Raw genomic sequence first — 46378 nt, forward strand, 5'->3', positions numbered from 1 at the left:
AACCCTCATAAAGGCAGTATCCAATCCATGAGAGGATGCACTCTAGCCCTCAAAAGAGTGCATCCTTCCCCTCAACGGAAACCGCCTTAAACCCTCATAAAGGCAGTATCCAATCTATAAGAGGATGCACTCTGACCATCAAAAGAGTGCATCCTTCCCCTCAAGGGTTTTACTCAACTTTTATCGCATCTCATTTTTATGAACCCTCATTTTTATGAATCCTTGGTCAAAGGCACAAAAAGAAGTTTGCTAGCAACTATTGTATCACCCACCTTATGGGATTCCACTTGCCTACAGATCTTTCATACTTTTTGGTGCCTTCATAAAATCGAATCTGAAAGAATTCATTAAGGCAATTAAGGGTAAATTTTGTCAATTTGTAGACAAACTTTATTCTTTTTTGTGATTGTTGTATTTTTACTATAGTTATTTAAATCGACTTTATATATGATACGCATCGATATTTATTTGTCGAAATAAATATAGGAGAAAAACTATGAATATCAGATATTTTTTCATAGCGGGAGCTATTACAAGTGGTTTAGCTCTCGCGATTCAAAAATCTGATCGTATAGTCAATAAAAAACCCTCTCCCATTGTTGCCCCTTATACTATTGAGAAAACAAATTTACAGTTTGTTAAACAAGTAAGGGACACATCGGATACATTGAATATACTGAGAGTCAGTAATAGAAGCGCATCAGAACAAGCATCAATAAACGATATATACGAAAAAGGAAAAAGTTTATTGAATGCAATAGCTGTTTTTTTAGGATCACTTATTATATATTTCATACAACTTGTTTCTACTAGAATATAAGATACAAAAAGTTCTTAAAGTAAAGTTATATACATTTTGTATATATTATAAAATTTAAATAAAAAGGCCCCATTTTATAAAGGGCCTTTTTTAGTTTAATTTTTCCTTTGTTTTAATTTAATTTTTATTGTGTTTTTATTTTTATTATCCCAATATTACCGCCTTCAAAAATGCCATTTTTTGCCTTCCTCTCCCCTCAAATGACAAAGGCTCTAACCCTTAAAGCTCCCCCCATAGCGCTTTAGTCAACGGACCTTTCCTCATAGCGCTTGAATAAGCAATAATTTATGAGCATTTTCTAACAAAAAAGAGACCATCTTAAAGAAGAGAGTAGAATTTATAATTGATTTTTCTCCCCTATTCTTGAGGATCAAGCCATTTCCAGTCTATTTTTTAAATCTTGGCTATTATTCTTGATTTTTCGAACCCTTTATTTTGCTCTGGTAAGAAAGATGTGAAAGCGCCATGATTGAGACGCTTTCACATCTTTTAAATAAAAGTGCTTTTCTTCAACAGGAGAATAAACTAATCAATTTTTATATCCATAAATGCGATTTTACCATCTTTAATATAAGTAATATCAGGAGCATGTTTTACCCCCTCTGCTTCAAACACGAACTGTTCATCACTCACCCCTTCAAACCCTTGTTCCCTTAATTCTTGTTTTTTCTCCTCGACTATTTTTTTATGAAAATCTCGTTTTTGATTACACGTATTAGGGGATCTCACTCTAAAAAGCTGATAGTCCATGGCTATAGACCACTTCTCAGCAACCCGTTCCAGTAGATCGTAACTGAACTTTCCTTCCCTTTTCACTTCTTGAGCGATCACCATCGCGCGTTCCAAATGGACTTTTTCAATGGTTTCATCAAAGCCAAGCTTCTCCCCTGCCGTAAAACTTTCGTCATAAGAAGCTAAAGTCTCAACATCGCCCAGCAAGGCAAGAGCAGCAAGATGCAGCAAAGCATAAGGTGCAAACTCTACGTCAGCATCCGGTGCCCAAGATAAAGAGTCTTTTTCCCAAGGGGGAATACCATATTGAGAGCGAAACATTTCATGCAAAGAATCATCTTCCATTGTCCATTTTAAAGTTGTATCGAGTGCTTTCTTTAAAAGCTTGGCGCTCACTTTTTCTTCAAAAATTTCCAATCCATTGGGTACAAAATTCATAAATACTGTTGGCAAAACCCCAGAATTATGCGGATTAATCGTCTGACAAGCCGCCGCAAAAATACCGCTCATAATTAAAAGTCCGCGATCAAAAGGCGAAAACTCTTCCACTCGTTTCTCGTTATAAAGAAACTGCACTTCGCGATCTGGTAAAAAGAGGGTTGCCAAATAATCTCCCTTTCCCTCGATTTCCACCGACCATCCCAAGCTTTTTAAAAGCCCTGTTGCACTTTCTATCGTGAGAATTTCATCATCATCATAATCGGCAGAGAACTCTTTTTCCTTTAGTTGCAAACGCCTCTTCTGCACCACGGCTTCATCTTTCCAAAACTGCTGCGTTGCAAGATCATTTTCTTTAAGCACTCTTTCCAGCTCGCCTTTCACTTGGAAATTCATTTTCATCCGTTTAAAGACAGAGGTATAAAGAGCTAAAACAAGCATGATAATGATCATGCAAATAACAATAAATACCCAGAACAGGGGATCTAATAGAAATACGGCTATAGGATCACTGTTCATTTTTCCCCTCTCAGTCTTTACAAAGCCCGTGCGACAGAGAGCTTATGTGCTCTCGCACCGAGATTGCTTCTTCTAGTTTCTGAATATTTTTTCGCAACTCACCCGTCACTTTGGTGCGAAGCCGTAACATAACCGGAATAAAAATAATAACACAGACCATTATGATGTCCGTTGTTTTAAGGAGAACGGCATGCACAACATATTGCCACCCTGTCAGCTGCCAATTTAATACATCTGGTATTCCTAGAATCATGTTCCACATGATAATGAGAACAGCAATAGCAAAGATAATTTTATAATCCTTTGCTGAGAGCAACACGTGCTGGAGCGAAAAAGAATGCGCTCCTTTATGCGTTTCTTGCTCTGATGCCCAATTTTGCTCCTTCATGTATTCCCCTCTCTCTTTGAAAAGACCCGCGAGAGAGAGCTTATTTGCTCTCACACAGAGATTGCCTCTTCTCGTTTCTGGATTTTTTTCCAATTTACGCATTACGATGATGCAAAACCCAAATACCACCGGAATAAAGAAAAGTACACAGACCGTTATGGCTTACGTCATAATAAAAATTATAGTATTCCTGCTACCTTGCCACCCTCTTACCTTCCTCACATTGCAAAAAATAAAGATTTTCAAACCACGCCAATCTGTAAACAATAGTCACAATTCAGCTTTTTCTTCCTAAAAATTCTCCTATTTTCAAGAAAATGACCCTGCAGCCCCACTTCAATAGAATTCATTTCAAAGCTTGAATGAACAAGGCTCCTAAAAATACGAAAACAACCCATATACCGCGACCACCTGCTCCCAAAATCGTTCCTTCCTCACACCTCAAACGATAAAGTAAGTCCCAAGCACTCACTCTAGGCTCTAAACCCCAAGGGCTCTTATTCCCTTTAATCAATAATGGTCCATAATCGGCTTTTCTTCCACTCAATGTCATCCTCAACACTGCTCCTTAGAGCAATGTTTACGGACACCTCATGAAAGAGCACCAAAACATATCAGAGGCAAAATGGTATGCAATCCCTATAAAGGCTGAATCTCTCATAATTTCTTCATTATTTTTTCCCTCTCATGATTTCTCAAGCGCTGTATCCTGTTCTTGCAAGACGTTTTTCAGTTCTTTTCTTAAACAGCGATACGTTCTCACCTGCTTAAAGACACCATAATAAAGTTGTAAAATCATCATAGGAATACAAGCAACCACCAATGTCACGCACATAAGCACGAGACCGAATATTGTAACAAGAATATCACTCCATTTTTCTCTATCGCCTTTTTTATACCAATCCTTTTGATCGGTTATTTTACCCCGTTGCTGGTTTATTTCTTTCAATTTTTGAGTATTTTTTCTCAACAAAAGCCACAATGTTATGAAGAGTATGTACAGAACTGGAAACAAGACCCAAACACACACTGTAATAACTTTCCAAAACGCATACAGAGAGAGAAAAAGAGGTGTATCCCACCACCCTGTCAAGTTCTCTTGGCTACCCAAGGATGGGAAAAATAAAATCCTGTTGCACAACTCAATAATGAGCGAGAGGAACCAAATGACAACATGCTCTCGCACAGAAAAATAATCTTTCCCAAAAAAATAGCGTAGTTCATTATAAAATGCTGAATAAAATTCTGACTTTTTCCCCTTCATTGCTCTTCCTTTTTTTATGAAAAACGCATTTCTTTATTTCATGCCCGCTCTTTTAAGAACCACGAAAAGTGCGATGCATAGTGTTTCCCTTATTTTCAACAAAAGACCCCAATTTTCTAAAAGCGTGGTTGCTCTTCCAAATGATTAAGAGCATCCTCCTCATTACAAACGAAAATAGGCTCTCCTCTTTGCCTGATAATTTTCCAACCATTCATCCTCCCCTCTTCTTGTGTCACGAGCTTCCAAACATTGCCTCTCCCCCTTACGATAGCGACAAAAGCGCCTTGTCACTCTCTTTATCTTATGCGTTTTAATTCCCGTTTCACTCTACAATACGTTCTCACCTGCTTGAAAACAAAATAATAAAATTCTAAAATGAGCATGACAACACCCGCAGGAAAAAAGACGTTTAGCAGAAATATCAACCAAAAGTATACGATAAAAAAACAGCTTATTTTTTCTCTATCCTTTTTTACTGAATTATTTTGTTGATCGATTGTGTGACCCCGTTGCTGGATAGCCTCTTCTAAATTCTGAATCCTTTTTTTCAACAAATACGTTAAGATGAGATAAAGCACCAATAAAACAGGCATCGAGGCAACAACAACAACCATGATGACTTCACGTAGCACAAAAAGCGCTAAAAGAGTGCTATCCTGCGATACACTCAACGACCACTTGGCTTCTAATGGGATCAAAAGAGCTTTATAACCTATCCCAACAAGGATAGAAATAAGACAAATAATCATATGATCTTTATAAGAACGAAATGATTTTCCAAAAAAAAGAGAGCACCGTTTGTTATAAAATGTGGAATTTTCCCCCTTCATTTGCTCTTCCCTTTTATACAACTGTTTGTCCCTAACTTTATAAGGATACGCATAATCTCTCAAAGCACAATTGCATCCATTGTCGTCAAATAGAACACCCCAGAAAATACTCGTATTGCATATTTATGTTGCCAATAGTTTTGCCAATTCACGTGCTTGTTTTAAAGAAATCTCTCAACACTTCCAAACCAACGCGCATCACCCCCATTTCATGAATAGCCCCCATGAAGAGGATAACAATAGCGCCCCCATGAATATATCCCCTTACTATAAACTCTATCACCCCTATTGTTTCAATAAAAAATGTAATCCGGCGCCATTCATATACGCCCCCTGCGGCCTCTACAATAGCCTTACCCTCCCTTGCAACAAGCTACGCCATAACTCGTTCCTCAACACGGACAACCCCATTAGCCTAAGGCTCCTACGACAACCCCACCCCTGCCCAAAAAACAGCCATACCGCTGCCCCCCTACAACAACCATACCCGCTTGCCCCTACAAACAGCCATACCGCTGCCCCCTACAAACAGCCATACCACTCTGCCCCTACAAACAGCCATACCGCTGCACCCTACAACAACCATACCGCTGCCCCCTACAAACAGCCATACCGCTGCCCCCTACAAACAGCCATACCACTCTGCCCCTACAAACAGCCATACCGCTGCCCCCTACAACAGCCATACCCGCCCCCCTACAAACAGCCATACCGCTCTGCCCCTACAAACAGCCATACCGCCCGCCCCTACAAACAGCCATACCCGCTTGCCCCCTACAAACAGCCATACCGCCCGCCCCCTACAACAGCCCTATCTAGCCTCTACGATAGCCCTTATCTCTTGAAAAGATCGAAGCATTTTTATTCTTTTCTCCATTGTTTTCAGCCCCCCACTTAAGACATGAAAAAAGGAACTTCCATTGATTTGCAAATGATCGCGCAATAAGAGCATTTGAAATGAGAAAATCTTACAACTTTCTTATTCCAATTAAAAAGGATCAATGATCATTCAAAATATGACGATATATTCCTTTTTTCATTGGGGATCTTGCAAGCCAATAGCTCAGAATATATTCATCAAAGCGCTTCTAAGACAGAGAAACAGCCGCTACTTTTGAGATCAAGCATTTTAATATTAATGAAAGCACTAACATTCCCTTGCAAGTTTGAGGTGTTGTTTTGTCAACAATCTTGTTAGCATGGACTGATTCTATGATGATGCGATATCATTACAATTGCTCTTTATAAACAGCATTGATACGCGCCATTTTACTCACACTTCTTTATAAGCCTTGCGTTATAGGCTTGTGGGGAAAAGATAAAGGAGAATCCTGTTGAATATAGCAATTATTTTGGGGTCTGTGCGTCAACCTTCCTTAACAAGAACTTTAGCCAATTATTTAGCGGATTGCCTCATAAAGCGGGGTGCATCACTTCATTGGGTTGATTTGCGTAAACAGCCCTTGCCGATGACAGATCCAGATTATCATCAGCAGGTTGAAGCTAATCCAAGTGCTGCGGTCCGTGAGTTTGTAAAAACCATTGCCGCGGCTGATGGCGTTATTCTAGCAAGCCCCGTTTATCAAGGGTCTTATTCGGGTGTTTTAAAAAATGCTCTTGATAATTTGAGCTATAATGCCTTTTTAAATAAACCTGTTGGGCTTATCTCTCATGGGAGTACGGCCAAAAAATGCGCACAACCGTGTGAACATTTAGTGCCGGTGGTGCACACGCTTTATGGTTATACACTCCAATGTCAAATTGCCTCTTCCAACGAAGATTTTTCCTCAGACGATGAAGGTCGTACTTGGAAAGTTATAAGTGAAGAGGTACAAACCCGTTGTGAAAGACTTGCTGATGAAATGTACACATTTTTAAAGCAACGAGGTGGGATTTAAAGTAATAAGGGAGGGGGCATGAAAAAAAAGGATGCGCACTATCGTTATTTAGTGGTAGGGGGCACAGGGATGCTTGCCCCTTTGTATCAATCACTAAAGCCGCAAGAAGTGATTATTGCTGCACGCTTTCTTTCCCATAAAGTCCAGCTTGAGGCATTGCACAACAAACAGTTGTGCGTGTCGTTGGATTATGATTGTGCGTCATCAAAGGCGCAATTTTTAGAAGCTGTGAAGCAATGGCATGATCTAAAATATTGCATATTATGGATTCATTCGCCCGCCTATGCATTTTCTTGCGCATTAATTGAGCAGTTGGCTCTTTTGCCTAAACCGCCATGTATTCTCCATATTTTTAGTTCCAACACGCATGATCAAATAATCATCGATTGCGCGCGCAAAAACAAGGTTGCTTTTATCCCCATTCAATTAGGACAAAAAACAACGCCCAAAGGTTTACGATGGCTGACCCATAAGGAGATAAGCCAACAGGTACTGGATGCCATAAAAAACCATATGAATAAACAAAACTTATGATCAAGACCTCTGCTTTGCAAAGAAGCCGAGCCCCTTCAATCTCTATCCATACCCGAACACCCTCTTGAATAGCCCATACTCTCTTACATCATAGGCTTTGAGAACGAACAATCCCCCTCCCTTACGCCTCTAAACAGCGGTCCTTATATCAACAGCTCCAAAACCAAACGTTTTTTCCTCCTCACACGGGCTTATCCCCTTCTCAGAGTTTATTCCCTCCACGTGTTTTTACCCTTCTCATGCGGGCTTATCCCCCTCTGACAACCATCACAGCTCTTGAGCACCCCCCCTTTTTACAGTTCCACGTTTTTACGATTTTGCAAATTCACAGAAAACAACAAACTGCCGATAAACCGCCCCATTAAAGCCTATACAAGCCTATTACAAACCTATCACCAGCCTATTCATTGCCATCAGCCCTTTTCCCCCAACGCTCCCCATTCCCACATTCCCCCATTCCCACATTCCAATTTTGACGCATTGCACAATCCAACCATCCTCCATTGGCACCTTTTCTCCCCAACCGCCCCACAACCGTCACAGCTCTTGACCAACCACACCCCCTTTTACAGTTTCACGCTTTTACGATTTTGCAAATTCACAGAAAACAAGCAAACTTCCGATAAACCGCCCCATTAAAGCCTATACAAGCCTATTACAAACCTATCACCAGCCTATTCATTGCCATCAGCCCTTTTCCCCCAACGCTCCCCATTCCCACATTCCCACATTCCCCCATTCCCACATTCCAATTTTGACGCATTGCACAATCCAACCATCCTCCATTGGCACCTCTTCTCCCCAACCGCCCCACAACCATCACAGCCCTTGACCAACCACACACCCTATTACAGTTTCACGTTTTTACGATTTTGCAAATTCACAGAAAACAAGCAAACTGCCGATAAACCGCCCCATTAAAGCCTATACAAGCCTATTACAAACCTATCACCAGCCTATTCATTGCCATCAGCCCTTTTCCCCCAACGCTCCCCATTCCCACATTCCCCCATTCCCACATTCCAATTTTGACGCATTGCACAATCCAACCATCCTCCATTGACACCTTTTCTCCCCAACCGCCCCACAACCGTCACGGCTCTTGAGCAACCACACACCTTTTTACAGTTCCACGTTTTTACGATTTTGCAAATTCACAGAAAACAACAAAACTTCCGATAAACCGCCCCATTAAAGCCTATTACAAGCCTGTCACCAACTTATTCATTGCCATCAGCCCTTTTCCCCCAACGCCCTCCATTACCCCATTCCCCCATTCCAATTTTGACGCATTGCACAATCCAACCATCCTCCATTGGCACCTTTTCTCCCCAACCGCCCCACAACCGTCACAGCTCTGACCAACCACACCCCCTTTTACAGTTTCACGTTTTTACGATTTTGCAAATTCACAGAAAACAAGCAAACTGCCGACAAACCGCCCCATTAAAGCCTATACAAGCCTATTACAAACCTACCATCAGCCTATTATTGCCATCAACCCTTTTCCCCCAACGCCCTCCATTACCCCAGAGATCAGCGTAAAATGAGAAAAACAATCGATGCCCTCCTCCCCAAGCCATGAAGCAATGGCATGATCTAAAACTTACGCCTCCCCCATGACACGAGCACTACATGCGCTTTTTCAGCGCTGCGTTTAATTGTTTGGTAACCTTGTAATACGAGATCAAACGCTTGATAAAAGAAATATACAGTGCCACAATGGGTATTGTTAAGAAAAAATCAAAAACACCCCCCAGCAGAATGATCAAAATCACCGTCCAAAATGCCGCTATTTCGTAATGCATTTTATCCCCTTCCCTTTATAAATTGATTGATTGGGTTGCTTCAGTCACTTCTTCCAACTGCTGAATCTTCTTTTTCAATCGATGGGTTAAAATTTCACGAAGGATCACAACAACAGGGATCGTTGCAAAAATACATACCGATAAAAAAAACCAGAAAAACAAGAGAATGACAAAATATTCAAATCTGCTCTCATCTACCTTAGCAGCTATCCCTTTAGAGCAAATCACATAGACATAAGCTTTGAAAAACATAATGATGAAAGAGAGGCATGCGTGGAGGATATAATCTTTGCGTGAAAAAGCGAGCCATTTTTTTAACGAATAGGAACTTATCTGTGTTTCTAGTGCTAAGTTTTGCGGCACTCTCTCTTTTTCTTTTCCGCTTTTTTCAAAGAAACAAAAACGCTGTGGGTGTTCTTTCATCAAACGTCTTTGTTTTTTCACTCTGTAATAGAGCCTCAAACGCTTGATTAAAGAATAATAAGGCGCCACAATAATCATATTCACAAAAATGGCAAAAACTGTAACTGCATTTAGAAAAAAACATCCAATCGGCAGAAAAAAAATAAAAACCGCGATCTCACTCCTCATGCGTATAACCTCATTGATTAATCTCTTGCTGCTTTATTTTTTCTTTTAGTTTTTTCTTTATTTTTTCCAATTTACGCTCTTTAAAACGACAAATGCCCCACAAAATAGGAAGGGGTGTGAGAAGACAAAACCATATCAACACTGGTAAGAGAAAAATAAGAGAACCAATTCCTTCCCATCTTGTCCATTGCAACGGCTGTACCAGAGACTTTGCACCCGCAGGAACTTCTAAAGCCATCATGATAAGGCATGTACAAAACATGATAAAAAAGCGGTGCCCTATTATTTTACACCGTCCCACCCCTTTACGCATTTCCACTGAAGACACCATAAATTTTCTAAATGAAAAGAAAGACTCTTCAAATGTTGCTTTTTTCTCCTGCATTGTTCCCCTCTGCTTTTACGCTTCGCGCTTTTTACGCATTATTTTTAGGTTTAAGCTCTTTTTAAATTATCTAAACTCTTTATTTTTCTCAATAAATTTTTTCATCAATCCTAATTTCTACATCCATATATTCTAACTCCCCATCCTTTATGTAAAGAATATGAGGACGATAGTTTTTTCCATCAACCTCACAAATCGCGTCCTTTTCATAAACAAAATATCCCTGTTGCCTTAATTCTTGTCTTTTTTCCTCGATCAATTTTTCATAAGAATCTCTTCTTCTATTGCACAAATTGGGATCTGTAGCTCTAAAATATTCATAGCTTTCTACCTCCATGGAAAAATCCTTTGCCGCCTGTTGAAGCAAATCGTAACTGGGTTGCTTTGTCTTTTCTACCGCCTGAGCGATCACCATTGCGCGTTCCAGATGCTCTTCTTCAATGCTTGCCTCAAAGCCCAGCTTCTCACCTTCTATAAAGCTTTTGTGATAAGAGTGTAAGGTTTCAACATCGCCCATCAAAGCCAGAGCAGCAAGATAACGCAGGGAATAAGAAGCCAACCGAGGGACCACAGTTTTGTTTTCCCAAGGCAGGATTCTATATTGAGAGTGAAGCATCTTGCCAAGATCAACCTCAGTCATTGCCTTTTCTAAAGCTTTCTCGAGTACACGACGTAAACATCCAACGCTTACCTTTTCTTCAAAAATTTCCAACCCCTTCACATCAAAACTCAATTCAAGAGCAATCAAGCCTCCAGAATTATAAGGGTCTATCGTTTGGCAAGCCGCCGCATGGATACCAGAAACCACCGCAATTGCACAATCAAATCGCGGATACCCCTTCTCAGCATTATAAAGAAACTGCACTTCACGATCTGGTAAATAATAGGTGGCCAAATGATCTCCTTTTCCTTCAATTTCCACCTTCCACCCCAAACTCTTTAAAAGCGCCGTTGCACTTTCCATCGTTAAGATTTCTTCATCAGAAAGAGAAAACTCTTTTTCCTCAGATAACAGCTTAATCATCGGCATTGCTCCACTAGACGGCTCAAAAGCGACAGGTTGTTCAAGCACGCGGCTTAATTCTTTTGTCACTTGGCAATACAGTCTCACCCGCTTGAAAGTAGAGTAATACAATGCCCAAATAAACATCATGACCACAGCAGAAAGCAGCGTGAAAAGCGTCAAGCCCATACCCCACGAGAGTACAACAATAATATCCATCATTTTAATATCTATCATTTTCTCCGCCCCTTCATGCGCTGTTTTGTTGAGAAGCGGTTTTTCTCCGCTTCCAGAGTGCTTGCTCCAACATATCGATCTTTTCTTTCAACAGAACCGTGAAAATGATACGAACCACAAAGGCAACAGGGATAAACAAAAAAATAAACCATGATATAAGCTCCATAATTAACGAGAGAGCTGCCACGACATCCCCTTCCCACTCCGCCAACTTCCACCCAAGCAACATGGATACGAAGCGAAGAGCCATTCTTAAAGCTGCCACAATGAAAGCAATACAAAAAATGACTTTATAATTTTTGCGTGTCAGAAACGCTTCTTCAAGCGCAAAAGACCGTAATTCCTCATCCAATGATACATTTTTTCCATTGCCCCTCATTTTTTATCCCTCATTTGTTTCAATTTTCAAGCCATTTTCATGAACCGAAGCTTTCGTCCTCACAATGAATGAGAGTTCATCAATATCAAGCGCTTGTATCCTTCATCTTTTATAAAGACAATATCAAGGGTGCATTTTTTTCCATCACCTTCAAACATCGCACGAAGAGAAGTGCTCCTACAACGCATGAGAATATATAAAGACCAGTATTCATTTTCTGCCCTCCCTTCACGCGCTGTTTTGTTGAGAAGCGGTTTTTCTTCGCTGCCAGATTTCTTGATCCAACATATCGATCTTTTTTTTCAACAAACGCGTAAAGATGATACGGACCACAAAGGCAACAGGAATGAGTACAAAAATTAAATCTAATATAACCTGCACGATGCAAAAGAGAACTGTTATGACATTCCCTTCCCACCCCGCCAACTTCCACTCAAGCCACATGAGTAAGAAGAGAAGAGCCGTTCTTAAAGCTGCCACAATGAAAGCAATGCAAAAGATGACTTTATAATTTTTGCTTGTCAAAAACGCTTCTTCCAGCGAAAAAGACCGTAACTCTTCATCCAATGATACATTTTTTTCATTGCCCCTCATTTTTTATCCCTCATTTGTTTCAATTTCTAAGCCATTTTCATGAACCGAAGCTTTCGTCCTCACAATGGATGAGCGTTCATCAATATCAAGCGCTTGTATCCTTCATCTTTTATAAAGACAATATCAAGGGTGCATTTTTTTCATCACCTTCAAACATCATGTTTTCATCACTCACAGTGTATCCCCTATTGTCTTAAGGCTTCTCTTTTCTCGTCGATCAAATTTTCATAAAAATATCTTCTTCTATTGCACAAATTTGGGTCTCTGACTCTAAAATTCTAAGTGCTCTTTTTATTTCCAAGAGATAAGCTGCTTTCCAAAGAAGAAGTGAACTGGTGCAAGAAAATCGTAACGAGGTTGCTTTGTCTTTATGACGATTTGAATCATCAACAAAACCGGCCCAAATTGATTTTTTCGATATTTTTTTTCAAAGCCCAAACTTTCATCTTCCATAAAGCTTTTGTGATAAGAGTGTAAGGTTTCAACATCACCCATCAAAACCAGAGCCGCAAGATAACACAGAAAATAAGAAGTCAATTGAGAGATAGCACAATTTCCTTTTCCCAAGGAAGGGCGCTCTATTGAAAGCCCAAACACGCGGCCAAGATAAACCTCTGTCCCAGATCAACCTCATTCCCAAATCAACCTTGTTCATTGCCTCATCTCAAGCTTCCTCAAGCACACGACGTAAACGCCCTACGCTTATCTTTTCCTCAAAAATTTTCAATCCCTTTGCCTTAAAATCCACCCCTTTGCCTCAATGCCTCGTTGTCAATCTGCCCCCCCAAAATGATAAAGCCTCAAAATGATAAGGATTAATTATTTGGCAAGCCGCCGCATGAATACCAGCGTCTCTCACAATTCCATAACCAAATTGCACAAAACCTTTTTCATCCAGAGAGAGAAACTGTCCTTAGCGGTCTCGTAAATAAATAGATGTCCCTCTTTTCTTTCAATTTCCCCCCTCCACCCCAAGCTCTTTAAAAGCATTGTTGCCCTTTCCATAGAGCAAAACGTCTTGATCAAAAACTTAAAGCTTTTGGCGCGTCTTCTTTATGCGTCTTGCCTCTCCACCTGCAAAAAATGGGCTCTTCTTCCCCAAACACCAGAATATCTTTTGCTTTAAGTATAGATTTTTCGCTCTCAATATCGCTTGGTAAAACACATTTTTATGCTTGATAAAAAGAAACAAGTTACAAGATTTTCTCTCTTTAAGAGAACAGCAAGTAAAGCCCAAGAGCAGCCTCTCTTCACTTTCCCCTCACCACTCAAGCAAAAACCCCACTCAAGAAAGAGCTCCACTCAAACAAGAGCACCAACTCAAGCAAGAATCCCACTCAAACAAGAGCCTCAATTCTTTTAAAAACACGACACAAATATAAAAAAGCATAAAACGAGAAGTACACCCATGCTCCTTAATGAACAAGTCAAAAGAAAGGATCAACAAAAGCCTCTCTTCACTTTTTCCCCTTGCTCACTTTCCCCTCGCTCATTTTCCCCTCGCTCACTTTCCCCTCGCTCATTTTCCCCTCGCTCACTTTCCCCTCGCTCATTTTCTCCTCGCTCACTTCCCCCTCGCTCACTTTCCCTCGCTCACTTCCCCTCGCTCACTTTTCCCTCACTCACATCGTATAATATGACGGGAGCTCCTTTCTGCTCAACTTCTTCTTCTAATTGCCGTATCATTTTGTTCAACTGACGGGTCACGATAAAACGCATAATAAAAACAATCGGTAAGAATAAAAAAACACAGGCAAGCATCCATGCTAGTGGCTCGAATACGACAAGAGAAACAAAGTCCTGCCCTCTCCATATTTTAACGACAACAGTTATAACTATTGGAGCAGTCGCCATGACCGTAGAAAGATAGAATATTTTTTTATAGTCTTGCCAAACAAGAGAAAGCTGTTTTTTATCAAACATTCTGCTGCTTTTTTATTTTGGGGAGATCTGTCTTAAGGCGATATCGCGTTCATTCAGCACGCATTTCAGTTCCTTTTTCACGCGACAATAAAGCCGCGCACGCTTGATAAACAGGTAATAAATGACAACGATTGGCGCCCATATTAAAACACCTAAGAGCGTAAAACACAGGAAAGAAATGGCTATTAATGTTATAAGACTACTCGTCATTTTGTCCCCCTACCACATTCTGCATACGAATTGCCTGATCGCGTTGTTGTATCGCTTCTTCCAATTGTGGAAGTATTTTGTTCAATTTTCTCGTTAACTTCATGCACATGATCCCAATGATCGGAGAAAAGAGAAGAATCCCTAACCATATAAGGCTCAACAGCTGCATGATAAAGGCAACACTATCATTTTTCCACCATACAAAATTTGCGATAGAGAAAGCAGATTGCAAAACAGAAAAGAGAATAAGGATAAAAAAGATTATTTTACATTCTTTTGAATAAAAAGGCAGAGATTCTTTGAAGTTAAGAAAGCGCATTTTTGCATCAAGTGTCTCAAGCGCGAGATTGTGTCTTTTCATTTCTCCCCGATCATTGCGCAATTGTTGTATGGCTTGCTTTTGTTGCGTCGTACTCTTTTTCAAGCCTTGAGCGAGTTTAAAAGATAACCTCATATGCTTGATCAACAGGTAAGGAAACCTGACCATAACCATAACCATTAAAATGGCAATGATAATGAACCCTAAAAAAACCAAATGCTGCATCATAATGCTCCCTTTTTTTCCCTATCGCATTGATGTGAAATCATCATTTTTATTCTCTGCTCAAACAAATGTTTCTAATTCCTTTACTGTTTCTTGCACGCCATACTGAAGGAGACTATGGAGAATTAAAATGACAGGTAAAGAAACAACAATACATGTCCAGACCCAAAACAGCAGTCGCATGACAAAATCAATAATGTGAAGCACTATCATAGGCACGTAATTGTGCAAAAAAACCGCAGATTTTGGAAGAAAAGCTGAAAAAACGACAAAACCTGTGCAAAGTGCAACCATAACGAAGGCGATAGAAAAGATCATAAAATAATCTTTTTTTGAGAGAAGCAAAGATTCTTGAAAAGAAAAGGCACGCAACTGTGTTGCAAGAACTGTCCTCTGTCCTCTACCCTCTACCTGATAATGCCCTAAATTCTGCGCTGCACCCTTTTTTAATTTTCGCTGCGTCACCAATAACAAGATTGTCCGTTTTATCAACGAATAATAAAGTGCAACGATTGTCACCACGGTAGAAAGGAATACCATAAAAATTGCAGAACAAATAAAAATTGCCGTTCCTACGGCAATCAACATTCCAATGATTAAAGAAGCACTCACTTTTCCCCCTATTGTCTTCTGTTAAGAGATTGGTTGTCTAGCTGTTGCTGCTCTGGCAAGGTTTCCCATTGTAGCATCATTTCCTTCACATCCCGTTTAAATACGGCGTTAAAGACAAAAAAGAGCGGACAAAAACCAAAAAGAACGCCAAAAATTATTTGCGGTAAGAAACATAAAAAAGCCCAAACACTATTCCACCCCGCATCAAGAACATGCTGAATTATAGGATTTTGGAAAGGGTGTTTAAGACTTTCCTGAAGTCTTTCCTGAAGACTTTCTTGTTTCATTTGTCCCAGTGCTTGGAGCTGTTCTTTGGATATAACGTGAAAAAATTCCAAAGGATCCATATAGGCAGACGCGGAAAAAAGCACCAACAAGAGGATAGCCAAACAACAAATGATGATATAATCGCCTGTTGAAAGAGCCGTCCATTTTTTGAAAGCTTCTGATTGATCCAACACTGACTGTGATACAAAAGCCTTATCTCCCTTATGGGCAGATTGGTGTTGTGATTTATCTTCGATCATACGGATACTCCCCCACTTCTAAAATTCCCACTCTTCAATATTTGATAGCACGCCACCAGCGCGGTAAATTCGCTTAGCACCCTTCTCAGAGTAATGCAAGTACTATAAATCCCCTCTACGTATTTTGTTCATTTGCCCTATACGCGCTTATACATGAAGCACTATACGTGAGGCACTTACAAGCCCAAACACCCCTTTTTCCAAGGTGGTGCCCCCATCTTGAAAGCCAAGCACGCGGCCAAGATCAACCTCAGTCCCAGATCAACCTCATTCATTGCCTCATCGAAAACTTCCTCAAGTACACGACACGCCCTACGCTTACCTCTTCCTCAAGAAATTTCAATCCCTTTGCCTTAAAATCCACCCCTTTGCCTCAATGCCTCGTTGTCAATCTGGCCCCCCCAAAATGATAAAGCCCTAAAATGATAAGGATTAATCATTTGGCAAGCCGCCGCATGGATACCAGCGTCTCTCACAATTCCATAACCAAATTGCACAAAACCTTTTTCATCCAGAGAGAGAGAAACTGTCCTTCACGGTCTCGTAAATAAATAACAGTCTCGTAAATAAATAGATGTCCCTCTTTTCTTTCAATTTTCCCCCTCCACCCCAAGCTCTTTAACAGCACTGTTACGCTTTCCATGGAGCAAAACGTCTTGATCAAAAACTTAAAGCTTTTGGCGCGTCTTCTCTATGCGTCTTACCTCTCCACCTGCAAAAAATGGGCTTTTCTTCCCCAAACACCAGAATATCTTTTGCTTTAAGTATAGATTTTTCGCTCTCCATATCGCTTGGTAAAACACATTTTTATGCTTGATAAAAAGAAAATAAGTTACAAGATTTTCTCTCTTTAAGAGAACAGCAAGTAAAGCCCAAGAGCAGCCTCTCTTCACTTTCCCCTCAGCACTCAAGCAAGAGCTCCAACTCAAGAAAGAGCTCCACTCAAACAAGAGCACCAACTCAAGCAAGAATCCCACTCAAACAAGAGCCTCAATTCTTTTAAAAACACGACACAAATATAAAAAAGCATAAAACGAGAAGTACACCCATGCTCCTTAATGAACAAGTCAAAAGAAAGGATCAACAAAAGCCTCTCTTTACTTTTTCCCCTCGCTCACTTTTTTCCCTCACTCACTTTTCCCCTCGCTCACTTTCCCCTTGCTCACTTTCCCCTTGCTCACTTCCCCTCGCTCATTTTCCCCTCGCTCACTTTCCCCTTGCTCACTTTTTCCCCTCGCTCATTTTCCCCTCGCTCACTTTCCCCTCGCTCACTTTCCCCTTGCTCACTTTCCCCTCGCTCACTTTCCCCTTGCTCACTTTCCCCTCGCTCATTTTCCCCTCGCTCATTTTCCCCTCGCTCATTTTCCCCTCGCTCACTTCGTATAATATGACGGGATCTCCGTTCTGCTCAAGCTCTTCTTCTAATTGCCGTATCAATTTGTTCAACTGACGGGTCACAACAAAGCGCATAATAAAAACAATCAGTAAGAATAAAAAAGCACCGGCAAACATCCATGCCAGTGGCTCGAATAGGACAAGAGAAACAAAGTCCTGCCCTCTCCATATCTTAACGACAACAGTTATAACTATTGGAGCTATCACTATGACCGTAGAAAGATAGAATATTTTTTTATAGTCTTGCTAAACAAGAGAAAGCGGCTTTTTATCAAACATTCTGCTGTTTTTTATTTTTGGGAGATCTGTTTTAAGGCGATATCGCGTTCATTCAGCACGCATTTCAGTTCCTTTTTCACGCGACAATAAAGCCGCGCACGCTTGATAAACAAGTAACAAATTGTCCAAACTGGCACCCACAATAAAATATTTACGATCATAAATAACAGGAAAAAAAAGACTATTAATGTGATAATGCTACTCGTCATTTTATCCTCCATGCCCATTCTGCATACGAATTGCCTGATCGCGTTGTTGTATTGCTTCTTCCAATTGTTGAAGTATTTTGTTCAATTTTCTCGTTAATTTTATGCACATCACCCCAATGATCGGAAAAAAGAAAAAAAGTCCAATCCATAGAGAAGTGTTCAACAGCTGCATGATAACGCCGACCATATCGCTCTTCCACCATACAAAATTTGCGATAAAGCAAGCAGATTGCAAAACAGTAAAGAGGATAAAGATAAAAAAGATTATTTTACATTCTTTTGAAGAAAGAGGGAGAGATTCTTTGAAGTTAAGAAAGCGTATTTTTGCATCAAGTGTCTTATGCACAACATTGTGTTTTTTCATTTCTCTCTGATCATTGTGCAGTTGTTGTATGGCTTGCTTTTGTTGTGCCGTTTTCTTTTTCAAGTCTTGAGCGAGTTTAAAAGATAACCTGATATGCTTGATCAACCGGTAAGGAAGCCTGACCATCACCATAACCATTAAAATGGCAATGATAATGAACCCTAAAAAAGCCAAATATTGTATAATAATAATCACTTTCCCCCCCTATCGCATTGATATGAAATCATCATTTTTATTCTCTGTTTAAGCAAATATTTCTAATCTCTTTACTGTTTTTTTCACGCTATAATGAAGGAAACTATGGAAGATTAAAATGACAGGTAAAGCGATAATCATACACACACAGCACCACAACAGCAGCAGTACGACAAAAACGCTAACCTTAAACAATTGCAACGCATAACCGTGTAAAAAAATTGTAGATCTTGGAAAAAAAGCAAAAAAAGCTATCAAACCTACGAAAAGCATCATCAAAATAAAGGCTAGAAAAAAGATGATACAATAATCTTTTCTTGAAAGTTCCAAAGATTCTTGAAAAGAAAAAGCACGCAACTGTGTTGCAAGAACTGTCCTCTGTCCTCTACCCTCTACCTGATCATGCCCTAAATTCTGTTCTGCCCCCTTTTTTAATTTCCGCCGCATCCAAAACAACAATATGACCCGTTTTATAAAAGAATAATAAAGTGCCACGATAGTCATGATGGTAGAAAACACTATCATGATCTCCCCCACCAACATGACAACACCCAACCCTGCTGTAGTCAACATTCCAAAACTCCTTACAAAAGCATTATCCTCTCGTTTCCCTATCGTGTTCTGTTGATAGCTTGGTTGTCTAGCTGTTGCTGCTCCGGCAATGTATCCCACAGTTTTATCATTTCCTTCACATCTCGTTTAGAGATGGCGTTAAAGACAAAAAAGAGTGGAAAGAACACCACAAGACAGCCCCAAATCATTTGTGGTAAGAGACATAAAAAAGCCCAAACACCATTCCATCCCACGCCATACAAAAACACGATTGCAGGATTATTTTCAAAAGGCTGTTTCAAGATCTCCTTCATCATTTTTCGAAAATCTCCTTGTTCCATTTTCTCCAGTATTTGAACCTGTTCCTCGGATATAACGTGAAAAAACTCCAAAGGGCTCATATGGATAGTCACGGAAAAAAGCACCAACAAGAGGATAGCCAAACACAAAATGATGACGTAATCTTTTCTTGAGAGAGCCGTCCATTTTTTGAAAGCCGCAGAATGATTCAACACCAGCTGTGATGCAAAAGCCGTATTTCCCTCATGGGCAGATTGCTGTTGTGATTTATCTTCGATCATATGGATATTTTCTCACTTTTAAAATGCCCACTCACTCTTTGAGAACATGCAACCAGAAAAACGGGTTTATCTCGCACTCTTTTGACCATGAAACCCGTGCGATAAGACTTTTGAAGTCTATTTTTTAAATTCTTTATAGGTGTCAACATACAATCTCTTAAGCTTACAAGCACAAACGCCATTGTATCCCCTTATCTATTACCCACACCTCAAAAGACAATGTTTCACAAAATTCACCAAACAAAAATATTCAATCTAAAAAAATATCTGATGTGTAAAGTTTTACAACTAACATATTGATTTATAATAAATTTATTATTTTGCATATTAAATGAGAAGCCTAAGTAGCGTAGGATTGTCTTATTCTAAATCTGTTCCATATTGGATCAAAACCATATCTCTTGCGCGTTACAAGCAGAAAGAGCCATATAGAGTAAAACATTAAGAAAGGATGACAAATGCCTCTCATGAAGCGTTTCAAATGCCAAGAGCTATCGCAACAATGAAAGCTGGCAAAATGTGTGATGCTACGGACTTTCTTCTTCACGAGCGTAAAGATGGACTATTCAATAGATTTTATATTGCTCAAACTTTATATGGATTTCATTGGGGACTTTTTTTAGCGAGCTCAAATTTGCGCTGGCTCAATCGTTATACCTTCACGAGGCACCATTGCGAAATGGGCAAAAGAGAGCCCTAAGACATGGCTCTAGAAAAAACAAAACAAAGTCGAACAAGCACCCGATTATCCAGCATGAAAAGCGCACGACAAACCACTTTAATCCTCATTTGAAAGCTTCTTAAGCAAAAAGGCTTCATTTTAAAAATTCTTTATTAAAAAGAAACTTCCCCCATATTTATAAAGGCATCTTCCATAAAGGCATTTTCCGCTTATAAAAACAGCTTCTTTCGATAGCGCATTGTGTCCTTTAAACGATATCCCCTCATCTCATGAGGCGATCCATTAAAACAGTAAAAACGGAAAGTTTTATATTCTATAAAGGATATTCATAAAGGAAACAGCAAACCAAATAGCGAGACCATTCACAATTTATTTTGAGCCGATAAACGATATTTTATTTGAAAATATAGGGCATCTTATGCTATTATAATAGGATGCGGGGGATGCTTTTTGCCACTCAACAGAAGAGTACATAACTTCTATAGAGTACATATCTTCTATAGAGTACATATCTTCTATAGAGTGTATAACTTCTATCAAGTATAGTGCATATCTTCTATCAAGTATAAAGAACATGTTCTATCAAGTAAAAGAATATGCTTAACAGCATAATATATATCAGGCATCTTAGTACAGCACCCCATAATCCCCCCATAAGAAAACAATAACTTTTCAATTTTACCTGTAAAAAGGTTTGGTAAAGCGCTCGTGAAAAAAGAGATAAATAATCCCATTAGAAAAAACGTCCTATTAGAAATAGACGATGACATGCCCATGGAATATCATTTTTATTTTTTCATTCACATTTGACAAAAATTTTTCTTCAATTTCTCAAGAACAGTTAAGAAACATTTAGAAAGCGAATAATCCGCTATCAATGAAAAAAATGGTAAGCCCCCCTTAAGGATGATTTTTCGCCCCACACCGTTGCTTTTCTTTGCATTTACAACGCCTTTAGTATCATTTGTTTTTTGATCTGCAACGGCTCATATCCCGCTAGTATTGCTCTCCACAGTATTTGCTCTCCCGCTAGTATTTATTCTAAGTGCTTTTTACATCACTGTCCCTCATCAACAGCCAGTTTCTTTTTCATTCAAATGGTTAAGTTCATGAAAATACGTAAAAAACGCGGTAGAGCGAAAATAACAGGCAAGCGCAAAGAGCCCAATAGCTGTATTTCACGTGCCACAATCCCCAGCGAATCTGGGTTTCAACCGGCGATTGAAATGCGTGCAAAACACTTTGGTTTAAGCCTCGAAGAAGCGAAAAATCCGCTTGTTGGGACCTATATTGGGCGTCTTTGTTTGCTTGGCTATAAAGGGGATTCATCAGGCATCAGTAAAGAGCAATATGACACAGCACAACAATACTTGCAAATTAGAAACGACTATTTATGTGCAAAAGGTTTACCAAATGGCTATTATGATGGTTTTACGCACAGCGTATCAGATGAGAAAGCAAAAAAGCAATGGGTTCAAAGAGCAACGGAACACTATGAAGCGATGCAAGAAGCGATTAAAGAAGCACAATATCTGCATCGTCAACATAACTTTCATGCGGCATTACACTCTCTTGTTATAGAAGATCAACCACTCTCTACGCTTGTTGGTTCGTTGCGTATTATTCTTGATGCCCTTTATAAACATTTTGACAATTCTAGCAAAAAGAGTCTTCGCTAAAACACCCATCATTTCCTCCTCCACACAGGATAAAGATTCTCCTCTCCTTTATAACATGTCTCTTTATAACCAGCGCCTTTGTAAAGTCTTCCTTTGGCAGGGTGCACTTGAGATCCACTGAGCTTACTCTTTCATAGAACTCCATGGGATTGACAAGCTTAAAGCGCTCAGCAAACAAGCTCAAAAATATCCACCACGCTTAAAAAATACTTCGACCTATCAAAGAGACTTAACCTTATATCGACCCATGCTTTACTTAATCCATGCCTCAAAGGAAAATATTTTGCTGTATAGCCAATGAATGAGCTTTTTTCTGTAGATTTTTTCCCGCGATAAAGGAGGAAAAATAATCGTTTTACTGTTGACAAAATATGAAAAATCGTATTTAATGGTGGATGCGGTAAGGGGTTTTCTGCGTCCAGATTTCATCATAAAGTTTTTGCATTATTATAGACTTATTATAAATTATTATAGACTGTTATAAAACAGTGTGTTTCGCGACAATGTTTAAAACTTTACAGTTTGAAGGTATCTTTCGTCTTTTTTTGACTATTTTCTTTTGCATCACCCAATTTGCATCACCAACAGCTCTATAATTTTGAGATCTTCAAAACAAGCCGTATTCACTAGGGGCTCCCAAGAGAACGCCCTAATAATACCCCCATAAAATACCCCCATAAAATACCGATATTATACATCACAGCAATGATGAGCAATACACGCATAAAAATATGAAAACGGCCTCATTATGCTCTCATCGCCTCATTTTTTAAGATGTAAAGGCTTCTTTTCAAAACATTGTTTAGCCAGAATTGAAGAAGATAATATCACCTATTGATCATCAACATAGAGGCTAAGCTTATGAAGCCACAAGATTCTCCCTCACCTCATTCCTCGCAAACCCCAGAAGGCGCAAGCGCACCAGAAGGTGCAAGTGCATCATTAGACACTCTTACAGCACATTTAGAACGGCTTAACATCGAAAAAATACAAAACACCCCTTTCAACCGTGCAGAGTTAAAAGATATTGTTGCCGGTTTAGAACAGCATAATGCCGATGGCAGTTGGATCAAAAATTATTATGATATTTTAGATCTTTACATGATGCCAGCTTTGGTAGATCAAGCCAATCGTAAATATCCAGAGATGAATCTTAAACTTGCAATGACACCTGACGACTTTGCCCTTGCACTCAAAGAAACACTCGAAAATGGCATTAAATCTTCTAGACTGATCGTTAACGCAAAAGATAGAGGAATTCATTTTGCGGTCATTGATCATCAAACCATAGGGGACAAGACATCTCTGATATTTTTAGAACCTACCTCACTGCGTGACACGCTCCCCGCCTTACTTGCATTAAGAACGCGACAATCCATTGAACATCACCAATTGCCTAACATTCATTTTGCCATGGCAGAAATGAATATTCAACGCAGTTCCTCTGAATGCGGGATGTTCAGCTTAAGCCTTGCCAAAAAGCTTTATCTCGAATCTCAAAAATTGGAAAGACTGCACAAAGATAATATTAAGGGTGTGTTATGTGAACCAGACACGCCTTTACCTGCTGAAAAATTAGATCCATATCTTCCAGCTCGTTTATACAAACACGTGCAAGGCAGAAGACGTCTTAGGGAATATTTAACAGCCAATCCAGAAGCAGCACATGAAAAAGTAAACAAAAAAGGCGAAACCCTAACTGAGAGGTTTGAGAGAAGCTTGGTGGCAACAGAGACAAAAACTGTTTCTGTTTCACAACACAGAAAAAGAGCAACAGAATACAAATCTCTGATGATGTAATAAGCATTTAGCTCTATTCCACCTTCACAAAGTAATGAAGTTCTGCGGCTTGACGGTTAAGCATAAATTACTGTTAGCAAATCTTCTTTTCCCTTTGGAAGAGGTAAAGATGCAAACAATAAGCAACATGACCTCTTAAAAAGATAAAAAGATACCTTTCCTTGACTCTGAAAAGCGTGGGATTTTGTCTTTCGTAACATTTTTTTTTTAAATAAAGGTGATTTCATCTCTTTATTTTTTTAAGCTAAAAATCTTTCCTGCAAACATTGTTTAGCCAGAATTGAAGAAGATAATATTTTCTACCAATTATCAATATAGAGGCTAAGCTTATGAAGCCACAAGATTCTTCCCTCCCTCATTCCTCGCAAACCCCAGAAGGTGCAAGCGCACCAGAAGGGGCGCATGCAAATGCATCATTAGACACTCTTACTGCACATTTAGAACACCCCAGTAGCGAAAAAGGCAAAAATATCCCATTCAATCGTGAAGAATTAAAAAGTATCATTGCCCGTTTAGAGGATGATATCTCAACGGGTCGTTGGGTCACAGCTGATTATGCAAGTACAGATCTTAAACTAATGCCAGCCTTGGTAGATCAGGCAAATCGTAAATATCCCGACATGCGTCTTCAATTGGCAGCGTCATCTCACGACTTTGCCCTTGCACTCAAAGAAGCCATCGAAAACGGCGTTCAATCTTCCAGATTTATCATTTACACAAAGGATAGAGGAATTCATTTTTCAGTGATTGATCATCAAACCATCGATGACAAAACCTCCGTGATATTTTTTGAACCTACAACACTCAACAATATGAAACCAGCAGTGCTGGCATTAAGAACACAATTGGCTCTTAAAGCGCATGAGTTGCCCAATTGTTCTTTTGCCATGGTAGAAATGGATATTCAGCGAAGCTCTTCTGAATGTGGAATGTTCAGCTTAGCCCTTGCTAAAAAGCTTCATACCGAATCTCAAAAATTAGAAAGACTGCATCAGGATAATGTTAAGGGTGTATTATGTAAACCAGACACGCCTTTACCTGCAGAAAAATTGGATCCATATCTTCCGACCACTTTTTACAAACACGTGCAAGGAAGAAGACGTCTTGGGGAATATCTAAAAGCCAATCCAGAAGCAGCACAGGAGAAAGTAAACAAAAAAGGCGAAACCCTAACTGAGAGGTTTGAGAGAAGCTTGGTAGCAACAGAGACAAAAACTGTTTCTGTTTCACAACACAGAAAAAGAGCCACAGAATATAAATCTCTAATGATGTAATAAGCATTTAGCCCTATTCCACATCCACAAAGAATGAAGCTCTGCGGCTTGACGGTTAAGCATAAATTGCTGTTAGCAAATCTTTTTTTCCTTTGAAAGAGGTAAAGATGCAAACAGTAAGCAACATGACTTCTTCAAAGACAAAGGATAAAACAGGACAGCTCTATCAAAAATAGCCCATTTTAAAACAGTGCTCATAAATTTGAAAATGCACGAGATGCTTCATTTTTTTAAATTCAAGAAAACCATAAGCTTTTTAAAAACACCCCTTTTTAACCTCACCTTCCAAGATGCAAAGGTTCTCTTTCAAAACATTGTTTAGCCAGAATTGAAGAAAATAATATTTTCTACCAATTATCAATATGGAGGCTAAGCTTATGAAGCCACAAGATTCTTCCCAACCTCATTCCTCACCAACACCAGAAGGGGCAAGTGCAAATGAATCTTTAGAAGACCTTATTGCCCGTTTAATGCAAAGCTCGGTCCAAACAGAAGAAGAACATGTTGCACCGAGTTCTGCCGAATTAAAAGATATTATTACAGGCTTAGAAGATGATCTCGTCACCGGCCGTTGGATTAACGCTTATTATGAAGATACGGATATTAGATTGATGCCGGCTCTCGTAGAAAAAGCAAACAGCAAATATCCAGACATGAATCTCAAATTGGCTCTTACAGCAGAAGAGTTTTCGCACGCCCTAAAAGAAGTCGTTGAGAGCGGCGCAAAATCTGCCCGATTTATAGTCAATTCGGGAAGCACAATCCACTTTGCCGTCCTTGATTATCAAAAAGTTGATGAGAAAATCTCTTTGATTATGCTTGAACCTACAACCTTTCAGAATATCACGGCTTGCAAACTAGAGAGAAAAATAAATCAAACCCTTCAATGTCTTCAACTGCCTCCTTATTCTTTTACCACAGCAGAAATGGATATTCAGCGAAGCTCTTCTGAATGTGGAATGTTCAGCTTAAGCCTTGCCAAAAAACTTCATCTTGAATCTGATAAATTAGCAAGATTGCACAAAGATAATGTTAAGGGTGTATTATGTGAACCCCATTCCTCTTTATCTGCTGAAAAGTTAGATTCCTATCTTCCCATCAGTTTATACAAACATGCGCAAGGAAGAAGACGTCTAGAACAATATTTAAAAGTCCATCCGGAAGCTGAACATGAAACAGTCAACAAAAAAGGCGAAACCCTGAGAGAGAGATTTGAAAAAAACTTAAAAACAACAGAGGGAAAAACTGTTTCTATTTCCTCTCACCAAAAAAGGATTACTGAATACAAATCTTTAACGATGTAATTGAGGTTTTTTCCATATTGCTATTCATCAAAGAACGAAGAGAGATTGCTTTACAGCGAAGATTTCTCTAGGCAAATCGGCTTTTGTGTTCGTAAAACAAAAATAGCAAACAACTTTTCTCTTAAAGAAAAAGCACCATTGTCCGATAAAAACCATCCCCTCTTAAAATTGTATCAAAATTCCAAAGCTCTTGTTCGCCCAAAGCTTTTTGTAACAATGAGACTATTTGAATAGGCAAAACGCTTGATACATAAAATATTGAATGCTTCCGTCTTCAGTAAAAGCATATGTCTTGTTTTTCTGAGAGTGTGCGCTTATATCTCAAGCCCCCCACATCAATGCCATACGACGAACACAACCACTATAGATCACGCTTATCGTGCATCAACCCAACAACTGCCCGCACACCAATAAAGACTCCATCAAAAAACCAATACAAGGTCTTAAAATCAACAACCTCTCTTAACGGAAAACACCAGCCCAACCATTACCCTTCTTGCCCAACCATTTACCCCTCTTGCCCAACCATTTACCCCTCTTGCCCAACTATTTACCCCTCTTGCCCAACTATTTACCCCTCTTGCCCAACCATTATCCCTCTTGCCCAACCATTTACCTCTCTTGCCCAACTATTTACCCCTCTTGCCCAACCATTATCCCTCTTGCCCAACCTTTTGATTTCATCACAGTTTCACATCTCTTCTGTTTTTGAAGCGTGAAAAAATTCATTTTTAATCTGTCAACCAGCCTCACGTTACCGTGAGGCTTTATTTTATGGAGAAGCAAATGAGAAAAATATCTAAAGCAGGACTTGCACTCATTAAACAATGGGAAGGATTGCGTTTACAAGCCTATAAAGATGCCATTGGGGTGTGGACAATCGGCTATGGTCATACCAGCACGGCTGGCAAACCGTTCGTTCACAAGGGCATGATCATTACTGAAGAACAAGCAGAAGAAGTTCTTTGTCAAGATTTAAGGCAATTTGAAAACACCGTTGAAAAACATGTGACGGTTTCTTTAACGAATGAACAATTCGCCGCACTCGTATCGTTTTGCTATAATGTAGGAACGGCAGCTTTTTGTAATTCGACCCTTCTAAAAAAGCTCAATAACGGCGAATATGAAGCCGTCCCTGCTGAGTTACAAAAGTGGACCAAAGCAGGAGGAAAACGTCTTCACGGTTTAGTGCACCGTCGTGCAGCAGAAGCAGGCTTATGGGCGAAAGGGGCTTATGTTTCTTCCAACTATCAAACCGTAGAAACGCAAGCACCAACGGGTGTTTTCAAGGCAGAAGCGCTTACGCCGATTATTGGTTCTTTTTCTGGTCTTGGCGGTTTATTGGCAGGCAATGGTCCTATCCAATGGGCATTAGCAACCATTATGGTTTTAGCCGCCTTCGTTGGCATTTTCTTTGTGGCAAAACGGTTTCGGGAGCAGCGTTTATGATGGGGTGGTTGAAAAAAAATCTGATGATAACAGGAGCGGCTCTGACCGCTTTTTTTATTGCTTTAGCAAAAGCTTTCACTCTTGGAAAGAAGATTGAGCAACAAAAGCAAATAGAAACAACACTAAAGTCATCAACAACACGGCAAGAGGTGGAAAATGAAATTAATCAAAAAAGTGATACTGATGTACGGGCTGCTCTTACTCACTGGTTGCGCGATAAAAACAATCAATGAGCCTTTTTCTTGCGTTGGTTGGCTGCCCATTTATTTAGACAACAAAGATCTCAATATCATCAGTTCAAATCTCGCAAGAGATATTTTAAAGCATAACAAACAAGGGGAACACATGTGTGGGTGGAAACATGGCTAGAAAAAAAACACAAGACGATAAAGAGCTTACAGAAAAGGAAAAAGAAATCCTACAAGAAATCATCATGACTTATAAAAGTATAAAAGTGATGTCGCGTTATACGAAGTGGATTATATTCATCATTGTGTTATTAGCGCTTGATTTTTCACGGATTATAGATGCGCTGGGAAATTTTTTTACACAAAAATCGAATATTCAGCTCTAAAATAAAAAATAAAAAATGAACCGTGAGACGTGTTCAATTATTTTAAAATATAAAAAGCCATTCGTTATTTTTTGAACACATGGAGTTTTATTGATGATTTTTCACGTCTCACGAAAGGTTTTTACAAGCTTCACAAACGTCGCACTCTTCACAAACACTTTCATGAAATGAATTTAAGGGTATGAAGAGAGATTTTTAACAAACACGTAAGTCAGCAACTTTGGTAACATAAGAAAAGGATCATACCAACATACATTTTTTTAATAATCTATTGATATCCAAATGATTTTATACTCTTCATAAATAGCATTGCCAAGAATTTGTATTAAAAGACATTTCTTTTAAAGAAGTGCATAAACAAGCAATGTAATGGTAGCCTTACATAAAGCCTCTCATCTTTACGTTTAATAAAAAAGCAAGCCGGCTCCTCCCTGCCTCTCAATACCCTACCTCTCAATTTTCACCCTCCCAATGCCCTGCCTCCCAATGCCCTGCCGCCCAATGCCCTGCCTCCCAATGCCCTGCCGCCCAATGCCCTGCCGCCCAATTTCCACCCTCCCAATGCCCTGCCGCCCAATGCCCTTATGTCCTATGCATAAAGATCAAATTGAAGAGAATATATGAAAAATCCTTGGCTCGAAAATATGAAAAGAAGGCATGAAGCTACAACAGAATTTCGCGTGCCTTTATCATCAGAAGCATTAAAAATTCTAAAACAAGCGCGCCTACTGTCTCGTAATGATTTTTTTCAGCTATCTGTCATGGTCCCCTTAGCTCAAAAATTGCTCCCCCCCCCAAGAATTTTCTGTCACAATATAGGCAACAAACAGAACTTGAGTATAACAACATGGGTTTGGCTCCAGTTTAGGTGATGAGCTTACCGAAAAAAAGATGAGAGCAAGGCGAAAAATTAGCTTTTATCTTTAAGCTTCTCAAATGGAGCAGTCTCCCCATTTCAGAGATCAACGAAACAGAGAGATGCTTATCCCCTTATGCAAAAGCTTGAAATACCAGCATCTTATTCATAAAAAACAAACCAGCCCCATCATGCTCTTTTCAACTCTGTCTTTCCAACGCTCAATAGGTACTAACTCTTAATTACTAACTCTTAACTACTGACTTTTAATGATTGCGTTGGTTTATAAAAACCGTAGTGACCTCTCACCTTATGAAGCACAAACACAGGATTTTTTAATGATAAATGAATAAGCTTAAAATAAAAAAAAGAACTATATGAGAAAGAAATTATTATAAATCAAAGAATTGTATTTTTATCAGCAAAATATTTTCAAAGGCAATCACAATCTCTGCACAATAGAAACATTTCATAAATGCAAGAGAAAAAGCCAAAAACCAAGAGTGAGATCTATTCACTCTCTTCATAATGACGACATATCCCTCCGTGGAAAAGAGAATAATCCTCTAAGATAAAGAAACAATCATAAAGAGGAAAATTCGTATGCACAAAAGAAATATACAAGAAAACGGGCCCATAAGACCCGTTTCTTTATTACGTCTATGGAAAAGAGCTTAGAAATCCATTCCGCCCATTCCGCCCATTCCACCAGCAGGCATTGGAGGCATTGGAGTGTCTTTTTTGGGAACTTCAGCAACCATTGCTTCTGTTGTGATCAGAAGGCTCGCAATTGAAGCCGCATTCTGAAGAGCAGAACGCACAACTTTCACGGGATCAACAATTCCCAAAGCAATCAAATCACCAAATTCACCGGTTGCGGTATTGTAACCATAAGTGTCAGCATTATTTTCTAGCACTTTGCCCACAATAATAGCGGCTTCTTCACCAGCATTGGTTGCGATTTGGCGCGCTGGAGCTTGTAGAGCACGACGAACGATACTAATACCCGCTTCTTGGTCAGGATTACTTCCCTTAACAGTCAACGCATTTGCTGCACGCAACAATGCGGTACCACCACCAGCAACAATACCTTCTTCAACAGCAGCACGTGTTGCATTCAAAGCATCATCAACACGGTCTTTCTTTTCTTTCACTTCAACTTCTGTTGCACCACCCACACGGATAACAGCAACACCACCAGCGAGTTTAGCAAGTCTTTCTTGCAATTTCTCACGGTCATAGTCAGAAGTTGTTTCTTCGATCTGAGCCTTGATTTGATTGACGCGAGCAGTAATTTCAGCTTTTTGTCCAGCACCATCAATAATGGTGGTATTTTCTTTAGAAATATTCACTTTCTTTGCACGTCCAAGCATATCCAAAGTGACATTTTCAAGTTTAATGCCCACATCTTCAGAAATAACCTGTCCAGATGTCAAGATAGCAATATCTTCCAGCATTGCTTTACGGCGATCACCAAATCCAGGAGCTTTTACAGCAGCAATTTTCAAACCACCGCGCAGTTTGTTAACCACGAGCGTTGCCAAAGCTTCACCTTCCACATCTTCAGCGATAATGAGAAGTGGTTTTCCAGACTGAACAACAGCTTCAAGCACAGGAAGTAAGGATTGCAAATTAGACAATTTCTTTTCATGAATGAGAATGTAAGGATCATCGAGATCAGCGACCATTTTCTCAGCATTTGTGACAAAATAAGGGGAAAGATACCCGCGGTCAAATTGCATTCCTTCCACGACTTCCAATTCCGTTTCAGCGGTTTTAGCTTCTTCCACGGTAATGACGCCTTCATTGCCCACTTTTTCCATAGCATCAGCGATCATTTTACCGATTTCAGCAGCACCATTGGCGGAAATTGTTCCCACCTGTGCAATTTCTGCAGAAGTTTGAATTTTTTTAGCTTTTTTGAAGAGGTTTGCCACCACTTCTTCAACAGCAGCATCAATTCCACGCTTCAAATCCATTGGGTTCATACCAGCAGCAACGGCTTTAACACCTTCTTGCACAATAGCCTGTCCCAAAACAGTTGCTGTTGTTGTTCCATCACCGGCAACATCATTGGTTTTAGAAGCAACTTCGCGCAACATTTGCGCACCCATATTTTCGAACTTATCTTCCAGTTCGATTTCTTTTGCAACGGATACACCATCTTTTGTGATGCGAGGCGCACCGAATGATTTATCAATCACCACATTGCGACCTTTAGGGCCGAGTGTCACCTTCACAGCATTAGCAAGAATGTCGACACCGCGCAACAAACGCTCACGCGCATCACGGCCAAATTTGACTTCTTTAGCAGCCATTTAATTTCTCCTTGGAGTTTTTTTCAAAATAGTACACAATGAAAAACTAAGCGCTTCAATTAGCCCATAATTCCCATAATGTCAGATTCTTTCATGATGAGGAGATCTTCCCCATTAATCTTGACTTCAGTTCCAGACCATTTTCCAAACAAAATACGGTCTCCTGTTTTGACTTCTAACGGCACGCGCTTTCCATTATCATCCAGAGCGCCATTGCCAACAGCAATCACTTCGCCTTCTTGAGGTTTTTCTTTTGCTGTATCAGGGATGATGATCCCACCAGCTGTTTTATTTTCAGATTCAACCCGACGGACAACGACACGGTCGTGAAGTGGGCGGAATTGTATATTAGCCATGTTTTAAATCCTTAAAACTGAACATAATTGCATTAATCTTAAAAGTTCTTGCTAGCACTCTCTTCACGTGAGTGCTAACATGAGTTAGATATAAAATCGGCATCTCTCAATGTCAAGAATAGCCATAAAATAATTTTTCTAAATGAAGCTTCAAAGTCTTGCCTCTTATTGCACTTTCGCGTTATCTATCTTTTTTGAGAACCCGTGAACAAAAAAGGATCTTATCATGGTTGAAACACGTCAGGAAACGGATAGCTTTGGAACGATTTCGGTCCGTCAAGATCGTTATTGGGGCGCACAAACTGAACGTTCTCTGCATAATTTTAATATTGGCAGTGAAAAGCAGCCTCTTGCCATCATCTATGCCTTAGTCCTTGTCAAAAAAGCAGCAGCACTTGTAAATATGGACAAAGGCAAACTACCAGAAAATATTGGAAAAGCAATTATTGCCGCCGCTGATGAAGTGCTTGCTGGCGATTTTGATACGCATTTTCCACTCTCCGTCTGGCAAACAGGCTCAGGCACACAAAGCAATATGAATGTCAATGAAGTCATTGCTAATCGTGCTAGTAAGATTTTGGGAGGAAAGCTTGGAAGCAAAAAACCCGTTCATCCCAATGACCATGTCAATATGAGTCAATCATCGAACGATTCCTTTCCCACGGCGCTTCACATTGCCACCACGTTGCAAACACGCCAACACTTACTGCCAATCCTTGAAGCTCTTATTGCGACATTAAAACAAAAAGAGCAAGAATTTGCAGACATCATTAAAATCGGCCGCACCCATACCCAAGATGCAACCCCTTTAACCTTAGGGCAAGAATTTTCAGGCTATCGTACCGCATTAGAAGCCAATCTTCAGCGCATTGAAAATGCTCTAACCGATGTCCAAATGCTTGCTCAAGGTGGCACGGCTGTTGGCACAGGACTGAATGCACCCAAAGGTTTTGACGTTGCTTTTGCGCAAACAGTAAGCACTCTCACAGAAATAACGTTCCAAACTGCCAGCAATAAATTTGAAGCACTTGCCCATCATGGCGCCCTTGCGCATTTCCACGGAAGCTTGAATGCTCTCGCTGCTGATTTGTTTAAAATTGCTAATGACATTCGGTTTTTAGGCTCTGGTCCACGTTCTGGTTTAGGAGAACTCAGTCTTCCTGAAAATGAACCCGGCTCTTCCATTATGCCCGGCAAAGTCAACCCCACACAATGTGAAGCCATGACCATGGTTTCTTGCCAAGTCTTTGGGAATCATACCAGCGTAACCTTTGCCGCAAGCCAAGGACATTTTGAACTCAACGTTTATAAACCTGTTATTGGCTATAACGTTTTACAATCAATTACCCTTCTTGGTGATTGCATGCGTTCTTTTGATATGCATTGCATTCAAGGATTACGGGCCAATCGTGTTCATATTCACTCGCTCATGGAGCGCTCACTCATGTTAGTCACAGCTCTTGCACCAGAAATTGGCTATGAAAAAGCTGCTGAAATTGCCAAAGCAGCGCATAAAAATGATACAACTTTGCGCACCGAAGCATTAAAAGCAGGCGTTTTTGTAGAGGATTATGATCGATTAGTTGATCCTAAAAAGATGATTGCTCCCCAATAAACAACCCACTAAAAAAGATGCAAACGTCTTAAAACAAATCTTTCTGTCAAAAAATCGGGGTGTAAACACCCCGATGATGACCGATAACAATTACCCACAGCGTTCATTTTAGGCTCTGGTCCGCATTTATGCTATGGATGGTTTTGTTGCTTATGTTGTACTTAAAAGGCACAACGGTTTTGGAAAGAAATGAATAGTCATGGCTCAACACCCAATGGCTATACTGGCAGAAAGTGATTTAAATGGCTATGACCGTAAGGTGTTTTTCATTCTAGCTTCACATCTTGATTTTAAAAATCAATTAGCTATCAACCAAACAGAATTAGCTCAAAAAAAATCAGTATTAATAGACATAATTTCAATCGAAGTAAAAAAGATTAATGAATTCATAGTAGTTACGCTTACAATGTTATCATTATTGATAACATTGGGTAGATAACTCTTATCTCAATGAGATAATGTATTGATTTATAATAATAATCTAGCGTTATCCATATTGAATGAGAATCCTAAATACCGTAAGATTTTCTCATTTTAAATCTGTCCCATGTTGCATCAATCAAAATCACTGACTAGCACATCACAAACGCAATGAATGTATGGATAGAAATTGTATCCGATAAGGACTACAAACGCCTCTAATGAACCACCTCAAGCGCCAAGGACTGTCACAACGGACAAAGGGGCCTGTCACAACATTGTGGAGAGGACTGTCACAACACCCACGAACTGGCAAATATAGTAATGGCACCGGCTTGCTCCTCTATGAAGCGTAAAAGAGGTGCTCAATAGATTTATCGTTATACCATTCACAATCGCCGTCGTGAAATGGGTTTAGGAACATTGAGAAATGTCTCCTCTATGAAGCGTAAAAGAGGTGCTCAATAGATTTATTGTTATATCATTCACGAGCCACCGTCGTGAAATGGGTTTAGGAACATTGAGAAATGTCTCTTTTATGAAGCGTAAAAGAGATGCTCAATAGATTTATCGTTATATCATTCATAATCGCCGTCGTGAAATGGGTTTAGGAACATTGAGAAATGTCTCTTTTATGAAGCGTAAAAGAGGTGCTCAATAGATTTATCGTTATACCATTCATAATCGCCGTCGTGAAATGGGTTTAGGAACATTGAGAAATGTCTCTTTTATGAAGCGTGAAGATGGGGCGTGCTCAATAGAGGAACAGCTGTTGGAACAAAATTTGATGCACTGAAAGGTTTTGATCTTTGCTGAAACAATTCACTCTCTGACGGGATATCCTTGACAGCTCGCAAGAAATTGGAGGCATTTGCCCATTATGACACCCTCACCCATTTCCACAAAAATCTGAATGCACGCGCTAATCTCTTTAAAATAGCCAACGACATTCAGTTTTTAGGCTCTCATCCACGTTCCGGCTTTAAGCGAACGGAACGGAGAGTTTTCCGTTTTACATGGCGCATAAGAAACCTCATGAGACTTGAGATTCTCGCACTTTACTCCTTCTTATTCTTCGTATTCCATTCAATCAATCAAAACTATTTGCTTGGCAATCAAAACTATTCGCTTGGATTGCCATAAGCAAAAGTGGCACATATAGATAAAAAAGAAATAAAGTCGCTCATCTCCTCAAGTGCTCAAAAGGCTATCGCAATACAAAGCTACGCAATATCAGAAACGAGCAAAGAATATAATGGTGCCAATATGCATTTTTTACGTTCAATTAAATATTAAGCACATTAATTTCAATCACAATGGATAATACATTTAACACTTAACAACAAAGAGTATTTTTAATATATATTAAATAATGTTTTTTAATAAATAAAAAGCTTGTTTACTATATTATAATTTTTTCTAAAACATAGAGAATACTGAAGTGTGTATATAAAAAATACTGAAAAATCAATACAAACGCGAGATAATAGCATGAAAACAAGTTTTAAGAATGCTTAAACATGGATAATTATAGATTTTTTGAGTATTTTAGTTTTCATAATGATATTAAATATAGATTTCTTTAACCGATTCGTGTATAATGCGCCTTGTATTCTAAATGAATTGGGGATATTTTATGAAAACAAAATGTTTAATTGCACTATCTATTTTCACTTTCATTACCGCTTCAACAGCGCAAGCAGCAGATACGGTAATCTTTAAGCAATCAGAACCGAAGGTTTCATTGCAAAATGATTCATCGTCACGTATTTCACCGGTTACTATTTCTGCACCTTTTTCTTGGTCTGGTTTTTATTTAGGAGGACAAATCGGATATTTTTCCAATAAAAATACTCTAAATTATGTAGAAGAAGCCAGAGACGGAAAATGGGCTTGGATTGATAGAGATTTATCACCGAAACTATCAGGATTGAGAACAGGGTTGTATGCAGGTTCTAACATTGATCTAGGAGATTTTGTTTTCGGTTTTGATACCGACTTAGTCTGGTCTGGGAGGAAAAGCACCCAAACAGACAGTGGAAAGAAAATTTTAGATAAATTAGACTCCATTAACGTTGCCTTTAAAGAAGCTGGGATTCCTATCATAAAACCTGCAGCTCAGGATGAAACGATACCCAACTATGGTGACATTGTTGTTAGCAGTGTAACATTGAAAGAAATAGGGGCTGGTGCTACGCGCGCGCGTATTGGTTTTGCTTCCCATCGTCTTATGCCTTATATTGCAGGAGGTATAGCCTATAAACAGATGCAATATATCATGTCACTTTTATCAAAATCGCAAGAAGATTCGACAATTTTTGCTTCTGGCAATATGTTAGATGAGACAAAAACAATGATTGGTTACACTGTTGGTGGTGGTTTTGATCTTGCAATGACAAATAATATCATTATGCGTACAGAATATCGTTATTCAGATTTTTTTAAAAAGAACTTTGCAAACGATAACCTTAAAATCTCTTCTCAAGCGCATGATGTTCGCTTTGGTATCGCTTACAAATTCTAAGTTTTGTAGAAAAATTGAATGATTAAAAAACCCTGTTAAAAACGGGGTTTTTTTATGCCCCTTTCCCCTAAAAAGACATAGATTCTAAAAAACAGTACTAAACTGTAAACAAATAGTCACGAAACAATAAAGCCTCTCCCTCTCTTAAAGCAAGCTTCTATCCTCGCAGCCTTTCATGTAATGCATTTGGAATATAAAAGCTTTACTATCATACCACTGAGCGCCATCGTAAAATAAATGAGAGCCGTTATGTAAGAGATATTTCTTTAAAATAAATATGGATATTGCGCATCAATAGCAGTTTTATAGGATATATGTTGACTTTCCTCCCCGCTCTTAAAGAATAAAGCTTCTAAAAACCTATGTTTAAAAATCCATTTTTAAACACCATGTCCATTTATAAAAACACAAAAACTCTTGAGGAATCTTGGGAGATTTGGGCGGGCTTCTCTGGGCTCCTCCTCATGGAATGCTCTTAAACCTAAAGCAAGACAAACACACTGAAGAATATCCAACCCACCCTGAAAAAATACTGTAACGTTTCAAGGAAGTATGCCCTATATGACCACACTACAAATGCCTATATTACCACACTTCAAACGACAGTGTTTTACAGCTATTGTATGCCAGAGTGGAGAGAGGATATTGCGGTTTTCTGTTTATGTAATTTCTGTAACGGGGAGACAGCTTCATTTGGGGAGCACATGAAGTTGTCAAGGTAAAACCCAATTTCCAACCTTACCCTTTTCCTCTGCTTTACGACTTCCAAAAGCCTCTAAAGCACAATCTTTTAAACCTCTAAAACTCTGCCTTTTAAAGAGAGGAGATTACGCATTGCCTCATGTTTTTGTTTCTCACATATCTTTTTGGCGATCCCCCCTCATGTCATACGACAACGCTTCAAACCAAACACATTCAAATTCAAGACACTTTGGTTGCCAATGCACATGCATGTTTTAAAGAAACATCTCTCAAAACCCTCAAGCCCATTTTGCGACAGCACCTACAAGAATATAAAATCTCTAAAGCCTCTAAAGCACAATCTTTTAAACCTCTAAAACTCTGCCTTTTAAAGAGTGGAGATTACGCATTGCCTCATGTTTTTGTTTCTCACATATCTTTTTGGCGATCACGCCCCTCATGTCATACGACAACGCTTCAAACCAAACACATTCAAATTCAAGACACTTGGATTGCCAATGCACATGCATGTTTTAAAGAAACATCTCTCAAAACCCTCAAGCCCATTTTGCGACAGCACCTACAAGAATACAAAATCTATAGAGCACCATCTCTACACTTCATAAAAGTGCAAGCAGGCACCATCCATCATACACTTTACCTCCAATGATGCCCTTGAAACAGCATAAGAGGCATTTTTATTCATTTTTTGTAAAATTTCACTCCACGCGAGCTCATCTAGCTTGTAACGTACGAGCGACATGATTTTGGTTGATTTACTAGAAGCAGACTTGAAATGAGAGAATCCTACGGTATTCGAGGTTTTTCATTCAACATGCAAAACATTGAACACGGTCTATGAATCTCACGTTTTATAACCCCCCATGTTTTATAAAACAACGTGATGCGCCATAACAGGATAAAGGGAAATATTTATGAAGTGGTGCGGGTGGTCGGACTCGAACCGACACTCCTCTCGGAACCAGATTTTGAGTCTGGCGCGTCTACCAGTTCCACCACACCCGCACACAGCTATAAAAGACAGACTTGTCGATTATTCCTTTGCACTATATGAAGAAGAACAGATTCGTCAACAGAAGACTTCTCATTTTTTAAGAATTCATATCATTTTCTTATCTATTTTATGGAATATTTTCTTTATTGGATTTCTCTACCGGATTTATAGCAATCTCATTTGTAAAGTCTTTACCTCTTAAACTTATAAAAGCCTCATGATATTAAACAAATTAAAGGTTTGGACGATTTCTTTAGCAAATCGGCGTACAGCACCGCACTGGCTTGGTTTCATTGCCTTTATTGAAAGTTCTGTTTTTCCAATTCCCATAGATGTTTTATATATTCCGATGCTGCTTATTCATCAAAAGCAGGTTTATCGCTATGCTTTGATTGCGACGATCTGTTCTGTATTAGGAGGCATTGCAGGTTGGTTTATCGGACATTTTGCCTATGATACCCTTGCCAAACCTATTTTAGAAATTTATGGTAAGGTTGAAAGTTTTGAATCTCTGAAAAATAGTGCAACCCTGCAATTTCTAATCATTTTACTGATAACATCAGGTTTTTTTCATCTTCCCCCCATCAAGATTGTCACAATTTTGGCCGGTGTAATGAGTGTACGTCTTGAACTTTTCATGCTTATTTGTATTTTTTCTAGAGGCGCTCGTTTTTATTTTCTCGCGTGGCTGATTAAACATTTTGGACAAAAAGCAATGAATTTTCTAGTACAGCATTTCAAATGGATTGTTCTCATTGGTTGTGTTAGCCTCCTTTTAATTTATGGGATTTTCATAGCTTTTTTAAACAGGAAGCTTTTATAAGGAACAGACTTAATGGCATGCGTTTTGTCTTCTCACCCACTTTTACACAAGCACCTTCATCTTGAACCCAGCAGAAAAGAACAAAGTTTGTGGGCTTTTTTTCTCGCTTTTTGCTTGTCTGCCACAATAGGTATTGCCCTTGGTTTTGAACATTTCGGAGGGTATCTTCCTTGCGATTTGTGTCTCATAGAGCGTTTTCCCTATTATGGTGCCATACCCTTTTTGCTCTTAGCAGGTTTTGGGGCATATTTTTTTCGCATAACTGCTTGGGTACAACTTTTATTTTTGTGTGTTTTTGTCTTAATGTGCATCAGCCTTGTTTTAGCCATTTATCATGCGGGTGTTGAATATGGCTTTTGGGCTGCTCCCCTCAGTTGTGGTTTAAGCGCAGTCAGAAAAACTTCAGACATTAACCAGTTGCTTAACCAATTAAACAACATTCATCCCCCTTCTTGTTCTGAAGCATCCGCACGCTTTCTTTTTCTTTCATTTGCCGGTTGGAATGTCGTCTCAAGCCTATTTTTCAGCCTTATAAGCCTCTATATTACTTCAAAAGGCATTCTTTCAAGCAATAAAAAACTCTAACCATAAAATAGAAACGAAACCGCGTTCACTCGTTCTCTCCAATCGCTTCCCCCCTAACCAACAACTCTCCAGTCACCAATCCCCACCCAAAACCACCCACCGCCAAACCAACCCACCAACACCAATGAGTCACCAACATCCCTCCTCTAGCGTTGTACTCAAAAGACAAAAATAAGCAGATACATCCATTTTATGGTTTCACCTCTCTGTACTTATAAGCAACATTTTGATAAAAACTCGTGATAGAAAAGCCGTAAAATAATAAGTGAGGGGACCAATAAATATAAATGGTCTGCTATGGCTGAAGATAAGAACACAGAGCCTTCTACCCTATCACCTATTTCCTTAGATATAACCAAACTTGAAGAACCATGTGTTATGATGGAACATGATCATAATGCATGGCGCGAGCATATAAAAGAAAGGGATTTAAATGCGCCTTACCAAAAACCACCTCATATAAAACCACGAATCAAATCGGCACCACGCATCAGGCAAGTTTTTTGGTGCGATTTTCCTCATGATTCGATACTCCCTGAATTTTGGAAAAAGCGGCCTGTTTTAGTGCTTTCTAAGAATGCAAAATTATATGGAAATGTGACAGTTTTACCTTTTTCAACGAAATCACAACCCAATAATCCCGCTGCGTATCCAATACAATCTCCTATAGAGAATAAAAAAGCGTGGATTATCTGCAATTATGTCACAACAGTTTCTGTAAGTCGTTTAAGTTGCTCACGTACCGTTCCAAGGTTATCCTGCGAAGATTTTCATAAAGTTGTAGCTCTGATGCTCAAATATTTACCGCATTTACAGTATTGACTTTTGAGAAAAATAAGTGTATCTATATCAGCATACACGGCATCAGTAATGGTGACCGCTTCCCCGCAAGGGGAGATAGGAACGAAGGAGTGGGCAACCGCTCCTTTCGTCATTTTTGGTATTTTTTTTGAAAACTTTTTAGCCATTTTTTGCAACCTTCCCTAGAACATATCCAACATTCATTCTCCACCGTTGTTGTTTTGCTCCACCGTTGTTGTTTTGAAATATCTGCGATTTGGGATAAGCAGAAGACAATATCCACACTTTGGATCCGGTAAAGTTTCCCATGGAGATTACCGAGATATTGTACATACTCATCATTTCATTGCACAAAAAATCGTGCTGCCGTTTCTTAAACTTTATATGATTTTCCGCAATGGGAATATCTTTCCAAGATTAAAAAAAAGCTTCGCTTTATATGACCACACCTCAAACGATCGTATTTGACGAGATAACAAAGAAAACTCTCTAATAAACCAGAAATCAACACCCGACCGATTTCTATCTCTTCACTAATAACAACTGTTTATTGCCCTAACCACATTATTTCACCGGTCACACGACCTAACATAGCTTTTGCAGATAGACTTTTCCCCTCTCCTAGAAACGATCTATGCTATTTTGGGATTTACTGCTGAATTGCTTATGCTTGCACTTTGAATGCCTTTTTTCTCACCATATAAAAGGTAGATAAAAAATAATTTCGTTTATCAGCTTTATTTTAAAGACATACCTATTTTTTACAGGATACGTTTTCCTTTCTATCAGCCCTATCGCATTTAATACACTTGTCGTTTCTAAACATGAACCACCAAGCATCACAATGGAACAATAGACTCTCATCACTTTCATGGGCACTTGCATTGACAAGAGATAAACAAGAGTATTGATCATCACACACGGAGCAAAAATCTATAGCGACTATGCCATAGACTTTCGCCACGCACGGGTCATTCTTAAAGCATATTTATGATGAGATAATCATTTATGACATCCTTTTTGTTACGCCAAAGAACGGGTTTTGCTAACTAGTTTTACTATTGTGCAAATTTTTCAAGAGAAATCCTCACTCGCTCATAGATGATAAGATTTCTTTATGGAGAAAGCGTATGGCGCTCAGCTTTGACCTTTTCCATAACAAGGATAAGTTCAAACTTTAACCAACACGACAATACACCTATTCTAAACGATTTACACACCACCTCATCAGCAACAGGCTGCTTCAATATTGGTGCATTTATCGGTGCATTGACTTGAGGATTTTTTGCACTTCCACGCACCGTAAAAAAAGAAAATATTTTTATCATTTTCAACTCCATTTTAATTGATTTGGATTTTAAAAATGACCAAAAAAATCAAACAAAAATAGAGAGGTAAGTTACGAAAACTACAGGGTAAATTTTACTGCCCCAAAATGTCTATTTTCCCCCGCCTGAACAGTCAGAGGAACACTATAAAAATTATTTTCATTGAAAAACAATTACTTATAATCTAGGGAAGAAAAGTAAAAATCTCCCCCAGAAAAAGAGATTACCTTCAAAATTATCAAAAAAAGCAGCACAATTTTAGTGATCTTTTTATTTTTTTTCTTTTGATAAAAGAGAGCTGGCAGGTGTCTTAGGCGCCCCTCCGGTAGGTTCCCAATTCGCAACAGCCGCTAATTCCTCAATAACATCCGTTTTTAACTTACCACTTTTCTTATTGTGTAAATCATATTGATCAGCATTCTGTTGCAACCATTTTGCAAGCGTTCCTTTAACAGTTTTACCACCCTCAGCCTCACTCACCGCTTCCCATGCCGCAACAATAGCAGCAAGCTTTGGAGCATAACGTGGATGCGTTGGATCTTGAAACGCATATTTTTGATCCTTAGTCTCAGCAAAATTATCCTCAGGGAAAAAAAACGCAGGACGCAGACCACGCGACGAAAGCCATTCTTTTAAATCTTCAACGAGAACATATGAGGAATATGTCTCTATATAATTAGAAAAACTCGACCATTCTATCTTTAATTGATCGTCTTTTCCTGCCTGAACTATGGCATTATAAGCTCCTCGGAAACAAGCAGTTTTCTCTGATGATACGGAAAGGTTATCTTCGTAAATATCACTCTTTTCTGGTTCCGTTTCATCGTGAAACAAACACTTTCCTGGATTTAATCCAACTATTAAAAGCGCTGCCTGCGGTATTGTTAGTTTGTGCAAACCCAAAAACCATTCTAAACTATCATCAATGTCCATAGAGTTCCTCTTTTTTCTGCACAACTTAATTCTTTTTTAAAAACATCAAAAACGTTTGTTAACGCGTAGAGATTATGCACTTCTCACATTTCAACTCATCCCATACTTTAAATAAAAACACAGCACCCACACCCCTCCTTGTGATACACAAGAAAATGATTTGAATTGTTTCAATATAAGAAGTTTTGAAGTGAGAGGAATCCTACTGAATTTTGGGCTTTCATGCAAGATATCAGGCAAGTTACAAGGCAATAAATGCCCCTTCATAAAGCATAAATTTTTATGCGTGATCAAACAATTTAATATGATAACATCTCTGTCATTTATGCACCCCCACCCTTAAACCTGCCCCTGCAATCACAGCACAAAAGATAATTCGTTACACGCTAACAAATCCACCTAAATGCAAAAGCTGTAACAACGCTAAAATGCGCGTAAATATCATAAGAATACTGTCTTACACCTCCACAAGCAGAATGAGTGGCGTAAAACTGTACAATAAAATGCCATGCCTATAATGAACCGTGCTAAAGACTGTCGCAACACTGGGAGCTAAGGTGTACGATGATGCCGGCTTGCTCTTTTATGAAGCGTAAAGATTAAGAAGACTCAATGGAGTTTATATTATTTCATGGAAATTTTGCGGCTCTACCCTTCTATACTCTTCACGGGGGCCCATCCTCGCGAAATGGGCTTTTATCCCTTGAAAAAGATCTCCTTTAAAAGAATCATTTCAAATTCTAAGAGCTGTTACAGTATTTTAAACGCATCAAATGAATGATGATGCTAGCTTATTCCTTTCCTATATTCTCGAGCATCAATACATTAGAATGCTCCATTCAAACGCCCCTTTAGCAAAATAAAGCACATTGTCTCTTAATTTTTTTCACGCAATTATTTCTTTCATGCACCCCTGTCGTCTCCATTTGATAAATCTCCTTGTACTTTCTCAGCATCCCATCACCTTTTTTCTCAGTGCAACCTTTTTGTAATTTGTCAGTTTTTAACTTTTAGATTGACTTTCGGTTTATTTTTCTTATGTTTTAGAATTATTCTAAAGTGCAGAGGAACAGAAAATGTTGAGATCGTTTTTTTCATTTGTACAACGTAAAGCTCTGTCCTTTCGTTCAGCACAAAACGTGATACTTAAAGCGCTCAAATTAAAAGAGCAACATGCGGCGCTCTATTTAAAATATGCAAAAGCTCTAGAACCTTATTCCTCTAAGGAAGCCGCGGTTTTTACCGCTATGGGGCTTCAAGAGCTTAAAAATTATAAGCAACTTTTGTGCCTTTCTTGCCATAATCGTGCAAACACTATCGGTTCATTATGTGACAGAACTTCTCTTGTGAAAGGAAAGAGCCGCCATCCCTCCCCAAAAACAACAGCGGCAAATCACACCATAAAAAAACCTTCGAAAACACAAAGACAAACACTTTTGACTTGGATTCAACCAGGTCTTGCAGGGTTAATGGATGGCTCTGTCTCCACCCTTGCCCCCATTTTTGCCGCAGCTTTTGCCACGGGAGACACGCATCAAACTTTTTTGATAGGGCTCTCAGCTTCAATTGGTGCGGGACTTTCAATGGGTTTCACAGAAGCAGCCCATGATGACGGCAAATTATCAGGGCGTGGTTCGCCATTAAAAAGAGGTCTTGCCAGCGGCATTATGACAACATTAGGAGGACTAGGTCATACTCTTCCCTATTTGATCAACTCTTTTTATGTAGCGACAATTATTGCTTTTATCATTGTTTTTTTCGAACTAGGCGCCATCGTCTGGATTCAGAACAAATACATGTCCACTCCCTTTTGGCGCGCCTCTTTACAGGTCATCATTGGTGGTGCTCTGGTTTTTGCCACGGGTATTCTTATCGGTAGTATCTAAAAAATCTTATCTGTAACCATAATTTAGATCTCAAATAAGCGCATGCCCCTAGGCATAAGCCATCCTTGATGATGCCATTATTGAAAAATGCCTTTGATGATGTTAGGTGGTGTTGTGGAATATTTTAGGTCAGCCAAAGATGATAAGCAAGCTCTGGGGACAACCTATATCCACACACCTTTATCGACTTGGTTTTATAGATATCTTTTGTTAAAGTATCATTTTCTTCTAGACCTCATATTTTGGAAATGCCTTGATCATGTCGCACACTGAAACCAACGCCTCTCTAAACAACCATCCTGTCTCTTCTCAATCTTCACATGCCCAGACTTTATCCGTTCAGCGTCTTCCACACGGACAAGGTTTAGAACTTCCTTGCTACGCAACAGCAGGTTCTGCGGGTCTTGATCTACGGGCAGCAATTGGAGAAGAAGAAACGCTTGTTCTTGCCCCTGGGCAGCGGGCACTTATTCCAACAGGTCTCATTTTTCATTTATCTCTTGGGTTTGAAGCACAAATACGTCCACGCTCTGGCTTAGCCTTAAAACACGGCATCACATGCCTCAACACTCCAGGAACGATTGATAGTGACTACCGTGGTGAAGTCAAAGTCCTTCTTATCAATTTAGGACAAGAAGACTTTTCAATCCAACGGGGCATGCGCATTGCCCAAACAGTCATCGCCCCCGTATCTCAAGTTAATGTTTGCGCCATTGAACCAGAGCAAAATACCCCAAGCCATAACGAGAGCCGTGGAACAGGAGGTTTTGGTTCAACGGGACACACTTAAGAAGCTCTGAAAAATCGCTCCTCTCAAAATAACACACATACTTATTCCAACCACTCTTTCACTTAAAACCCCTTGTGCTTTTAAAGTGCAGAGGGAATGCGCATTTGCTTTCAAAGTTTTTTCACTAAACGCCCCTCTAAACAAGCATCTCTCAATTACGTCTCTCACGCTATACAAAACTTCATTAACACCCGATACCCCTTCCCCATAACAAAAACATTGGCATTAACCATTGAGCGTTCACACACTGCTTGTAATGTCGACAATCTATACATCATATTGATTTATAATAATAATGAATTGTCTTTCAACTTAAATGAGAAATCTCAATACTGTAAGATTGTTTCATGGCAAGCTTATTTATATTAAATCAATCAAAAGCATGTTTCTCACATTCCAAACGTGGTTAGCATACAGATAAAAACTGAAAAAATGCCTACAATGAATACGTATATTAACACTGTCTTGGGAAAAAAATATAAATACGATAATGGTGCTCGCTTACTCTTTTATTAAGCATAAAGAGAGTGAGGTTCGATAGATTTTTTGATTATTTTACGGGGGCTTTACCGTTATACCATTTATGGATAACATGTAAGTTTTATGTAAAAATAACTTGCTGTATTTATACAGCTTTTTTACAGTGAGGGACGCGTAAATAAAAGTTAGGGAATAGGATTTTACAACACGTCTCTCTAATTATTACGAATCAAGAGTTCTTTTCGGGGTGGTTTTTTAGCAAAACCAGAGGTCCAAAGGATCGCTATTCTAAGATATCTAACTTTTTGTTAACCATCTTTTAAGATGTGAGAAGCTATTCTCTATGGCGTCCACGCAACGGGAAAAATCTATTACAAACATAAAGACAATAAAG

General features: G+C 39.2%; 47 protein-coding genes, 1 tRNA gene and 2 pseudogenes. 21 read left to right on the forward strand and 29 right to left on the reverse strand.

Annotation, left to right across the window (positions count from 1 at the left end):
* Positions 1 to 496: 496 nt before the first annotated feature.
* Positions 497 to 820 (forward strand): hypothetical protein, encoded by a 324-nt coding sequence (locus ACFIJL_RS04230; RefSeq protein ID WP_375622820.1) that lies wholly within the window; start codon positions 497 to 499, stop codon positions 818 to 820.
* A 525-nt stretch (positions 821 to 1345) separates the two neighbouring features.
* Here ACFIJL_RS04230 and ACFIJL_RS04235 read toward each other — a convergent pair.
* The 5 genes from ACFIJL_RS04235 to ACFIJL_RS04255 form a co-directional block, all read right to left on the reverse strand.
* A complete protein-coding gene (locus ACFIJL_RS04235) occupies positions 1346 to 2509 on the reverse strand; it encodes a DUF6990 domain-containing protein (protein ID WP_375622822.1) in 1164 nt (387 codons plus the stop codon).
* Between the two features lie 10 nt (positions 2510 to 2519).
* On the reverse strand, positions 2520 to 2897 hold the full coding sequence (locus ACFIJL_RS04240; RefSeq protein ID WP_375622824.1) for a hypothetical protein: 378 nt from the start codon (positions 2895 to 2897) through the stop codon (positions 2520 to 2522).
* A 346-nt stretch (positions 2898 to 3243) separates the two neighbouring features.
* Entirely contained in the window at positions 3244 to 3450 is a 207-nt protein-coding gene (locus tag ACFIJL_RS04245) for a hypothetical protein (protein ID WP_375622826.1), read from the reverse strand.
* A 132-nt stretch (positions 3451 to 3582) separates the two neighbouring features.
* On the reverse strand, positions 3583 to 4161 hold the full coding sequence (locus tag ACFIJL_RS04250; protein WP_375622828.1) for a hypothetical protein: 579 nt from the start codon (positions 4159 to 4161) through the stop codon (positions 3583 to 3585).
* A gap of 296 nt (positions 4162 to 4457) precedes the next feature.
* Positions 4458 to 4991 carry a hypothetical protein gene (locus ACFIJL_RS04255; protein WP_375622830.1) on the reverse strand — a complete coding sequence of 178 codons (534 nt, stop codon included), beginning with the start codon at positions 4989 to 4991 and terminating at the stop codon, positions 4458 to 4460.
* A gap of 491 nt (positions 4992 to 5482) precedes the next feature.
* Here ACFIJL_RS04255 and ACFIJL_RS04260 point away from each other — a divergent pair, with 491 nt between their 5' ends.
* From ACFIJL_RS04260 to ACFIJL_RS04270, 3 genes are all read left to right on the forward strand, one after another.
* Positions 5483 to 5836, forward strand: coding sequence for a hypothetical protein (locus tag ACFIJL_RS04260; RefSeq protein WP_375622832.1), 354 nt, complete (start codon positions 5483 to 5485; stop codon positions 5834 to 5836).
* A 489-nt stretch (positions 5837 to 6325) separates the two neighbouring features.
* Entirely contained in the window at positions 6326 to 6889 is a 564-nt protein-coding gene (locus ACFIJL_RS04265) for an NADPH-dependent FMN reductase (RefSeq protein WP_375613628.1), read from the forward strand.
* 18 nt (positions 6890 to 6907) lie between these two features.
* A complete protein-coding gene (locus ACFIJL_RS04270) occupies positions 6908 to 7423 on the forward strand; it encodes a short-chain dehydrogenase (RefSeq protein WP_375622835.1) in 516 nt (171 codons plus the stop codon).
* 400 nt (positions 7424 to 7823) lie between these two features.
* Here the strand turns inward: ACFIJL_RS04270 and ACFIJL_RS04275 are convergent, their stop codons facing one another.
* The 17 genes from ACFIJL_RS04275 to ACFIJL_RS04355 all read right to left on the reverse strand — a co-directional run bounded on the left by ACFIJL_RS04275 (position 7824) and on the right by ACFIJL_RS04355 (position 19811).
* Entirely contained in the window at positions 7824 to 7964 is a 141-nt protein-coding gene (locus ACFIJL_RS04275) for a hypothetical protein (RefSeq protein WP_375622837.1), read from the reverse strand.
* 114 nt (positions 7965 to 8078) lie between these two features.
* A complete protein-coding gene (locus tag ACFIJL_RS04280) occupies positions 8079 to 8267 on the reverse strand; it encodes a hypothetical protein (protein ID WP_375622839.1) in 189 nt (62 codons plus the stop codon).
* Positions 8268 to 8379: 112 nt separating this feature from the next.
* Positions 8380 to 8541 carry a hypothetical protein gene (locus ACFIJL_RS04285; RefSeq protein WP_375622841.1) on the reverse strand — a complete coding sequence of 54 codons (162 nt, stop codon included), beginning with the start codon at positions 8539 to 8541 and terminating at the stop codon, positions 8380 to 8382.
* A 705-nt stretch (positions 8542 to 9246) separates the two neighbouring features.
* A complete protein-coding gene (locus ACFIJL_RS04290; RefSeq protein WP_375622843.1) occupies positions 9247 to 9822 on the reverse strand; it encodes a hypothetical protein in 576 nt (191 codons plus the stop codon).
* Positions 9823 to 9832: 10 nt separating this feature from the next.
* Positions 9833 to 10207 (reverse strand): hypothetical protein, encoded by a 375-nt coding sequence (locus tag ACFIJL_RS04295; protein WP_375611623.1) that lies wholly within the window; start codon positions 10205 to 10207, stop codon positions 9833 to 9835.
* Positions 10208 to 10295: 88 nt separating this feature from the next.
* On the reverse strand, positions 10296 to 11447 hold the full coding sequence (locus ACFIJL_RS04300; protein ID WP_375622845.1) for a DUF6990 domain-containing protein: 1152 nt from the start codon (positions 11445 to 11447) through the stop codon (positions 10296 to 10298).
* A 13-nt stretch (positions 11448 to 11460) separates the two neighbouring features.
* Positions 11461 to 11826, reverse strand: a complete 366-nt coding sequence (locus tag ACFIJL_RS04305) for a hypothetical protein (protein ID WP_375622847.1) — start codon at positions 11824 to 11826, stop codon at positions 11461 to 11463.
* Positions 11827 to 12054: 228 nt separating this feature from the next.
* On the reverse strand, positions 12055 to 12420 hold the full coding sequence (locus ACFIJL_RS04310) for a hypothetical protein (protein WP_375622849.1): 366 nt from the start codon (positions 12418 to 12420) through the stop codon (positions 12055 to 12057).
* 291 nt (positions 12421 to 12711) lie between these two features.
* Complete coding sequence (locus ACFIJL_RS04315) at positions 12712 to 13017, reverse strand: hypothetical protein (RefSeq protein ID WP_375622851.1); 306 nt, start codon at positions 13015 to 13017, stop codon at positions 12712 to 12714.
* Between the two features lie 996 nt (positions 13018 to 14013).
* Positions 14014 to 14343, reverse strand: coding sequence for a hypothetical protein (locus ACFIJL_RS04320; RefSeq protein WP_273790893.1), 330 nt, complete (start codon positions 14341 to 14343; stop codon positions 14014 to 14016).
* Between the two features lie 199 nt (positions 14344 to 14542).
* Positions 14543 to 15100: a hypothetical protein gene (locus ACFIJL_RS04325; RefSeq protein ID WP_375622853.1), complete on the reverse strand. Its 558-nt coding sequence runs from the start codon at positions 15098 to 15100 to the stop codon at positions 14543 to 14545.
* A gap of 57 nt (positions 15101 to 15157) precedes the next feature.
* Positions 15158 to 15709 carry a hypothetical protein gene (locus ACFIJL_RS04330; protein ID WP_375622855.1) on the reverse strand — a complete coding sequence of 184 codons (552 nt, stop codon included), beginning with the start codon at positions 15707 to 15709 and terminating at the stop codon, positions 15158 to 15160.
* A gap of 8 nt (positions 15710 to 15717) precedes the next feature.
* The gene (locus tag ACFIJL_RS04335) at positions 15718 to 16236 is read right to left on the reverse strand and encodes a hypothetical protein (protein ID WP_375622857.1); all 519 of its coding nucleotides are present in this window, start codon (positions 16234 to 16236) and stop codon (positions 15718 to 15720) included.
* A 1221-nt stretch (positions 16237 to 17457) separates the two neighbouring features.
* On the reverse strand, positions 17458 to 17748 hold the full coding sequence (locus ACFIJL_RS04340; protein ID WP_375622859.1) for a hypothetical protein: 291 nt from the start codon (positions 17746 to 17748) through the stop codon (positions 17458 to 17460).
* A 372-nt stretch (positions 17749 to 18120) separates the two neighbouring features.
* Positions 18121 to 18678: a hypothetical protein gene (locus tag ACFIJL_RS04345; protein WP_375622861.1), complete on the reverse strand. Its 558-nt coding sequence runs from the start codon at positions 18676 to 18678 to the stop codon at positions 18121 to 18123.
* A gap of 48 nt (positions 18679 to 18726) precedes the next feature.
* Positions 18727 to 19350 (reverse strand): hypothetical protein, encoded by a 624-nt coding sequence (locus tag ACFIJL_RS04350; RefSeq protein ID WP_375622863.1) that lies wholly within the window; start codon positions 19348 to 19350, stop codon positions 18727 to 18729.
* Entirely contained in the window at positions 19290 to 19811 is a 522-nt protein-coding gene (locus ACFIJL_RS04355) for a hypothetical protein (RefSeq protein ID WP_375622865.1), read from the reverse strand. Before ACFIJL_RS04355 ends, ACFIJL_RS04350 begins: the two co-directional genes overlap by 61 nt.
* A gap of 1791 nt (positions 19812 to 21602) precedes the next feature.
* On the opposite strand from ACFIJL_RS04355, the gene ACFIJL_RS04360 reads away from it, so the two are divergent.
* The 4 genes from ACFIJL_RS04360 (at position 21603) to ACFIJL_RS04375 (ending at position 26550) form a co-directional block, all read left to right on the forward strand.
* A complete protein-coding gene (locus tag ACFIJL_RS04360) occupies positions 21603 to 22172 on the forward strand; it encodes a hypothetical protein (RefSeq protein WP_375622867.1) in 570 nt (189 codons plus the stop codon).
* A gap of 861 nt (positions 22173 to 23033) precedes the next feature.
* The gene (locus ACFIJL_RS04365) at positions 23034 to 23972 is read left to right on the forward strand and encodes a YopJ/AvrA family T3SS effector serine/threonine acetyltransferase (protein ID WP_375622869.1); all 939 of its coding nucleotides are present in this window, start codon (positions 23034 to 23036) and stop codon (positions 23970 to 23972) included.
* Positions 23973 to 24301: 329 nt separating this feature from the next.
* On the forward strand, positions 24302 to 25246 hold the full coding sequence (locus ACFIJL_RS04370) for a YopJ/AvrA family T3SS effector serine/threonine acetyltransferase (RefSeq protein WP_375622871.1): 945 nt from the start codon (positions 24302 to 24304) through the stop codon (positions 25244 to 25246).
* A gap of 377 nt (positions 25247 to 25623) precedes the next feature.
* Positions 25624 to 26550: a YopJ/AvrA family T3SS effector serine/threonine acetyltransferase gene (locus ACFIJL_RS04375; RefSeq protein ID WP_375622873.1), complete on the forward strand. Its 927-nt coding sequence runs from the start codon at positions 25624 to 25626 to the stop codon at positions 26548 to 26550.
* Positions 26551 to 26911: 361 nt separating this feature from the next.
* On the opposite strand, the gene ACFIJL_RS04380 is transcribed toward ACFIJL_RS04375, so the two are convergent.
* Complete coding sequence (locus ACFIJL_RS04380) at positions 26912 to 27034, reverse strand: hypothetical protein (RefSeq protein ID WP_375622875.1); 123 nt, start codon at positions 27032 to 27034, stop codon at positions 26912 to 26914.
* 302 nt (positions 27035 to 27336) lie between these two features.
* On the opposite strand from ACFIJL_RS04380, the gene ACFIJL_RS04385 reads away from it, so the two are divergent.
* From ACFIJL_RS04385 to ACFIJL_RS04395, 3 genes are all read left to right on the forward strand, one after another.
* Positions 27337 to 27999: a lysozyme gene (locus ACFIJL_RS04385; RefSeq protein WP_375622877.1), complete on the forward strand. Its 663-nt coding sequence runs from the start codon at positions 27337 to 27339 to the stop codon at positions 27997 to 27999.
* Positions 27996 to 28232 (forward strand): hypothetical protein, encoded by a 237-nt coding sequence (locus ACFIJL_RS04390; RefSeq protein WP_375622879.1) that lies wholly within the window; start codon positions 27996 to 27998, stop codon positions 28230 to 28232. Before ACFIJL_RS04385 ends, ACFIJL_RS04390 begins: the two co-directional genes overlap by 4 nt.
* Before the next feature lie 128 nt (positions 28233 to 28360).
* The gene (locus ACFIJL_RS04395) at positions 28361 to 28573 is read left to right on the forward strand and encodes a hypothetical protein (RefSeq protein WP_375622881.1); all 213 of its coding nucleotides are present in this window, start codon (positions 28361 to 28363) and stop codon (positions 28571 to 28573) included.
* A 1530-nt stretch (positions 28574 to 30103) separates the two neighbouring features.
* On the opposite strand, the gene groL is transcribed toward ACFIJL_RS04395, so the two are convergent.
* On the reverse strand, positions 30104 to 31747 hold the full coding sequence (gene groL / locus ACFIJL_RS04400) for a chaperonin GroEL (RefSeq protein ID WP_375622883.1): 1644 nt from the start codon (positions 31745 to 31747) through the stop codon (positions 30104 to 30106).
* Between the two features lie 59 nt (positions 31748 to 31806).
* A complete protein-coding gene (gene groES, locus ACFIJL_RS04405; protein WP_005774667.1) occupies positions 31807 to 32103 on the reverse strand; it encodes a co-chaperone GroES in 297 nt (98 codons plus the stop codon).
* Positions 32104 to 32329: 226 nt separating this feature from the next.
* Between groES and fumC the strand changes: the two genes are divergently transcribed.
* The 5 genes and pseudogenes from fumC (at position 32330) to ACFIJL_RS04430 (ending at position 36662) form a co-directional block, all read left to right on the forward strand.
* On the forward strand, positions 32330 to 33718 hold the full coding sequence (gene fumC / locus ACFIJL_RS04410; RefSeq protein ID WP_375622885.1) for a class II fumarate hydratase: 1389 nt from the start codon (positions 32330 to 32332) through the stop codon (positions 33716 to 33718).
* Positions 33719 to 33917: 199 nt separating this feature from the next.
* Entirely contained in the window at positions 33918 to 34157 is a 240-nt protein-coding gene (locus ACFIJL_RS04415) for a hypothetical protein (RefSeq protein WP_375622887.1), read from the forward strand.
* A 259-nt stretch (positions 34158 to 34416) separates the two neighbouring features.
* A pseudogene (locus ACFIJL_RS04420) lies at positions 34417 to 34576 on the forward strand (DUF4102 domain-containing protein); the annotation flags it as partial.
* Between the two features lie 324 nt (positions 34577 to 34900).
* Positions 34901 to 35119: pseudogene (locus tag ACFIJL_RS04425) on the forward strand (lyase family protein); the annotation flags it as partial.
* Positions 35120 to 35774: 655 nt separating this feature from the next.
* Positions 35775 to 36662 (forward strand): outer membrane protein, encoded by an 888-nt coding sequence (locus ACFIJL_RS04430; RefSeq protein ID WP_375622889.1) that lies wholly within the window; start codon positions 35775 to 35777, stop codon positions 36660 to 36662.
* A 1622-nt stretch (positions 36663 to 38284) separates the two neighbouring features.
* Here the strand turns inward: ACFIJL_RS04430 and ACFIJL_RS04435 are convergent.
* Positions 38285 to 38369: transfer RNA gene (locus ACFIJL_RS04435), tRNA-Leu, on the reverse strand.
* A 206-nt stretch (positions 38370 to 38575) separates the two neighbouring features.
* Here ACFIJL_RS04435 and ACFIJL_RS04440 point away from each other — a divergent pair.
* The 3 genes from ACFIJL_RS04440 to ACFIJL_RS04450 all read left to right on the forward strand — a co-directional run bounded on the left by ACFIJL_RS04440 (position 38576) and on the right by ACFIJL_RS04450 (position 40588).
* Positions 38576 to 39181 carry a YqaA family protein gene (locus tag ACFIJL_RS04440; protein WP_375622891.1) on the forward strand — a complete coding sequence of 202 codons (606 nt, stop codon included), beginning with the start codon at positions 38576 to 38578 and terminating at the stop codon, positions 39179 to 39181.
* Between the two features lie 12 nt (positions 39182 to 39193).
* Complete coding sequence (locus tag ACFIJL_RS04445) at positions 39194 to 39766, forward strand: disulfide bond formation protein B (protein ID WP_375622893.1); 573 nt, start codon at positions 39194 to 39196, stop codon at positions 39764 to 39766.
* Between the two features lie 297 nt (positions 39767 to 40063).
* Positions 40064 to 40588, forward strand: a complete 525-nt coding sequence (locus ACFIJL_RS04450; protein WP_375622895.1) for a type II toxin-antitoxin system PemK/MazF family toxin — start codon at positions 40064 to 40066, stop codon at positions 40586 to 40588.
* Between the two features lie 138 nt (positions 40589 to 40726).
* Here ACFIJL_RS04450 and ACFIJL_RS04455 read toward each other — a convergent pair whose 3' ends face one another.
* The 3 genes from ACFIJL_RS04455 to ACFIJL_RS04465 all read right to left on the reverse strand — a co-directional run bounded on the left by ACFIJL_RS04455 (position 40727) and on the right by ACFIJL_RS04465 (position 42828).
* Positions 40727 to 40876, reverse strand: a complete 150-nt coding sequence (locus ACFIJL_RS04455; protein ID WP_375622897.1) for a hypothetical protein — start codon at positions 40874 to 40876, stop codon at positions 40727 to 40729.
* Between the two features lie 806 nt (positions 40877 to 41682).
* Positions 41683 to 41895, reverse strand: coding sequence for a hypothetical protein (locus ACFIJL_RS04460; protein ID WP_375622899.1), 213 nt, complete (start codon positions 41893 to 41895; stop codon positions 41683 to 41685).
* A gap of 270 nt (positions 41896 to 42165) precedes the next feature.
* On the reverse strand, positions 42166 to 42828 hold the full coding sequence (locus ACFIJL_RS04465; RefSeq protein ID WP_375622901.1) for a hypothetical protein: 663 nt from the start codon (positions 42826 to 42828) through the stop codon (positions 42166 to 42168).
* A gap of 1076 nt (positions 42829 to 43904) precedes the next feature.
* On the opposite strand from ACFIJL_RS04465, the gene ACFIJL_RS04470 reads away from it, so the two are divergent.
* Positions 43905 to 44714, forward strand: a complete 810-nt coding sequence (locus ACFIJL_RS04470; RefSeq protein WP_375622903.1) for a VIT1/CCC1 transporter family protein — start codon at positions 43905 to 43907, stop codon at positions 44712 to 44714.
* A gap of 259 nt (positions 44715 to 44973) precedes the next feature.
* On the forward strand, positions 44974 to 45504 hold the full coding sequence (dut, locus tag ACFIJL_RS04475) for a dUTP diphosphatase (protein ID WP_375622905.1): 531 nt from the start codon (positions 44974 to 44976) through the stop codon (positions 45502 to 45504).
* Positions 45505 to 46378 lie beyond the last annotated feature (874 nt).

Source organism: Bartonella sp. TT119HLJHH, assembly GCF_042193385.1.
Taxonomy (GTDB): Bacteria; Pseudomonadota; Alphaproteobacteria; order Rhizobiales; family Rhizobiaceae; genus Bartonella.

Coding starts and splice junctions, on each gene's coding strand:
- ACFIJL_RS04230 (WP_375622820.1), top strand. CDS start 497: ATGAATATCAGATATTTTTTCATAGCGGGAGCTATTACAAGTGGTTTA.
- ACFIJL_RS04235 (WP_375622822.1), bottom strand. CDS start 2,509: ATGAACAGTGATCCTATAGCCGTATTTCTATTAGATCCCCTGTTCTGG.
- ACFIJL_RS04240 (WP_375622824.1), bottom strand. CDS start 2,897: ATGAAGGAGCAAAATTGGGCATCAGAGCAAGAAACGCATAAAGGAGCG.
- ACFIJL_RS04245 (WP_375622826.1), bottom strand. CDS start 3,450: ATGACATTGAGTGGAAGAAAAGCCGATTATGGACCATTATTGATTAAA.
- ACFIJL_RS04250 (WP_375622828.1), bottom strand. CDS start 4,161: ATGAAGGGGAAAAAGTCAGAATTTTATTCAGCATTTTATAATGAACTA.
- ACFIJL_RS04255 (WP_375622830.1), bottom strand. CDS start 4,991: ATGAAGGGGGAAAATTCCACATTTTATAACAAACGGTGCTCTCTTTTT.
- ACFIJL_RS04270 (WP_375622835.1), top strand. CDS start 6,908: ATGAAAAAAAAGGATGCGCACTATCGTTATTTAGTGGTAGGGGGCACA.
- ACFIJL_RS04290 (WP_375622843.1), bottom strand. CDS start 9,822: ATGAGGAGTGAGATCGCGGTTTTTATTTTTTTTCTGCCGATTGGATGT.
- ACFIJL_RS04295 (WP_375611623.1), bottom strand. CDS start 10,207: ATGCAGGAGAAAAAAGCAACATTTGAAGAGTCTTTCTTTTCATTTAGA.
- ACFIJL_RS04300 (WP_375622845.1), bottom strand. CDS start 11,447: ATGATAGATATTAAAATGATGGATATTATTGTTGTACTCTCGTGGGGT.
- ACFIJL_RS04305 (WP_375622847.1), bottom strand. CDS start 11,826: ATGAGGGGCAATGGAAAAAATGTATCATTGGATGAGGAATTACGGTCT.
- ACFIJL_RS04310 (WP_375622849.1), bottom strand. CDS start 12,420: ATGAGGGGCAATGAAAAAAATGTATCATTGGATGAAGAGTTACGGTCT.
- ACFIJL_RS04320 (WP_273790893.1), bottom strand. CDS start 14,343: ATGTTTGATAAAAAACAGCTTTCTCTTGTTTGGCAAGACTATAAAAAA.
- ACFIJL_RS04325 (WP_375622853.1), bottom strand. CDS start 15,100: ATGATGCAGCATTTGGTTTTTTTAGGGTTCATTATCATTGCCATTTTA.
- ACFIJL_RS04335 (WP_375622857.1), bottom strand. CDS start 16,236: ATGATCGAAGATAAATCACAACACCAATCTGCCCATAAGGGAGATAAG.
- ACFIJL_RS04340 (WP_375622859.1), bottom strand. CDS start 17,748: ATGTTTGCCGGTGCTTTTTTATTCTTACTGATTGTTTTTATTATGCGC.
- ACFIJL_RS04355 (WP_375622865.1), bottom strand. CDS start 19,811: ATGATCGAAGATAAATCACAACAGCAATCTGCCCATGAGGGAAATACG.
- ACFIJL_RS04360 (WP_375622867.1), top strand. CDS start 21,603: ATGAAAATACGTAAAAAACGCGGTAGAGCGAAAATAACAGGCAAGCGC.
- ACFIJL_RS04365 (WP_375622869.1), top strand. CDS start 23,034: ATGAAGCCACAAGATTCTCCCTCACCTCATTCCTCGCAAACCCCAGAA.
- ACFIJL_RS04370 (WP_375622871.1), top strand. CDS start 24,302: ATGAAGCCACAAGATTCTTCCCTCCCTCATTCCTCGCAAACCCCAGAA.
- ACFIJL_RS04375 (WP_375622873.1), top strand. CDS start 25,624: ATGAAGCCACAAGATTCTTCCCAACCTCATTCCTCACCAACACCAGAA.
- ACFIJL_RS04385 (WP_375622877.1), top strand. CDS start 27,337: ATGAGAAAAATATCTAAAGCAGGACTTGCACTCATTAAACAATGGGAA.
- ACFIJL_RS04390 (WP_375622879.1), top strand. CDS start 27,996: ATGATGGGGTGGTTGAAAAAAAATCTGATGATAACAGGAGCGGCTCTG.
- ACFIJL_RS04395 (WP_375622881.1), top strand. CDS start 28,361: ATGGCTAGAAAAAAAACACAAGACGATAAAGAGCTTACAGAAAAGGAA.
- groL (WP_375622883.1), bottom strand. CDS start 31,747: ATGGCTGCTAAAGAAGTCAAATTTGGCCGTGATGCGCGTGAGCGTTTG.
- groES (WP_005774667.1), bottom strand. CDS start 32,103: ATGGCTAATATACAATTCCGCCCACTTCACGACCGTGTCGTTGTCCGT.
- fumC (WP_375622885.1), top strand. CDS start 32,330: ATGGTTGAAACACGTCAGGAAACGGATAGCTTTGGAACGATTTCGGTC.
- ACFIJL_RS04415 (WP_375622887.1), top strand. CDS start 33,918: ATGGCTCAACACCCAATGGCTATACTGGCAGAAAGTGATTTAAATGGC.
- ACFIJL_RS04430 (WP_375622889.1), top strand. CDS start 35,775: ATGAAAACAAAATGTTTAATTGCACTATCTATTTTCACTTTCATTACC.
- ACFIJL_RS04440 (WP_375622891.1), top strand. CDS start 38,576: ATGATATTAAACAAATTAAAGGTTTGGACGATTTCTTTAGCAAATCGG.
- ACFIJL_RS04445 (WP_375622893.1), top strand. CDS start 39,194: ATGGCATGCGTTTTGTCTTCTCACCCACTTTTACACAAGCACCTTCAT.
- ACFIJL_RS04450 (WP_375622895.1), top strand. CDS start 40,064: ATGGCTGAAGATAAGAACACAGAGCCTTCTACCCTATCACCTATTTCC.
- ACFIJL_RS04455 (WP_375622897.1), bottom strand. CDS start 40,876: ATGGGAAACTTTACCGGATCCAAAGTGTGGATATTGTCTTCTGCTTAT.
- ACFIJL_RS04460 (WP_375622899.1), bottom strand. CDS start 41,895: ATGATAAAAATATTTTCTTTTTTTACGGTGCGTGGAAGTGCAAAAAAT.
- ACFIJL_RS04465 (WP_375622901.1), bottom strand. CDS start 42,828: ATGGACATTGATGATAGTTTAGAATGGTTTTTGGGTTTGCACAAACTA.
- ACFIJL_RS04470 (WP_375622903.1), top strand. CDS start 43,905: ATGTTGAGATCGTTTTTTTCATTTGTACAACGTAAAGCTCTGTCCTTT.
- dut (WP_375622905.1), top strand. CDS start 44,974: ATGTCGCACACTGAAACCAACGCCTCTCTAAACAACCATCCTGTCTCT.